We start from the raw sequence: 51689 nt of genomic DNA, 5'->3' as shown, positions 1-51689 counted from the left end.
GATAGTGGGTAAATCAATCTCAACAATAAAGAGGGCCACGAGAGAGCTGTGTAAATACGGAGCAGTTGAAAGGACTCCACGATTCAGGAAGGACGGAGGGCAAACCTCAAATTTATATAAAATAGTTCCTTGTAATTTTGAAGAAATATCAATAAGTGAAGCTGAAAACAAAGTGGAACAAGACCAGCTTGAAATGTGTGAGATACTCCAGGAGGATATTTCTTTTTCAGTACTTGAAGCTAATGAACCGGCTCGTGCATGCAAGACTCTATAGATAAAAATGAGCAGGATAACAGAGAGCCAAAAGACGATGAAAACAATTCCTTTGAAGAACCAGAGGTAAATACTATTTGTAACTTGGAAAATGTACATATTTTCAATGAAACTACAGAAAACACAGCCAACCGCTTTAAACTAAGTAAATACATGATTAGTACAAAAAACAGAGTGTCATATTGGTTTGAGTCTCGCATTTTTAAGAAAAATGAACCGGGGGGAGGTCATGGGCGACCCCCCAGGAACTTATCCATTTAACTAGGGTTACTGAAAAAGAAAGTATGTATATTTATGCAGTAATGGTTTGGTGGCTGTGTGTGTTAGGGATTCTGTTTCAAGGTTAAAAATATGGGTAAGTCCGTGACAGCATATAATAGGATGAAGTGTGGGTGTAATTGACAAATAATTTAATTGTGCTTGGGAAGAATTTTAAATTTTCATAAAAATATTTGGAGGATTTGTATAATTTTAGTAGAATATAAATAATAGTGATTATGGCTATACCACGTAACCCTCCAAAAGGATATTCGAACATGTATAGATGAAGTCTCATTATAACATGCGTACATATTTAACGAGCGTTCTACTCCTATGAAAAAATTCAAACGCCTTATGGCCTTGGTAATTTTGACAGTGGTGCTTATCTCACCATTTCCGTCATCTGTTCAAAATGACAATCAAGTGCTGGCACTGAACAACAATCTGGGTTTGACCCCACCCATGGGTTGGAACAGTTGGAACATCTTTGGCGGTGACATCAATGAAGATAAAATCAAACAAATTGCAGATGCAATGGTTACAACAGGAATGAAGGATGCAGGCTATGAGTATGTCAATCTTGATGACAATTGGATGGCAAACCCAGCCCGTGACGCCAATGGAAAACTTATTCCTGATCCTAAACGTTTTCCTAGCGGAATGAAAGCTTTAGGGGATTATATTCATTCAAAAGGGTTAAAATTCGGAATTTATGGTGACAGGGGAGTGACCACTTGTTGCAATATTCCTCAGAGTGGAAGTCAGGGGTATGAGGAACAAGATGCAGCAACTTTTGCTTCCTGGGGTGTAGATTATTTGAAATATGATAACTGCGCTTCAGACAGTAATTTGAAGGCAGGCTACGAAAAAATGCAAAATGCTCTTTTGAAAACAGGACGACCTATTTTTTACAGTATATGCTGCTGGTATTTTGTAGGTCCATGGATGGTAGATTGCGGTAATTCTTGGAGAACAACAGGAGATATTAGTGACGACTGGGGAAGCATTACAAAGAATATAGATGTAAACTCAAAGTCAGCCGCTTACGCAGGTCCGGGCCATTGGAATGATCCGGATATGTTAGAAGTTGGTAATGGTAAAATGACAGATACGGAATACAAAGCGCATTTCAGTATGTGGTGTATGATGGCAGCTCCTCTTATTGCCGGAAATGATCTTAGGAATATGACTACTGCTACCAAAGACATTCTTACCAACAAAGAAGTCATTGCTATTGACCAAGACGCTGCAGGAGTGCAGGGAACTAAGGTAAGTACTTCGGGAGAACTTGAAGTGTGGTGTAAACCTCTAGGGACGGATGTAACTACCAAGGCAGTTACACTCTTGAATCGAGGAGTTACTTCGGCAGATATTACAGTCAATTGGAGTGATATAAAGCTTGCCGATGGTTCTGCCACTGTTCGTGATCTATGGGAGCATAAGGATTGCGGCACGTTCGATACGGGGTATACAGCCAATGTTCCTTCCCATGGAGTGGTGGTACTAAAAGTTCAAGCAGGCTCCACCGAAACTCCCATAATGTATGGTGATGTTGATGGAAGTGGCGTGATCGATGCACTGGATTATTCATTAGTTAAACGGTATTTGTTGGGCCAGATTTCCGAATTTCCTGCTTCAAATAGCAAACAGGCTGCCGATGTTGATGTGACGGTCAAATAACAGCACTGGATTTCTCATTAATCAAGCAATATTTGCTAAGGGCTATTAATAAATTTCAGCTACCTTTAAATAAATAAAGTAATGGAAGAAATTGAAAATATCTTAAAAATAAACAAAGCCTGTTACGAAGAAGAGTGGAGAAGTTTGATGAAATTAGATATTATTCACATAATACCTCAACGGACATGATATGTCTGGATATGGATAGCAATAAAGATGTACAATAACGCTTTACAACCGAAAAAACTCACGATCTATATGCAACCGTATCCGGTCTAATGAAAAGGTCTTGAGGAACAGAATAAAAGCTTATAAGGGGCTATGCATTAATTAATGCGATAGCCCCTTTCTGCTGAATATATTGGTGTTGTGATCAGGGGCGAGCTGATTTCTTACATCTTAGTTAACGCCAACTGCATTAAATGCAGCATTTACAGTTTGTACCTCAGTGCTTGATGTACCGTATAAATCAGCAGCGGCTTGTGCTGCATGAGCTTTAAGGTTACTGAAAGTTTCATTAGAAGTTATGTAATAGACAATTGCACGATAGAAAATATTACCTAGTTTTTCGTTTCCTATTCCGTTTACAGTGACTCCATAATGTGTTCCACCGTTTGCGATCAAATAAGCAGCTTTATTAATTATACCACTGTTAGTATGTACTCCTCCGTAATCAGAAGTTCCTGTGTATCGGTTGCTGTAATGATCAGGATCTCCATATAATGTAGGGTTGGCCAATGAGCGCAGTGCATCGCCTTGTGTAGAAGGAGTGTATATATCTTCACCCATTAGCCAGTCAGGATTATTGTTGTCATAGTATTCAACAAGTGTTCCAAAGATATCTGAAAGAGCCTCACTGATAGCGCCTGATTGGTTTTGATAAACCAAATCATCTTCGCTATCGGTAACTGCATGTGTTAGCTCATGTGCTACAACATCCAGACCACCGCTTAGCGGAATAAATGTTGAACCGTCACCATCGCCGTAAACCATTTGAGATCCATTCCAGAAAGCATTATTGTAATTGCTATCATAGTGCGCTGTAGACTTGATGACAGCTCCTGAGTTATCATAGCTGTTCCTTTCATACTTATTTAAATAATAGTCGTAGGTTTTTGCCGCATTATAATGTGCATCAACCATTGCTCTATCTGTGGAATCGTTGAAGATGTTATCGGTGCTATACCATAAAGTGCCCGGTAACGATTTGCTATTTTTCGTATTATAGGTAAATATTCCCTTACCTCGAGTATTGTCCTGTAGATAATAACGGGATGAGGAATAAGTTGCATTGATGGTCCTTGTATTCCCTAAAACTCCAATTCCTGTAGCTGTTGTGTTTGTGCCTGTAACGGTTTCGATTTTATTGTATTTATTCACTACACTGCCTGTAACTGCATCTACAAAATAATACCAGTTGCCAGGTTCAGGCGAAAGAAAATTGAGTTTAACCAGATATGTATAAGAATCATTATAAATTACCAGTTCAGAGGTTGGTTGAACATCTTCGTATTTCGGCACAAAACCAAGGTCAGCCTCTGCTGTTTTTATTGCATAATCACTTTTCACTACTATACTTTTTTTAAGATTTACAGCATTATCAAGATTTGATACAGACGCACCTGACAAGCTTTTAAGTATACCATTTTTGTCAATTATAGCTTTTTGAGTGTATCCGAAAACTGGTATGCCATTATACACCTGTTGTAGTCTAATAAGTCTTGTACCATGGCTGTCACTGAATTTTGAGTTGATTTTAAATGCTTTTTCGGCATTCGAATTGAGTTTGAATTTATTGATATTTTTATTGAGATACCCGTAAATAATTTGTTCATCACTCTTGTCTGAAACAGAAGTGAGATCGCCAGTTATAAAATCAGGTGTTCCTAATTTTTCATTTATTATGTTAAATTGATCGTTTATAGTGCCAAAGTCCTGATCATTTGCTGCAAAGGCACTTATAGTGTTAAGTAACAATATTGCTGTTATTAAAATATACGCCGAAATATTTTTTTTCATTTTGTATTTCCCCTCTCATAAGAAATTTGTTTTTTAAGTTTTTGTATTTTTGTTTATTAATTAAATATGAAGGCTTCAAATATCCTCAATTATCAGACATGCATAGTCACAAATGAGGTTATGGGGCCTTGCTAAGTTGTTTGGTGATCTGATGCTATTCACGTTATCCCTCCTCTCAAATTTCTTTTTATCTAAAAACACAATGGTGTTTTGATGCGGAAGTGCGGTTACCGTAATAATTTAAAATACTGCTGAAATAAAGATAATGCTTTGTCAATTCATTTATATAATCAAGACCAACATCATTGTTGGTTTCGAGAACAATACAGTTCTAAACAAGTACGATATACAACACAACTATGGGCTTGCTTTCCGATAAATTTTGTGAAACAAAAAGGCCAAGATTCCTTCTACTGTAGTAGAAAGAAAGCTCAGCCTCGAGTTCTTCTCGTTAACTTTTTATGTAAGGTATTCGGTCTATATATATTATTATACATATTTGTTAAATATTTGCAATAGTTTTTCTTAAAAAAGTAATCAATCGTTTACTGCAATTATTATAATAAATGTTTATATATTGTAAAAAGTTGACCGAATTATTTGCAAAATAAACTACATAAGGAGAAGTTATGTCTAAAACTATAAAAAAAATAATATCAGTTATTACTTTATCAACTTTTATAGTCTCCCTGAGTATTATTAGTAATATTAATATTTCTAATAATGCAAACTTGGTATCAGACCTCTTAAAATCTCGGGCCTAAAATTTGCACCACATTAAGTACACGAAAAGCTACGGAAATTCTCGGTAGCGAATTGGTACATATATCCACCGCAATAAGGACACGATTCAATTTTTCCGTTTTCATCATAACCAAGTTCTTTTAATCATTTTTCATTACTTTGTAAAATAAATAGAGAAAACTTTTGAAGATTTAATTGAGAATAGATGAAGGTTTTGTTAAGAGAAAATGAAGAATGAAATATATGAGGTTAATAAAAAATATTGACAAAAGCACTCCTGTGAAATAACATAGTAAACAGATAGGAATAGTGTAAATTACGATGAAAGGAAGAGTAAGTTAAAGTAGATCTACAGAGAGAAATCCTCATAGGCTGGAAGGGATTTAAGGTTAATATTAACTGAAATGTATCCTTGAGTACTGGATTGAAGTATAGTAGACTCCAGCGGCTACACCCGTTATAGTGTTGAGGTATTTTAGTACCGAAAGTGGTGAGAAGCCGGATTTTGCGTCCGGTAAACAGAGTGGAACCGCGGAATTAACTTCTGCCTCTGAATCGGGGGAGGGTTTTTTATGCGAAAATAAACAACAATCTTATATTTTTAAGGGTGTTAAGCATGATTGAGGTGACAAATAAATGAATCTTAACTGGCAATTTATAATGGATAGCTTGCCACTTTACCGGGAAGCAGGATGGACAACACTAAAACTCGGATTTTTGGGTATATTGATTTCTTTAATAATTGGTTTTGTATGCAGCATTGTTCTGTACTTCAAGGTTAAAGTGTTAAAATCAATTGTTCAAGTTTATATCGAGTTATCACGCAATACTCCGTTGCTTATACAGTTGTTCTTCTTATACTTCGGGCTTACAAAACTGGGGATCGCCCTAAGTGAGAATGCATGTGCCATTATTGGTTTGTCTTTCTTAGGAGGAAGCTATATGGCGGAGGCCTACAGAAGCGGTTTGGAAGCTATAAGTAAGACACAGATTGAATCTGGCCTTAGCATAGGGCTTAACAAAGCTCAGCTTGTGAGATATGTGATTTTTCCCCAGGCATTTTCAGTTAGTATGCCTTCGTTAGGTGCAAATTGTATTTTTTTGCTGAAAGAAACCTCTATAGTAGGAGCCATTTCAGTGGTTGACCTTATGAATATAACAAAGGACCTAATAGGTATGTATTATCAAACCTTTGAAGCCCTGTTCATGTTGGTGGCTGTATATGTAGTCATAATTTTGCCTTTATCATTACTACTAACATGGTTGGAAAGGAAGGTGCGGTATGCAGAGTTTGGGAATTAGTGTGCTTTTTAAGGGAATGAATATGCAGCGCCTTTTTGACGGCTTGCTAGTAACAGCAAAGATAGCTTTTATTTCAATTGTTATAGGATCGTTTCTAGGAATAGTTTTAGGAGTTATCTGGACATCAAAGTCAAAATGGATACGTTCGGTTTGTCGAATATATTTAGAAGTGTTTAGAATAATACCGATTCTTGTTTGGTTGTTTATTATGTATTTTGGAGTTACTACCGCGTTAAATCTACATGTAAGTGGAGAGATCACTTCTATTATTGTATTTACTCTTTGGGGTGCTGCCGAAATGGGGGATATCGTAAGAGGTGCATTGGAATCGCTGCCAAAACATCAGATTGAGTCTGGAAAGGCAATAGGGCTTAGTTTCTGGGGACTTTACAGGTACATTCTAATACCACAGGCAATAAGGAGAATGTTACCGGGTGCCATAAATTTGGCTACAAGGATGGTTAAGACTACCTCTCTGGTAGTTTTGATAGGAGTTATAGATGTTATAAAGGTAGGCCAGCAGATCATAGAGTTTTCACGTTTAGAGGTGCCTACAGCATCCTTTTGGGTTTATGGTTTCGTATTTATACTTTATTTTATAATTTGTTATCCACTTTCAATGTTAGCTAAGAGGTTAGAAAATAAGTGGAATGGATAGGGAGGTTATCATGGATAAGGGGAGCAACGAAGTATTGCTTGAAATAATGGGTTTACACAAAGAATATGACGGGATAACGGCACTAGAGAATATAAATCTCAGTATAAAAAAAGGAGAAGTTGTTGTTGCTTTAGGACCGTCAGGGTGTGGAAAGAGTACTCTCTTACGATGTCTCAATGGCCTCGAAAGTATTCAAGGGGGAGATATAAAATTCAGGAATAAAAGTCTTATCAATAAAGATGTGAACTGGCAGGAAATCCGCCAGCATATAGGGATGGTATTCCAGAGCTATGATTTATTTCCGCATATGACAGTCATGGAAAATATCCTTTTAGGCCCTATTAAAGTACAAAAGAGAAATAAATTTGAGGTGATGGAGCAGGCAAAGCAGCTATTAGACAGGGTAGGATTACTCGAGCGACTGAACTCATATCCTCGTCAGCTTTCAGGTGGTCAGAAGCAGAGAATAGCTATTGTAAGGGCTTTGTGTATGAATCCTGACATTATGTTATTTGATGAGGTTACCGCATCACTTGATCCTGAAATGGTAAGAGAGGTTTTAGAAGTCATATTGGGACTGGCGAAGCAGGGGATGACAATGGTTATTGTAACTCATGAAATGTCATTTGCCCAGGCTGTTGCCGATAAGATAGTGTTTATTGATAAAGGCAGTATATGTGAAATATCAGAGCCAGATGTATTTTTTACAAACCCAGAGACAGAACGTGCTAAGCACTTCTTAAATATATTTCAATATTAAATAAAAATGAGAGGAATGATTGCATGATTAAGATTAAAAGAATTATCCCATTAGCAGTAAGTGTAGTATTAGCATTGGGGGTACTGGCAGGCTGCAGTGCAAGTACAAATACTTCAAATGCGAAGAGTTCAATTGATGAAATAAAAGAGCGAGGTACAATTAAGATTGGTGTATTCAGCGATAAGAACCCATTTGGTTACGTGGATGCAAATGGCAAGAATCAAGGTTTTGATGTATATATTGCCAAAAGATTTGCAAAAGATTTACTAGGAGATGAATCAAAGGTTGAATTTGTATTGGTAGATGCAGCAAGCAGAGTTGCATACTTGGAATCAAACAAGGTTGATATAATAATGGCGAACTTTACGGTTACAGACGAAAGAAAACAAAAGGTAGATTTTGCAAATCCATATATGAAAGTTTCCCTTGGAATAGTGTCTCCAGACAGTGCTCTTATTAACTCAATTGATCAACTAAAGGGTAAGAAAGCTATTGTCGCTAAAGGAACAACCGCTGAGACATATTTAACAAAGAATTATCCTGACATAGAACAACTAAAGTTTGAACAATATACAGAAATATTTGAAGCATTAAAAGACGGGCGTGGTACTGCTATAGTTAACGACAACACTGAAGTAATAGCATGGGCAAAACAGAATCCTGGGTTCACTGTTGGTGTACCATCATTGGGAGGTCAGGATACAATAGCGCCTGCTGTAAAGAAAGGAAATAAAGAGCTCCTCGATTGGATTAATAATGAACTCACTGCCCTCGGAAAAGAGAATTTTATACATAAAGCTTATGATGTTACATTAGCAGATGTATACGGGGAAGATTACAAAGAGAGTCTTGTTATAGAGGGTGGAAAATAAGAATAACTAGATGAAATAAGAATATAGCCCAATGATTTGCTGGATATACTCCCCAATGGTATATAAGTTCTGTTTTAAAATAACTTATACCGGAAGGGGAGCATTTTCATGATCAAATAAAACTTCATAATGCAGTAGTAAACGTACGTTTTATAATTATAAGTACTTTAAAATAAAGGATACACTTGATAAAATAATTTGCACTAAGATATTTAAATTCTCTTCATAAAGAAAATGTCAACTCTTAATAATCATAGATAACACTCGGATTGCAGTTTTACTAAATTTGTTATAGAAGTTTTGAACCCAGAACACCCACTATGTAAACATGACCTTTTCGAAGCATGTAAGTGTTTTGGGAAAATATCGTTAAGAATGATAAAATACATTACAATCAAAATAAATATTAATACACCTAAAGGAGGGGTTCAGTATGAATTGTCGGATATGCTTATTACTATGGCAAACCAGAGCGCAAAGTTATGCTGGGGGTTGATGGTGACTGTATCGGGCAGAATTTTATTGAGGCCTTTGCTTGCTGCGAAAGTGTTGCTAATAAAATTAAAATGTAGTTCAAAAACGGTAAACTAGTTGACAGCACTGAATTAACTGTCAAAATTAAGAATACGGAAAAAGATATTAGTATTAACACATTTCCGTTAAATTGGGGCAGTATAAAAAAGGGTTTGTCATAATAATTGACGACATAACTGAGGTCAAAAAACTACAAAAGGAACTAATTCGAAGTGAAAAGTTGGCTTCATTGGGAGAATTGTCATCTGGTGTTGCTCATGAAATACGAAATCCTCTCGGTATAATTAAAGCCATAGAACAAACAATGAGCAATCATGAAGCCGTTAAAGAGCTTGACTTTGGAATACCATAAATATTATAGCATATCAAATCTTGCATGCGACTTTAACAAATAAAATATTATCGACAAAGAGAGAAAAAAGGGATATAATGTGTAAAATGTAAACGGTGGTGATTAGATGCTAGAGAATTTTACAAAGAAAATCACTAATGAGATCATTTTAAATGTTTCGGGAATTTCAGAAGAAAAAGCAGAACAAATTGATTACGGACAGTATATGGCTTTTGCAGATGGTTTGAAATTACTTGCAGTATTAGTTGCTGCTTTAATTCTGGGACAATTAAAGTATGCAATAGTTGCTGTTATTGTGTTTTCAATAAATAAATCTTACTTGGGCGGTGTACATGCTAAAATCCAAATCGGATGTGTGATTACCCACTTTACATTCATATTTGGTACCGTATACCTGGCACAGATTATTAATATAAAATTTCTAAATATAGTTTTATTCGCTTTATCAGGAATTTTGACATTTATATATGCACCTGCAGATCTGGAGTCAAAACCTATTGTTACTGAAAGAAGAAAACGGGAGTTAAGGATAAAGAGTAGTATTTTATTGGTGACATGCTTTGTAATTACACTGATAGTTCCCAATATTTACTCAAATATTATTTCGGTGATAACAATAATATTAACTGTTAACATTACACCAATAGTGTATAAAATAACAAATAATAAGAGGGGTGGGATAATTACATGAAGGGAAAAATCAAATTATTGGTATTGACTGTTCTATCTCTAGTTGGAGTATTTGCAGCTACTGCATCTGCAGGTGCCTGTTGGCTCTGGTCCTATTATCAAAAAGAATGCCCTAAATCATTACTCAAATAAGCAAAAAAGGCTGTTAAGCCTCTTTTGTTATTGTTAGTACTTGAGAGAATATCATATTACTTTCATCAAAAAAAGTTGAACTTAGAATGTTTTAACCCGTCTCCTCGATCTTTACCTTTAGATGATTTTTTTACATTAGGAATTTTATCGCATTCATTATCTATTCTAATTGTAAGGTTATTGTCCGTACTTATTATTTGCATATCAAATTTTAGTTTTCCGTTAGTTAAAACTTCTTCTAGTGCATTGTCAAGATAAATGCCTATTACCTCGCACAAATCTGAAATTTTTATATATGGAATAGAATCAACAATACCAATAATTTTTAAATTGATTTTTACTCCATTGCTTTTGGCAAAGTCATTTTAGATGATATTAGTCCAAATACCCTGAAAGAAATGGGCAAAATTGAAAAGACAATATTCATCCTCGATTACATATCCAATGAAGCCTTACGCCGTAGGATTCAGAAAGGACTTAACAAGGGTGAAGCTACAAATGCACTGGCAAGAGCTATATTTTTTGGGAAACGTGGGGAACTGCATGAAAAAGCATTGAAAGATCAACTGCAAAGAGCAAGTGCCCTGAATATAATCATCAATGCTATAACCGTATGGAACACTGTGTATCTTGAAAAAGCTATAGGATATCTGAAGGAGAAAAATACCCTGACAGAAGAGCTGCTTAATTATATCTCTCCTTTGGATTGAAAGCATATTAATTTCTTAGGCGAATACACTTTTAACATGAAAACATTAAACCACTGACTAATCTACGATCACTGAATGAACCTAGCAATTTGAATATTCCTTAGCGTACAAATTTAAGCAAAATTTAATGGGTATGAAGCTTAGCGTACGATTTTTACAAAAATCTGCCCATACCCCTAATTGTCACACATGTATTGTAATGCTACAATATCACAGAGTAAACAAATGATAATATGGTTAAACTTTTTTAATTTTATCAAGGCTCCATGACTATAAAAGTCATGGGGCCTTAACAATTACTACTGAAAAAATGGAGGCTTATATAAATATGTACATGAATGAGGCTTTTGACAGTATTTGTTTTACAGGAAGTATCGTATCCCAAAGTGCAAGGTTCGTATATCTTTGTCTGTGCAAACATGCCGATAATACTAATCAAACCTGTTTTCCATCCCTGAACAGAATCGCTCAGATAGTGGGGAAATCAATCTCAACAATAATGAGGGCCATGAGAGAGCTATGTAAATACGGAGCAGTTGAAAGGACTCCACGATTCAAGAAGGATGGAGGGCAAACCTCAAATTTATATAAAGCGCAACATATTCAATTAGTATTCCGAAATGAAAAAATCGATTTAAGCTAACAATTAATTTACATGGTTTTAATAACAAACCAATACTGATTAGTTATAGTTAAGTTGGTAATTACCTATAAATAAAATTTATACCAAATTATTCAACTTAAACATAGGAGGGTTATTTATGAAAAAAAAATCAAATTTATTTCGTCTTACCCCAATTTTATCGGTAGTTTTGGTTATATTTCTTACATTTATATCTGCTCATGCAGCAGTTTTTAATGCCTTAGATATCGCTTTAACCCCTGGCAAAAGCATATCAGAACTTAATATTTCCTGGTATTCCACATCCAGAACTGAGAGTCTCGTTCAGATTGCTTTGAAATCTTCCATGACAGGTTCAGAATTTCCCGCTGATACTGCTAATTCCTTTTACTGTACATCCAACTCTGCTGCTTCCGGTTATTACAGCAATAAATCAACTGTAACTGCTCTTTCTCCGGCAACTTCGTATGTTTACCGTATTGGTGATGGCCTAGGCAACTGGAGTTCCAATTATTTCTATACAACCGGTTCTGGAACACAGTTTAGCTTCTTTGCAGTCGGAGATCCTCAGATTGGAGCTGGTAGCATTGCTTCAGACACAACTGGATGGAATGAAACAATAACAAAAGCAATAAACCAATTTCCTAATGCTTCCTTTATTATGTCAGCCGGAGATCAGGTTAATACCAATAACAGCGAATCTAATTTTACCGGTTTCTTTTCGCCGGCAAATTTTACAAGTATCCCTCTTGCACCAGCTCTGGGTAATCATGATAACGGAGCTTTAAACTACGGATACCACTTTAATCTTCCAAACATCTCCAATGTTTATGGAATTACCTCTCCCGGTTCTGGTGATTATTATTATACTTACGGTAACACACTCTTTATGGTACTTAATACAAATAACACCAGTGGAACTACGCATCAAACATTTATAAAAAATGCTGTTGCTGCTAACCCAAATAAGACATGGAAAATAGTAACATTTCATCATGACATTTATGGTTCAGGAAGTCATGCATTAGAATCTTCTATTATAAAACTCAGAAATGCACTCTACCCCATATTTGACAGTTATGGAATTGATATCGTAATAACAGGGCATGACCATTCATATACGAGAACTTATGTTATGAAAGGCAATGTGCCCCAATTGACTCAGACATACGACACAAACGGAGCTGTAGTAAATCCTTCGGGTACAGTTTATTTTACACTGAACTCTTCATCAGGAAGCAAGTATTACGACCTTAACGGAACTCAGGCAAACTATGTTGCAGTCAGATCCCAGGTCAATGCCCCCACATTCTCATATGTAAGTATAAATGGCAGCAGCCTTTCATTTGATACATACAGAACAGATTCTATGACAAAAACAGATAGTTTTTCAATAGTTAAAAAATAGCGCTATTTATATTATTAATACTCCTAAATACTATAACAAAGTCCATGGATCAGATATTTCAAATCTCCATGGGCTTTGTTACTGCCTTGCTTATCTTTCCTGTAATTTGATTAATTATTTTATATATTACCGTAGCCAGACAGGAAACCAAAAGAAACCGCAGCAGGAGCGCAATAAAGCAATATATTCGGTATATCTCCTAATTTGTACCATTCAAACATTAATAAAACCAGTGCCATGTGAATAATATAAATAAACAAATGACCTCGCACTAGTCTGAAATTTTTATATATGGAATAGGGGTTTGAAGTATGTATGAAATATGGCTTGTGGGGAGAAGAAAAAATCAGCCATCAAGAAGTGGAAAGTTGGGGATATTCTTCTATTTATTCTTGTTCAAGTTGAAACTCAAGTTATAATATCTGAAATACCACTATCTACAGCAGTATTTAATAATTTTGAACTTCCAACGTCTTAATTTTAATTTCATTTTTTGACTTAGCAAACGTTTTTTCTGTTTTCTGCATTGCTTTTGCGTGCAAGTATATCGGTTCTTGGAAATAGTTCGGCCAATTAAAAAATACCATTCAAAAAGCTATTTCATACTTTATACTAAAAGTTTCAAAATACAATAGCAAAAATATGAGATTTATTATAAAATATTGGTGATAGAGTGAATTTTGTTAAAATTTATCGAATTTTACTAATAATTAATATATAAAATATAGTTAAATATTGGAGGTGATTTTATGATTAAACGCCTTAAATTTGTGGTACTGTTACTTTTGTCAGTACTAGGTGTTTTTGCAGCAACGACATCAGCAGGAGCTTGTTGGATTTGGGCCTTTTATCAAAAGGAATGCCCAAAATCTTTGTTGAAGTAACATAAAAATAGAAAGACATGATTAAATATGTCTTTCTATTTTTATGGCCTGAATAAATTTATTTTCAATGTCATCATACATTGTTGAGTTTAAGACGGTTTTATATTTGCTTAGTATTTTCTCTGCTATAGCCAATCCGTGTCCACGATCTTCGCCTTTTATTGAAAATCCATCTTCTTTTATCCTCCCCATCGGAGGCATATTGTCGCAGCTGTTGCTAATTTTAATATCAATGCATGTATCAAAACTAAAGATATTCACACCTACAGTTTTTTTATCGCTGAGTTGTGCGGCCTCAATAGCATTATCTAAGAAAATACCAATTATTTCACATAAATCAGATACCTTTATATTTGGTATAGAGTCTATTACACCTAAGGTTTTTAAATCGATTTCTATACCTGAAGATTCAGCCATATCCATTTTTGAGGAGATTATTGCAAATAACGCAACGTTTTTTATATTATAAATCGTTGTATTTATAGTGTTAATGGTAGCGGAAATTTCAGATATGTATTTAATCGCTTCATCACATTTCTTATTTTGTATCATATAATTTAAGACAGACAAATGGTTATTTTGGTCATGTTTAACTCTTCTTAACTCCTGCAAAGTATTACTAAGAGATTCATTGTAAAATATTTGTTGTCTCTGTTCCTCTTTTAGTTCTTCGCTTTTTTGGTACTTATTAATAAGGATTATTACCGTAATAAAAAATAGCAAAGAAGATAATAGTGCCATTATCGATGAAAAAACTGATATGTTCCGAGAAAAATATATGCTGTTGTTAAAAACCATAACAAGGATTGTTATACCAAGTAAAACAGAAATTGACTTAAAATTTTTCACTTTTTTTAATCGTGAGAATACAGGGTATATAAATATTATAATAGCAGCTATAGTGTGAATAACTATATTAACTAAAAAATATAATGTTACATTTTCACTTACAGATTTTGTTGTAATACCTAAACCGAGGGAATTAAATAGTACGGGGGCTACAAAATTGCCGACACCTGTGGCAATCATAATTATAAATAATGATAAAACTGTTTTACTCCAGTCTACTTTCAACACGAACCGAATTGATTCAATACTTAACAACATTATAATAATTGGCTTTATAAATTGTAATTCGTTAGGCATTTCAATGAGTTGTGTCCATGCAGTTGACATAGCACCATTAATAAAGCCAAACAAAGCTAAAAAAACTAACAAGCGATTTCTGGAACAGTTAAAACCAAAATTAACTTTTAAAAATACATACACAAGGATTGCTGACAAGGTTGAAAAGAGTGTATTTACCAATAAGTACCATATACTCATATAGATTTAATCCTTTCAGTGGAATGAAAATCACTAAAAAATTTAGGTCCGATATCACAGGTCGTACTGTCTTGTAAAGTAATTATTTTGCGTTTAAGGTCTATACAATAGATTTTGTCAGAATTAACAAAAACAGATCTATGACAACGTTTAATCTTCTTGCTTCCAATCCTACTGGCAAGATCTTCGAGTCCTTCATAAGTAACAAAATCACCTGTTCTTGCATGTAATATAGTTCTTCTTTTTAAGCGTTCTATAAAATTTATATCATTAATAGGAATGAAATAGATTTCTGAGTTACATTTAATTTCTACATGATCTTGATTAAGAGATTCCTTTTCATTAGCGAGTTTGACTATTGTCTCTTCTAATAATTTCATATCAGGTTTCTGAATGAATTGATAAGCTCGCACTTCAAAGGCTCGTTGAATAAAATCCAAACAACCAGTTACAAAAATAATTTCTATTGTAGAGTGGCTTTTCCTAATTTGTTCCGCTATGTACATACCATTGACGTTATCCTTTAGGTTTATATCAATAATGCATACATTGGATGTATTACTTTTAATTTCTTCTAAAAACTTGGTATGGCTTGTTGTTGCAATAACTAATTCACCATTTAGATTATTTTTTTTAAACCATTCGGGAATTATGTTTTCATACTGTTCAATCATTTGGGGATCGTCATCAAGGACTGACAATTTTAACACTAATACTACCTCCTTAATAGGGTGATAGTACAATAATATATGTTAAATTATGTGAACTCAAACATAGACTACCATATTTATAGTAGCCCTAATAAAAATAAGTTCATATTTTATCAAATATCGTCAAAAATCAGAATATTTTCAAATTTTAGACATAAAATCAAGCTATTTGGTAAATAAATGTAGACATAGTAATAAACATCAATATATACTCTAGGTGAATAAAAGTAAATAACCCCTGAAAGGAGGTAAAATATTATTACTAAGTTATTTATTCCTTACAATTTTGAGCTTTGGAAGAAGCTTAAAGTTGCATAGCCCGTATCGCTTTTATATTATACCACCTTAACAATTATTCATGTAATATCTTGTTATAAATGCAGTTAATTATTACCAAGTAATGATTTTTTTCAATCTTGGACAATAAATAGTTAGTTTTGAACAATGAGTAACTCAAATATAAATGCCGGACTGATAAATAAGCTTTTAGAATAAATAACCGCAATTCCGAATCATATACTTAACATTTTAAAGAAGGGAGAATTTTATAGATTATATTATAAAAGCTATTTAGGAGATAGGATACATGATTACGAAACAAATTACAGAATCGCATGATATAAAAAGTATCCAATATAAAAAATTAATTATTGAAATGCTTACTAACATAGATAATGTTAGTATCTTAAAAAGAATATATTTATTTATTAGTATGATAAAAGGCTAGTTATGTGCTTATTAACTAGCCTTTATCTTTATCCTCTGCCATTAAAGTAACAATTTTTTCAAGAACTTTCCAATCATCTACATCCAATTTACTTAATACATAAACAAACTTCTTCATGAATTCATTATCGTTATTAGGGCTAACCAAAGAGCCGGCCCATTTAGATAATTCTTCTTCTCTATCTAATTGGATGAACATTTTGTCTTTACCAGTTCTAAGCCAATTTTCGTTGACGTTATATATACGGCAAATATCAGATATAGTTCTATCGGTCAATTCTCTTAATCCATTTTCCAAAGAAGCGATATGCGATCTTGATAAATTTATACTGTTACCGAAACTTTCTTGGCTTAGACCTAATTCTTGCCTAATTATTTTCAATCGTTCATTCACAAAAACACCTCCCTTATTTTAGCATAATATATAATTTGTTTCTTTGCAACATTTTAGGTAACAAAACTATTGACTTACGTCCCTTTGAATCATATAATTGTCTCATAGAGACATAAAGGTAATAATAGCCATTACTTAAATTAAGGGGAGTGGTATACATATTGTCAAATTTGTCAGCAGAGGAAAAGAAGATCATTGAAACCTTTGTAAAGGTGCTACCGTTATTAGAAGAAATAGAACTGCATTCGGCGGTTCACATGGATAATGGCAATATGCCAGTCACAAATAGCTGCTGATAATACCGGAGCGGAGCCAAGAGGTTAAACCCTGCGAGGAAATTATAATTAAAATTTGAATTGGCGGAAAGATAAAAAATTCATAATAGACTATGTACTGGAGTTCCTTCAAATTGAAGTAAATCCAGTATGTAGATGTGTTATGAGAAAGAACTTAAATAGAGAACCGGATTCTTTCTTTTGAATATCATGTAGGTATAGGGGGGCGAATTAAGTGAGGACTGGGAGACAGCTATATTTATTGAGAATCAGGGATACGAAAATATCAGATAAGCAATTATCAGAATTACTGGACGTGAGTGTAAATGACATACTTATTTACGAATATGGCTTAAAACCAATTCCTAAAGATATATATAATAAATGGGAAAGAATTGTCTGTAACCATTGAATCTTGAATTATCTGTTCATGTATAATATTATTAAACCAATATAAGGTATATTTAGCGATATTGGAGAAGATTATATATGAGATGTGTTGCATATTGCAGAGTAAGTTCTGACAGTACAGAGCAGATGAATAGTTTGGAAAATCAGATAAAGCATTATACGGAATTGTTTAATAAGAATGGTTTTACCAGAGCAGAATGTGGAATGTATTATTCAAAAGATAAGAAAAATGAGGTTGTTAAATATATACCATCCATTTTTGCGGACGAAGGAATTTCCGGAACAAAGCTCAAAAATAGGGGAGCTTTTAACTATATGCTCGAATGTGCATATAGAAAAGAGTTTGATGCTATTCTTGTAAAAAATGTACAGCGTTGGGCCAGAAACGTGGAGGACGGTGCAGGAATTCTAAAAAAGCTCAAAGTAATGGGAATTAAAGTTATTTTTGAAGACGGATGGCTTGACAGCTTGAATCCGGCAAATGAAGCTACCATTAATATATTATTTGTTATGGCGCAAGAAGAAAGCAGGGCCAAAAGTACTGCGGTTCAATTCGGAATAAGAAAAGCTCAGGAAGCAGGTAAATTTACAAGTGCCTTGCCCTATGGATATAAAAATAATAAAGGTTACCTGGAACCTGTAAAAGAGCAGTTGGATGTTGTAAAAAAGATATTCGATTTGTATTTGGAAGGTTGGGGAAGCACCAAAATAGTAAAATATCTGAATAGTGAAAAGATACTTACACAAAAGGGGAGAAGATGGTCTACATCACAGATTTTTGGTATCATATCAAATGAAATATATACAGGAAAACAAATAACACATAGACAAATTAATACAGATATTAATTTAGACAGATTTGTCCATGATGGGCAAGTTTACAAAAGCAGAAAACCGGTACCAGAAGACGAATGGATAATAAACCAAAGAGAAGAGCTGAGAATTATATCTGATGAAACCTTTCAGGAAGTACAAAGAGAGTACTCTAAAAGAAAAGAGATGTATAGTACGGCATCAAGACCTAGTAATGCGCATATTTTCAGCAATCTCCTTTACTGTAGAAATTGCGGAATAGCAATGCGAAGGAAAAAATTGTGGGGCTGGAAACGTAAGGATGGAACAAGAAAATTCGGAGTTGAATGGGTCTGTATCCAACATGATCAATATCACAATGATATATGCCAGTACAGAAATTCATGGCATGAAGATGTGTTGATAGAAAGAGTAAAAAATGAAATAGAAAAACTGAGAACAAACAAGGATTCACTTGATAAAATGTTTAGTGAATATATGCAGTCATTTTATAGCAGTGAAGAAGTAGAAGAAAAAATTACTGAGCTTCAGGCGCGGCTGGATGAGATTAAAGCAGAAGTATCAGCAAATTTAAAGTTATTTTCAAAAAATATTATTGACGAAGAACAGTACAAGCAGCAAAACGATGAGCTACAAAACAATAAAAAAATGATAGACACCGAGCTTGCTAAAATTAAAAGAATTGATCACGCAAGAAATGAAGTAAAAAGAAAATATAATAACTATGTTGAATTTATTAATAAAGTTGACGTTAATAATTTAAATAATGCATTGCTTAAAAGAGTTATCAATAAAATCGAGGCATATACCATAAAAGATGAAAAAGGAAACGAAGTAAAAGATATATATATTGATTGGAATATGCTAGATAAGTCCTTTGATGATGTTTTCTATTTAAGAGCTAAAGATTAATTTCCTATATACATTTATACAATATCTCTTTTGCTTGCTCGTATGGCATTGTATATCTCTGATTAAGATAACGTAGGGATGCAGCAAGTTCTCCATCAGGCCCGCCGGATTTCAAGTTTTTATGAATAACCCATTTATCACAGTACTTCAAATAAGCAGAAATTTTAACAATATATTACTTTAATTTATGGTATAATTTAAGTTACAACATATTAAAAATATGTTAAAAACAAGAATTAAATTATCATTTGCAACATTTGGGTGAAAATTCAGAAAAGAAAGGGGGGATAAGAATAATAACCATCTACCAGAATGTCAGCGAATGAGTAAAAAACATAAAAGGAGACTTGAATTAAATGGCGAAAGTAACAAAAATGAGAAAGGTTGGAGCTTTAGTTGTTGGATCCGCATTGCTTCTTACAACTATGATTCCTGCAAGCATCTCTTCCGTAGCTGCCAGTGAAGCAATCAATGTAAGTATAGACACAACTGCTGAGAGAGCTGCAATTAGCCCGTATATTTATGGAGGAAACTGGGAGTTCAATAATGCAAAATTAACTGCAAAGAGATTCGGCGGTAACAGAATAACCGGTTACAACTGGGAAAACAATTTCTCAAATGCAGGTAGTGACTGGCAGCAGTCCAGTGACGCGTATATGTTGACAAGCAACAAAATCCCCGAAGAAAAATGGAGTGAACCGGGCGTAGTAATAACTGATTTCCAGGACAAAAACCTTGCAGCCGGCGAACCGTATTCATTGGTAACCTTGCAGGCAGCAGGATATGTTGCTGCGGATGCAAATGGAACTGTAACGGAAGATGAAGTAGCACCGTCGAACAGATGGAAAGAGGTAAAATTCAAAAAGGATGCACCTTTATCACTTACTCCGGATACAACTGACAACTATGTATATATGGATGAGTTGGTAAACTTCCTTGTAAATAAATATGGAAGTGCCTCTACAGCAACAGGAATAAAAGGCTACGCATTAGACAATGAGCCAGCTCTGTGGCCAAGCACACATCCAAGAATTCATCCTGAAAAGCCAACCTGTGTAGAGTTGGTTGACAAGAATATCAACCTTGCAAAAGCGGTAAAAGGCGTGGATCCTAGTGCAGAAACCTTTGGTCTCGTAGCATATGGATTTGCTGAATACAATGATTTTCAGTCAGCTACCGATTGGGCAGATTTAAAGGGAGACTACACATGGTTCCTTGATTATTATCTGGACAGCATGAAAAAGGCTTCTACTGAAGCAGGAACCCGTTTGGTAGATGCTCTCGACCTGCACTGGTATCCTGAGGCAAAGGGTGGAGGACAAAGAATATGTTTTGGAGAAGACCCAACAAATATTCTATGTAACAAAGCACGTCTACAGGCAGCCAGAACATTATGGGATCCTACATATAAAGAAGACAGCTGGATAGCACAGTACTGCAGCTTCGGACTTCCTTTAATACCAAAAGTACAAGAGTCCATAGCTAAGTATAATCCGGGAACAAAGCTTGCCTTCACAGAATATTCATATGGTGCAGACAACCATATAACCGGTGGTATAGCCGAAGCTGATGTATTGGGTGTATTCGGTAAATACGGTGTTTACCTTGCAACTGTTTGGGGTGGCGGAAGTTACACAGCAGCAGGTGTAAACATGTATACAAACTATGACGGTAACGGTTCAAAATATGGAGATACAAAGGTAAAAGCAGAAACCTCTGACGTAGAAAACACTTCTGTATATGCTTCAGTTGATTCAAAAGACGATTCAAAATTACATGTTATCCTGATAAACAAAAATTATGATAGTCCTATGACAGTTAACTTTGGTATAAGCGGTGACAAGCAGTATACATCAGGAAGAGTATGGTCATTTGATAGAAGCAGTGCAAACATAACAGAAAAAGATACTATAGATGCTATAAGCGGTAACAAATTAACTTACACAATACCTGCATTAACCGTATGCCACATAGTTCTTGACTCAAGTAATCCTGCAATACTTTACGGTGATGCAAATAAAGATGGAACTGTAGATGCTATAGATTATGCATTTTTTAAGAAAATTTTATTAAATCCTGATTCTAATTATGACAAAGCATGTGATTTAAACCTTGATAACGCTGTTGATGCAGTAGATTTTGGAATACTAAAACAATACCTCCTTGCAAAAATACAAAGTTTACCTTACAAAACAATAACAGAAAACAAACCGCCGGTAGCTGCCTTTACAGTATCACCAAAAGAAGCATTTACCGGAGATAATATAAATTTCGATGCAACAGCTTCAACTGACCCTGACGGAAATGTTCATATTTATTCATGGGATTTCGGTGACGGTACAGAAGGTTCCGGCGCAAATATTATTCATAAGTACAAAGCTCCCGGAACATATACAATAAAATTAACAGCTATTGATGAAAAAGGTCTGTCAAATTCAGTAACAGACACAGTTACAATAACATCAGCTACAGGTGATAATGCAGACGTCAACTTTGAAGACGGAGAATTAAACGGCTTTACAACGAATGACAGTACAACAACAAAATTATCAGTTACCTCTGATAAGGCTTTCCAAGGAAACAAGTCACTTAAATGGGAGGCTGTAGGTTCAAAAGACGGTAAGGTAGATGCTGAAATAAACAGCAGCGTACCTGTTTTAAAACCGGGACAATCAATGACATTCAGAATTTGGATTCCTGAAGGAGCTCCAATAAAATCCATTCAGCCATATGTTATGCCACATAACCCTGATTGGACAGCATCAGAATGGAATTCTTCATGGAAGAGCTACGACATGATAAAGAAAGGTGACTGGAACGAATTTACAGTGACGCTTCCTCTCACTTCCGATGTTAACTTAACCCAGTGCCAGTTTGGTATACAGGTTGAAACATCTGCAGAAGGTAACTTTACAATGTATGTAGATTCAATAGACTGGTAATATAGGTATAGTCAAAAGCTCTGAAGCGGCTAAAATCGCTTCAGAGTTTTTTTGTCTGAATAACCTTATTCACAAAAACGGTTTACCACCCATATTATAAACATGGGGTGAGTTTATGACCAAAAAGGAAATACTTGATGAAGTTATTGAAATTCTTATTAAAAGAGCCTTAGAAGAAAAAACAATAAATTCAAGGGGTGAAAAAGAAAATGGAGTATATTCCTCCTCTGGTTATTGCAAATAAATTTGAACAGTACAATGATATCAGGAATTCCATAGGAGAAGTCGGTTTGGAAGTAGGAGGATACATACGAATATCTACTAAAAAGGATAGTCAAATAACTTCAATTGAAAATCAAAAAAAATATATAGCGGAATGGGCAAGTGTTAATGGTTATAAAATAGTTGATTTTTACATAGACATGAAAACCGGTGCGTACAGTTACTTAAGGCAGGAAATGGTAAGGATGAAAAACGATATTTCATCAGGAAAAATAAAAGGAATTGTGTCAAAAGAAATATCCAGAACCTCACGTGACATACTTGACATAATTGAACTTAAAAGGAGCCTTGCAAATCAAGGTGCTTTTTTTATTTCAATAAAAGAAGGTTATGACAGCAGGACTGACGATGATGAGTTTCTTTTAATAATACATGCGGGACTTGCGCAGAAGGAGAGAAAAGTAACCGGGTCAAGAGTTAAAATAACACAGATGATAAAGGCACGTGAAGGAAAAACAAATGTACCAACACCCGCCTTCGGGTACATGCTGTCTCCTGACGGACAGCATCTTGTTATAAATCCTTTAACTGCAGAGATATATAGATTGATAGTCGATAAATTTCTTGAAGGTTGGGGGAGGCTTAAAATATGCAAATATCTCAACTCACAAGGAATAAGGACAAACAGGGGAAACGCCAATTGGAGTACCAATTCCATATATGCGATTCTGACAAACCCTGTATACCTTGGTATAACCATGTACAACATAACTTTGACAGTACGTGATGATACGGGTAAGGCAAAAAGAATGGTAAGACCCCGTGAACAATGGATAGTGAGGGAAAATACTCATCAACCGCTAATTACCAAAGAAAAATTTGATAGAATTCTGCAGTTTATTCAAGATAAAAAACAAAAAGAACTAAAAGAATGGAGTTGCACGAAGAAGTACCTTTTATCAGGGCTGGTTTACTGCGGATCCTGCGGCAGTAAATTATACGGTGGAAGGTTTCCTAAAAAGGAGACAAAGTTAAAAAACAAGTCAGAAAGAACTCAGGAGGATTACTATTACTATTACTTTGACAGAAAGACATCCGGGGTCTGCGGGAACAGTAAGGCTAATTACCATATGGATATTATTGAAAAAAAGGTAATTGAAACGGTAAAGGATATTCTTTTGTCCTACGACAAATTGGATGAAAAAATTAATAAGAAACAGTTCCTTTACGACACAGGATTTACAAGAGAAAAAATGGAACATCAGCGGCTTCAAGACAAGCTTCAAGTAGTTGCAAATGCAATGAGAAGAGAACAGACAGCATACGAAGAAGAAGTAATAACCATAGAGGAATACAAAACACGGTTGGATGAGCTTCGCCGTCAAAAGCTCTCACTGGAAAGTAAACTTGAAAGAATAAATTTAACACCTGTTGAATCAAGTTCTTTAGAGTTAATAAACAAGGTGAAAGAAATAATAGTCAATTTACATAATACGGAACCGGAATTTCAGTATGAAATAATTAGAAAGTTAATAAACAAGATATATATATATGACAATTATTCTCTCGAATTTGAATATACTTTTAATTTATAAAAACTTGAAATCCGGCCCGCCAAGCTGAGTTATTATAACTTTAGCAAGAGCTGCATTTGGTCTGGTTATTTTTACCGGGTACTCCAATTTCTTTTCATAAATCCACATAGATTATTACACCTCCCGTCCGATTTCCCACGGCCATGGATTCTCAATCCATTTCCATGTAGATAAATCATTATCCATGTGAGTAGCGGTAAGTGGGCCAAACCTTTTTGTAAATTCAGATTCTAACTGGTTTTTCATGTCACGGTACTGTTTAAAATATGCCAGCGCTGTCTTATCGTTGGGATTTGTATTGAGAAACAAGCCTACTTCTATACAGGCAAATTCATACGCCTGAACCTTCCAAAGCAATGCTTCCCTCTCATTCATAGGCTTCATACCGCTTGTCATACCCATATTGCCCATATTGCCGCAATCATCCATACTTCCCATTTGGCCCATGTCACCCATTTGGCCCATGCCACCCATTTGGCCCATGCCACCCATTTGGCCCATGCCACCCATGTGGTCCATACCACCCATATGGTCCATACCGTCCATACCCATGTTAGTATTCATACCTGTTTCCCCCTCCCAAGAAAGGCTTGTCAAGTGACGGGAAAAGAGTACCTCTGTCTAGTCCTTCATTTACATCATAAGGTGTTTCCCAAAGCTGTGCAGGAACAAATGCCATAGCAAGAGCTATTTTAGAAGGATTAAAGGGTTTTATAGCACTTTTGTCTCTTTCCTGATAATTGTATTCATTTACTAAGTCATCCATTATTCTTCTCCTTTCAAATAAAACGAATAACTTCCTCTATCTTAGGATATGAATAAACAAATATTTAAGTTACATAAAATTTAATAATTTACATTATGCGTTAGGGGTAAAGTATTTCTTGACAGGAAATATCTTACAAGTGTAATATTTAATATAAAATACATCAGTTTTTTATGAGGGGGAAGCTGCTTTGAAAAAGTCTGCAAAAAAAGTTGTGACAGTTCTTGTTTCTATTACATGTGTTTTTGCTTTAGTAATTGTTTTAGTATTTGCTACAAAAGGGAATACTCCCGGCACTATTGATTCTAACAATAGTACAAAGATAAATGTAAGCGGACAAGTTTACAATGCAGATTACTTATTTGAAAACAAAACTCCCTACGTAGGAAACAACAGTAAGGTTTTACATATTATAGACAACCTACAATTTGGGAACTATAGAGGAGAGGTATCACTTCAAACTGAAAAAATCCCTTATGGGGCAACAGTTAACTATGATTTTCAGAATTTAGTCGAAGGGGATTACCAAAAGGCAAAAATAGAAAATGAAGAGCGATTGAAGCTTGCTCTTAAAAGAAATGCTGCAATGATGTTTTGTCTCATAGAAAATCTGGACAACCTTACCTATATATGTCATACCAATAACGGACCGGCTGAATACAAATTAACCAGAGCAGAAGTACAAAAAGACTATAATGAAGATTTGAAAGAATATTCAAAGGATAAAAACAAGTTTGGCGACTTTGCGATTAAATTAAATAATGACAATCTTATTATACATTCAATGAAAAAATATTCTCCTACCATGTCCAGTGTAATTGGCTTGAAAATTATGTCTACCTATGAGGGGAAAGCAGATAATATAAGATATACAGCTACAGATGGCAAACTAATCAGCGACAGTAGTTCCGAAAATAAGGGTAAGACCCTGACAGTTGAAGAGAATACACCTATTTATTGGAGCCCTCTGGCAGGCGATGACACAAGTTTAAAAGCCGATAAAATTATTGTTAAAATTGAAGCGCTAAACCAAGGGATTAAGATTGCGGAACAAACACTTCGTATTAACAAGGACGGATTAATATATACTATAGAAGAAAATGCCAATGCCGTGGCAGATGTAAAATAAAAATAAATATATAATTGGACACGCATTATTTGTTATATTTAATCATAGAATGGAAAGGTACACTATTTTTGAGGTATTAATTACTTCATTATCATAGGGGGTGCCTTGCTTGATAGATATACTATTTTCTACAATCTTTGATGTATTAAGCAATTTTTTCGTAATGATTGGCTACGTATCAAATGTGAATTCCTTCCCCCAGCCTTTAAAGCCGGAGGAGGAACAATACTATGTTGAGGCATACAAAAATGGTAGTGAGGAAGCAAGAAATATTCTTATCGAAAGAAACTTGAGGCTTGTTGCACACATAGTAAAAAAATACGGTTCGTGCGGCAGCGACAGTGATGACCTTATCTCAATAGGTACAATAGGTTTGATTAAGGCAATATCTACATTCAACATGGATAAGGGAACCCGTCTTGCAACCTATGCTGCCAGATGCATAGAAAATGCAATTCTAACACTGCGGAAACATTCTATATATGTTAAATATAATATTCTGTCTTATCAGGGTTTTTCATATTAAATTCAGAGAATACCCTGTCACGGATTTTTAAAAAATCATGACTTGTTCGGTCACGTTTTCTTGCCAATGGAACACTGATTATTGATTTTATTCTTCCGGGATTAGGCGTCATAATAACAATCCTGTCTGCGAGGAAAACAGCTTCTTCAATATCGTGAGTTACAAAAATAATAGTCTTTTTCTGCTGTTCCCATATATTTGAGATTTCATCCTGCATTTTTAGCCTTGTTAATGCATCCAAGGCACCGAAAGGCTCATCCATAAAAATTATTTCAGGATCAACAGCCAGAGCACGGGCTATTGCAACACGCTGCTGCATACCGCCAGATAACTGAGATGGATGACTTTTGCTGAAGTTTGAAAGTCCCACTAAATCAATGTATTTACTGGCGATATCGTGTCTTTCCTTTTTGGAGAGTTTTTTACTTTCCAAACCCAACTCAACATTTTTTTGTACCGTCCTCCAAGGCAGAAGACCATAATTCTGAAAAATGGTTACATTGCTGATGGAAGGTTCCAAGACCTGTTTACCGTCTATTTGTATACTTCCACTATTAACCTTTTCAAAGCCTGCGACGGAATTTAAAAGTGTAGTCTTACCACAGCCGCTTGGGCCTAGCAGGCACAAAAACTCTCCCTTTTCAATTTGCAAAGATACGTGGTCCAAGGCTTTGAAAGTTGAATTTTTTTGCAAATATTCCTTTGAAACATCCTTAATATCAATGAACATTGTTACCTCCCAATAACTCCCCATCTTTTCAAGAGCTGTTTCTCCGCTAGGCCAATCAAACTATCTAAAATAAGTCCTATAAGCCCGATGGATAATATTCCTGCCAGTAATAAATCTGCTCTTAGATTGTTTCTTGCATCAATAATCATAAAGCCTAATCCTGTCTGAGCTCCAACCATTTCGCCTGCCACCAGAAACACCCACGCTGTTCCCAAAGCTATATGTAGACCTGAAGCAATGACAGGAAAAGCGGAAGGCAGAATTATTTTTGTCAATAGATGAGGTTGCTTTATTCCAAAGTTCTTTGCGACCTTAATATATATCTGGTCAACCTTTTCTACAGCGTTTACAGTAGTTAAAAGTATAGGAAAGAATGCTGCAATGAAAATTATGATAATGGCAGGAAGATCGCCAATTCCAAATAGAAGTACAATAAAAGGAAACCATGCTATCGGTGAAATAGGTCTTATCAGTTGTGCAACAGGATTAACAAAGCTCCATGCATTTCTGAACCAACCCAGAATTAGCCCCAGAGTAACCCCCGTAAGGGCAGCCAGAAGATATCCTACAAAAAATCTGTACATACTGGCCTTTACACCCGTAAAAAGAGTTCCTTTTGAAATAAGCTCTCCAAATCCCTTTGCAACATCAAGGGGAGAGGGAAGTAGAGCTTGATTCCAGTGTCCAAACCACACGGCTACCTGCCATAAAATCAATAATAATGCGAATGATACTAGAATATGAATCAGTTTCTTCATGAATTATTCTCCATTCTATTTGCCGGAAAGGCTCGAATCTACAAAATCATCATAAGCCGGAGGATTTGAAGATATCCCGAATTCCTTGATTTTAGAAGTAAGACTGTCATATGCTTCTCTTGTAATCTCCAGATCATTGTATGAAATCCATTTCATGGATAGATCCAGAACCTTGTCGTCAAGATTAAGATATTTCTTTGCAATAGTATTTGCCTCATCCTTGTGAGAACCGATGTATTCGCCTGCTTCTCTATAATTGGATACAACCTCTTTTGTCGCATCCTTGTTACTGCTGATAAATTTGTCGGACAATACAAGAGAGCAGCAAATGGAATCCTTCCATAGTTCATTTGATTCAAATAGTACTTTTCCTGTGCTTAAAGCCACAGACTTTGCACCAAATGGCTCGGCAACACTATATCCGGCTATTTGACCTTGAGCAAGAGCTGCTGGCATTTCAGGAGGGGGAAGCTCAACTATATTTACATCCTTGTAGGAAAGTCCCGCATTTTTGAGCATTTGTCCCAAAAGGATGTTATGTGAGGATTGTCTGTGTGGAATTGCAAATTTCTTTCCTTTTAAATCCGAAACACTTTTAATGTTTTTGGAAGCAACAATTACGTTTCCATCTTTATGTCCAAGTGCTACCGCCTTAACTCCAACACCCTGTTCCTTTGCTTTCATGGCAAGCTCTATAAGTACTGAAGCACCGTCAACATGACCCGTGTTCAAGGCATCCATCAATTCAGGCCAGGATCCATACTTGATAAGTTCAATTTTATATTTTTGCCCTGCCTTATCCTGTAATTCATTTTCTACAAACACAGGAAGGGCATGTGTTAAAGGCAGGTAGGCTATTTTTACGGTTTTTACATCTTCTGCAGATTTTCCACAGGCCGCAGTACCTGTAATTAGTCCCAACACCAAAGCTGCTGCAATAAACTTTTTAAAATTCATAGTTATCCCTCCATAAAATCATTTTAATCCCATCCCAGGGCTTTTCTCTGCTCCTTGAGGTTATTGACAATCTCATTTGCCAATTCAGTGTGATTAACATTAACAATCATTCTTGAACCCAGAATATCCTTGGTTCCATTACTCATAAATTCTGTAACATTATCTGAGCCTTGGGTCGGTGTATATACACAGTGATAAGAATCAATCCCCAGCAATCTGAAACTAAGAGCCGCACAGATACCTTTTTCGTTAGACCATTCCGGACTGGCAAAAGCATAAGGCATATCCTTGATGTAAATATCCGAAGCCTCAGCCACAGCCTTGAAAAGTGCGGATGCTCTTGCATTATCCAAACATTCGCCCATGTGCCATACAGGGGGAAGCTCCTTCAAAAATCCTTTCAAATTATCACCTGTACGCTCCAAAGCAGCAGTAGAGCAATATCCAAGCTTCATTAGCGGGAAGGAGGCACACCCGTTAGTCAGAACCAGAACATTATTCTCTAAAAGAATGTCTGTAAGCTCAACAATGGCTTTTTCATAAACAATACGTGGGTTGTTGCAGCCAACCAGGTTAACAATACCAAGAATTTTTCCGCTTTTCAGTGCTTCTGAAATAGGCTTTACGCTTCCGTAATGTTTGTTAATATATTCAACGGAAAAACCTACTTCCGCTTCAATCTCATAAGGCGGAATATAAACAGGAACCTCTCGTCGCTGGGTAAAACTCTCAATTGCCCTGTTTAGTATCTTCGTTGCAAGCTCGGCAGTCTGATTCATATTAGAGTGGTGGTGGTCAAAACCGTAATGTTCGGCACCGGGAAGTCTTGCAGAATCATTTGTGGTAACCACAGTTGTTTTAAAACAGCTTGCAACCTCCATAATAGAAGGAAAAACATCCTGGACATCAGCTATCCATAAATCCAAGGCCCCTGTTCCCAGAACAAGTTCAGCTCCTATAGCATTTGAAAGAGGAATAACTCCGCCATATCTGTACATTGCGGAAAGTCCGGAACAGCAAATACCGTAGAACTTGATTCCCAAGGCACCGTTTTGCCTTGCAAGCTCTTGGAATTCATCTGAGTTACCAAGCTTCACGATTTCACTTACCAAAACCGGAGAGTGACCATGAATTCCTATGTTAACATAACCTTTTTCCAAAGCACCTATATTAACTTTTGAAGTACTTCTGACAGGAAGTCCGAACAGACTGTCCATAGCAATAGATGACCCAAGAACACAGGACCATGCAAAGGCTACACCTGTACGCAGCATTTGCTTCATAATATTATTCCAATCACTGTCGTTTCCCGTACCTGTTCTGTTAAGACTCTCAAAAACTTCGTGGTAAGGACTGATAGGAAGAATATCAAGATCACTCCATACTTTAATACGTTCATTTGAAGCAAATGCGTTAAGGGTACGGTGAGGGCCGGGAACAGTTCTGGACAAATCCTCCAGAAGAATATCAGCAATTAACCCTGCCAGTTCCTTAGTGCTTTTATTTTCAGTTTCAAGTCCGAATGTCTTGGCTGTGGCTAATATTTTGCTTTCTCCCTCGATAGGAATATTGATTCTATCTTCAGAGGCGTACTTCAAAGCCAGCATGCTTTCACGTCCTCTTGCACCGTGCTCTGCGGCGCCGGCAGCTACGCTTCTTAGAATATTCCTTGCAACAATTACGTCAGCATCAGCCCCACAAACCCCTTTTGGACTCTTTTTAGTAATTTTACACGGCCCCATGTTGCATATTCTGCAGCAAACTCCTGCAAGACCAAAGCTGCACTGGGGCTTCTGAGCATCAAATCTGTCAAAAACAGTTTCACACCCTTTTTCTTCCATATGTAAAAGCATAGCTTTAACGGCAGGGTCGGGTGTTTGTTCAAGAACATCCTTTTTAGAAGCAAAACTTTTTCTGTATTCAGCTACGGCAGTTGCATAATCATTGCAGCCGGAATCATTATGGTGATGATTTTCTGAATGATCAAATTTAGCGTGATGATATCTAAAATCCATTATTATCGCTCTCCCCTTAAATAATTCATAGAATTCAGGTAAAAATAGTATGAAATTGATTATAATAAGCAAATAATAAAAAGTCAATGATAATTTTATATAATTCATATATAAATACTATGTAATTAGAAAGAATTTTGTGAAACACATTTGTACGAGTAGTACTGTCATATAGTTAAACAGCGAGTAAATCAGGGAGTTCAAAGATGGGGAAGCGAAAAAAGGAATATGAAATTGTTATTTTTACTCCTGAGACTAATGAACAAAAGATGTGTTTTAAAAATGAAATAGGAAGAGCATATGGTGAATTTATAATACAACATCTGATTAATTTAGATATTCCTAATAAACAAATGTCTTGTATATTTAGAAAAATAATAAAAGAAATCAGGTGATGTTATTTATGCGGGTTGCTATCTATTCAAGAAAAAGCAGGTTTACCGGGAGAGGAGAGAGTATAGAAAATCAGATTCAAATGTGCAAGGAATATGCCATAAACAATATTGGACTATCGGAAAACGAATTTGTAATTTTTGAAGATGAGGGGTTTTCAGGAGGGAATACAAACAGACCGGAGTTCAAGCAAATGATGCGGGAAGCACGGAGCAGAAAAATAGATATAGTAATTTGCTACAGGCTGGATCGTATAAGCAGAAACGTATCTGATTTTTCACAGTTGATAAATGAACTTGAAAAATATAACGTAAGCTTTATTTCTGTTAAGGAACAGTTTGATACAACAAAGCCAATGGGGAGGGCCATGATGTATATAGCATCGGTATTTTCCCAGCTGGAAAGAGAGACCATTGCAGAAAGAATCAGAGATAACATGCTGCAACTTGCAAAAACAGGAAGATGGCTTGGAGGTGTTACTCCCACAGGCTATAAATCCGAAATGTTGAATAAAAAGGACTTGTCTTTGAAGCAAACCAGAATTTTCAGGCTTAAAATTATACCTGAGGAAGCAGAGCTTGTAAAAGATATTTACGATAAATATATTATTTCCAAATCAATAACAAAGGTAGAAAAAAGCCTTCTTGAAAACAGGCTAACAACAAAAAACGGGGTGGATTTTTCTAGGTTCTCCCTGCGATTTTTACTTACAAATCCCGTTTATGCAATTGCTGATGAGACTTTATACCACTATTTATCCTCGCAAGGGTATGAGATATACTCAGATATAAAGGAATTCAACGGTGTTAACGGTCTTATGGCCTACAACAAAACAAGGCAGGGGAAGAACACACTAGGAGAAAAGTACAGAGATCCAAAGGATTGGGTAATAGCTGTAGGAATGCATCCGGGGATAATACCGTCAGGTAAATGGATAGAAGTTCAGAAATTGTTGCAAAGAAATAAAACAAAAGCCTATAGGAATGTTAAGAATACCAGTGCTCTGCTGTCGGGGATACTAAAATGTGAAAACTGCGGAAGCTATATGAGACCTAAAATAATGTCAAGGCTGGATTCTGAAGGGAAGAGGGTTTATTACTATATTTGTGAATTAAAGGAGAAAAGTAACAAAACACGCTGTGATACTCCAAATATTAATGGTAATCTATTGGACTCCTTAGTACTTGAAAGGCTAGTCAGCATCGTAAAAGACTATTATCCGGCAGTTGACCCCAGCTTATTGTTGACCCTGAATGATAACACACAGACTGCTCGAAATCCTGAAATCAAGCTGATAAAAGGCAAACTCACTGTAGCAGAAACAGAAATGGAGAACCTTATAAGACTTGCATCCAAACAAGCAGACGAAAAGGTACAATTATTGATATTAAAGCGTATGGAGAATATATCAAAAGACATTAATATATATGCAAACAGAATCAAACAGTTGGATGGTGTTCCTGAAAAGAAGGACATTGAAGAAGCCAACGAAGAAAAAATCATACAAATGCTGTCAAACCCTGGTTACTGCATTATGAATCTAATGGATATAAAGGAAAAGAGAGAGCTTTTAAAAAGTGCAATCGAACTTATTGCATGGGATGGCAGACAGGTAAAAGTTAGGCTTAAACGCAGTAAAATGTTACCGGAGTGTAAGGATTGCAAATGAGATTCTAATGCAAATCAGAGCATCCAAGAAAATTCAGAATGAGGTTTCTTTGCAAGACCCAATAGGTGTCGATAAAGAGGGAAATGAAATAACATTAATTGACCTAATCAGTAATGACTCCGAGTCCGTAGTTGATGAAGTTGAATTAAAAATGCAGGTTAAGAAGCTGTACAGTAAAATGAAAGGCACTTTGAAAAACAGAGAAAAGGTAGTCTTGGAATTAAGATATGGACTCCTTAACGGTTCAAGTAAAACCCAGAGAGAGATAGCTAAAATGTTGGGAATCTCCAGATCGTACGTATCAAGAATTGAAAAGAAAGCAATAAAGAAATTAAGTAAAGAGCTAAAACCGGAGGGCTGCCATTAATGGCAGCCTTTTGGATGTAACGACAGCAATAACCAAATATCATGGCTCAAATTGAAAATATAAGTTTGTATACTGGTTTTCAAAAGTTGCACATAATGGTTTTCAGAGTTAGAATATATGTGAAAAATGTCGAAAATTGATTACATTACAAAAGGCCGTGATAATACTTTGTATACCAAAAAGGATTTATTACGCCTCTTTTTTCCTGCTCTGACCGAACAGTTTCTTTCTACGGCAATAGGTGTAGTAAACACTATGATGGTTAGCGGATTAGGGGCATTTGCAGTATCAGCAGTAGGGATAGTAGATTCTATCAATTTTGTAGTTATGAATCTGTTTGTGGCTGTATCCACAGGTGCAACAGTTACTATAGCACAGCATTTGGGAGCATCAAACAGGAAAGACGCTTCAAAGACTGCGGCTCAGGCAATTACCGCTGTCCTTTTAATGTCTACAATAGCTGGACTTGGTCTCTACATATTTGGAAACCAAATAATAAATTTCCTTTTTGGAGATGCTGAAAACTCCGTTAAATTGGCTGCCAGAACATACATGATTTGTTCAGCTATATCGTATCCAATACTTGGATTCTTTGACGTATGTACGGGTATATTAAGGGCAAGTAATAATTTCAGGGCATCAATGTTTGCGGTTGTTGCATCAAATTTGGTTAATTTTTTTGGTGGGAGCCCTGTTGATTTTTGTATTTCATTTCGGAGTACTTGGAGCCGGAATTGGCTTGATTTGTGCCCGACTAACTGGAGCAATCATTGTGGGATATTCGTTATTTAAGTCACATCATTTGGATATTTTTCACGGCTCATTCAAAATAACTTCAAAAATATTAAAGCCTGTTTTATATATAGGACTTCCGGCAGGGATAGACAGTCTTGTCTTTAACGGAGGAAAGCTTCTGGTGCAAACAATAGTGGCATCCTTGGGAACCTCCGCACTTGCTGCGAATAGTATTGCAAGCTCTACAAACTCACTGCTGAACATACCAGGGAATGCAATAACAATAGTAGCCGTAACAGTTGTAGGCCACTATGCCGGAGCAGGATTAAAAGAAGATTTAAACAAGATTATAAAAAAGCTAATGGTTTATACAATGGTGCTACTGGGTGCTGTTTCTCTGGTATTCTTCCCGTTTGTACACCATTTTCTGAAACTTTATTCACCTGCACCTGATGTGGCAAGCCTTGCATTGCATATAACATATCTTACACTTATATGTATACCGGTTTTCTGGCCGGCGGCTTTTCTCCTGCCGGCATGTCTGAGAAGTACAAGGGATGTTGTATTTGTAACGGTCATTTCCATAATGAGCATGTGGGTTATAAGGGTTTTTGGGGGCTATATGTTAGTAAGGTTTACAGGCCTTGGACTTATGGGAATATGGATAGCATGGTGCTTTGACTGGTTAACAAGGGGAATTCCGTTTCTGGGACGAGTAGCTGCAAGGCGGTATGAAAAATATTTACCAAAAACAAATAGTGAGGTATCTTCTTAAAAAATCATTAAAAAGATTGATAAATACTTTTCAATGTGTTATACTAGCAAACGGCAAAATACACACGCATTTTTAAGTTAAGGTGTCGGACAGGTCCGATCAAACACGAATGCGGAGGTATTAACTTTAACGGAGGTGTTTATATTATGGCAGTTATTTCAATGAAACAACTATTGGAGGCAGGTGTTCACTTTGGTCATCAGACTAGAAGATGGAACCCTAAGATGGCAGAATATATCTTTACAGAGCGTAACGGTATATACATCATAGACCTTCAGAAAACAGTAAAAAAGGTTGACGATGCATACTTCTTCATCAGAGAAGTAGCTATGAACGGACAGGATGTATTGTTCGTTGGAACTAAGAAACAAGCACAGGATTCAATCAAGGAAGAAGCTGAAAGAAGCGGACAGTTCTTTGTAAACAACAGATGGTTGGGCGGAATGCTTACAAACTTCAAGACTATTACAAAGAGAATTAACAGATTGAACCAGCTGACTGCTATGGAAGCAGACGGAACTTTTGAAGTTCTTCCTAAGAAGGAAGTTAGCAAGCTGAAGAAGGAAATGGCTGATCTTGAAAAGAACCTTGGCGGAATCAAGAACATGAAGAAGCTTCCTGGTGCAATGTTTGTTGTTGACCCAAGGAAGGAAAGAAATGCTATTCTTGAAGCAAAGAGACTTGGTATCCCGGTTGTAGCTATTGTTGATACAAACTGTGATCCTGATGAAGTTGATTTTGTAATTCCTGGTAATGACGATGCAATCAGAGCTGTTAAGCTTATTGCTGCTAAAATGGCTGATGCTGTTATAGAAGGACGTCAGGGAGAACAACTTTCAGAAACTCCTGCTGAAACTGCTGAAGTTGCTGAAGAAGCACAAGAAGCTGTAGCAGCAGAATAATTTGATTAAAAAAGGGTATATTATCAGGCATAGCCTGATAATATCCTTATGTTTACAATAAAACGATAATTAAATATTAGTCTTATTTTAATATAGGATAATACGGTTTGGAGGATTCAAAGATGATTACTGCTGAAATGGTAAAGCAGCTCCGCGAAAGAACCGGAGCAGGAATGATGGACTGCAAAAGAGCACTCAATGATGCAAACGGAGATACTGAAAAAGCTATTGAATTGTTGAGAGAAAAGGGCCTATCTGCCGCAGCTAAGAAAGCTGGAAGAATTGCTGCTGAAGGTTTGGTTGAGGCATATATACATGGCGATGGAAGAATTGGTGTTCTTGTTGAAGTAAATATTGAAACAGATTTTGCTGCAAGAGGAGACGAATTCAAACAGTTCGTTAAGGATGTTGCAATGCAGATAGCTGCAAGCAAGCCTGAATATGTTAAGAAAGAAGATGTTCCTGCTTCAGTAATTGAAAGCGAAAAGGAAATATTAAGAGCTCAGGCAAGAAACGAAGGAAAACCTGAAAAGATTATAGATAAAATGGTTGAAGGCAGAATTGAAAAGTTCTACGCTGAAAACTGTTTGTTGGAACAATCATTTATAAAAGATCCAGATATGACAGTTGGACAGTTATTGACTGAAAAGATAGCTCATATCGGAGAAAATATTTCAATCAGAAGGTTTGCAAGATTTGAAAGAGGCGAAGGTATCGAAAAGAAAGATGAAAACTTTGCTGATGAAGTAATGAAACAAATAAATGGTTAATATAAAAGGGAACATATTTATTGTATGTTCCCTTTATTCGGGCCATTTTTGAAAAATTAACTCAAAATATGTAACAATTTTACTACAGATATGTATTCACCCAATGATTACATATATTACGAATTGAACGGGGGAAATATCCATGAGTGAACTAAAATATAAGAGAATAATGTTAAAAATAAGTGGAGAAGCACTTGCCGGTGATAAGGGACACGGTATCGATACCGATACAGTAAACGAGATATGTGACAGAATATCAGTAGTGCATAAAATGGGTGCTGAAATAGCTATTGTAGTAGGTGGAGGTAATTTCTGGAGAGGCAGAAGCGGAATAGGTATGGACAGAACAACTGCCGACCATATGGGAATGCTTGCAACAGTAATTAATTCTCTTGGATTGCAGGATGCACTTGAATCTAGAGATATTCCCGTCAGAGTTCAGACTGCAATTGAGATGAGGCAAATTGCTGAACCGTATGTAAGAAGAAAATCTGTAAGGCATCTTGAAAAGAAAAGAATAGTTATATTTGCTTGCGGAATGGGGAATCCTTATTTCTCAACCGACACAGCGGCAGCATTAAGAGCAGCCGAGATAGATGCGGAAGTAATATTAATGGCAAAGAATGTAGACGGAATTTATGATTCTGACCCGTCAAAGAATGCGAATGCTATAAAATACAACAAGCTTAGTTATCAGGAATATCTGAACAAAGGACTTTGTGCAATTGATCTGACAGCCGCTTCATTTTGTAAAGATAATGCAATTCCGACACTGGTTTTCGGCCTAAATGACCCGGATAACATAATAAGAGCTGTAAAAGGTGAAGAGATTGGTACTACAATATATTGAAATCCTTCATAAATAAATGTATTATATAATTATTAATTTAAGGAGGAGATTTATGGATAAGGAACTTTACAAGCCAATCGAAGAAAAAATGAAAAAAACCATAAATGTATTAAAGGACAATCTTGCTGGAATCAGAGCAGGAAGAGCGAATCCTGCAATATTGGATAAACTCACAATTGATTATTATGGTGCACCGACTCCTATTCAGCAGATTGCAACAGTGTCTGTACCTGAAGCCAGGGTTATTTTAATTCAGCCATGGGAAGCAAAACTGCTAAAAGACATTGAAAAGGAAATTCAAAAGTCTGATATAGGAATCAATCCTAACAATGACGGTAAGGTTATAAGGCTTGTTTTTCCTGCATTAACAGAAGAAAGACGTAAAGAACTTACAAAGCAGGCAAAAAAAGAAGGCGAAGAATCAAAAGTTGCCATAAGATCAATCAGAAGAGATTCTATTGAAAACATGAAGGCAAAGAAAAAGAGCGCCGAAATTACAGAAGATGATTTAAAGGATGCAGAAAAGGATATACAGAATCTTACTGACCGATATATTGCCGACATTGACAAGATTATTGAAGCTAAAGATAAGGAAATAATGGAGGTATAACTTAATTGGGTTATACGGAAATACATGAAAGCTATGGTTGTACAGGTGATGAAGAGGTTCAGATGACCTTTTTCTGTAACAGCCTGATTGGATATACAGTGGGAGATGCACTGAAAGCGGCCGGTGACAGAGGATATCCCATAGACGGTATTTTTATTTCATCGCCGCCTAAAATGAGTATTACTGAATATGATGATTCATTCAGAGTAATAAGAGTTAAGACTCTTAACAATAAAAGTTTAAATATACTTGTTTGCAAACCCCTCTAAATTGAGGGGTTATTTGCAATAATCATTACGTTTTTTATGCAAATACATATAAAAATAGGAGTTGGAAAATATATGGGGTTTTTTAACAAGATATTCCCCCACAAGAAATTAGACAATGATTTTCAATGTATTCCGCAGCATATAGCTATAATTCCTGACGGAAACGGAAGATGGGCAAAAAAGAGAGGCTTACCCAGAAACGTAGGACATCGAGAAGGCTCAATGACTCTTAAAAAGGTTGTCATTTATTGCTCGAAGGTCGGAGTTAAGCATTTAACCGTTTATGCTTTTTCCACAGAGAATTGGAAAAGGCCCCAAAGTGAAGTTGATGCACTTATGAACCTGCTTTTGGAATTTCTTCGCAATGCAGAAAGAGAACTGGACGGAAGTAATGTAGGAATAAAGGTTATCGGAGATATTAACGGACTTCCTGAGGAACTGCAAAATGAAATTGCCAGAGTTGAAAAGATGACCAGTGTAAATAATGGATTGAATTTAAATATTGCCCTTAACTATGGTTCAAGGTTTGAGATATTATACGCAGTTAAAAATATAGCTAGGAAAATTAAAGACGGAAAACTAACAATAAATGATATAGATGAAAATCAAATGGAGCAGCATTTGTATACAAAAGGTATACCTGAGCCGGATTTACTCATTAGAACCAGCGGTGAGCAGAGAATCAGTAATTATCTGCTATGGCAATGTGCGTATACAGAGTTCTGGTTTACCGATACACTATGGCCTGATGTGAACGAGAGTCATATTGCCGAGGCAATAAAAGCTTTTGAGAAAAGAAATCGTCGGTATGGTGGAATAGAAAATTAATCACACGGAACATGAATATAATTATTCATGTAGTGTTTTATAACATGGAGGGTTCTTATGGCAAGAACAAGAATAATAAGCGGACTGGTTGGATTGGTTTTATTAATTGGTGTACTGTATATGGGGTCTATCGTACTGGGAATCGCAGTAAGTATAATAGCTGCAATCGGTTTATATGAATTTTATAATTCCATATCCAAAACAAAAGGAATACATCCTATAAAAATAGTTGGATACCTGTCGATAATACCTTTAATTATTTTGGGACTTGAAAAGACAGGATGGTATAATATAGATATTGGCATTATGTTAGGGATATCCGTTTGCCTTATTATTTTTTTAAGTATGGCAGTTATTGTGTTTGGGCATAAGAAATACAATATAGTAGATGTCTGCGTAACTGCTTTTGGTATAGCATACATACCATTTCTCATGGGCTTTTTGATTATGCTTAGAAACCTGGAATACGGAAACATACTGATATGGCTGATTTTCATTGGTGCATGGGGTACAGACACACTTGCTTATACCTTCGGAAGATTATTTGGAAAAAGAAAAATCATACCTGAAATTAGTCCTAAAAAAACATTGGCAGGTGCAATAGGCGGAATACTAGGATGTATTTTACTTATGATAGCTTTTGTTATCATTGTTTATAACTTCTTTGGACTGAGTGTAAGTTATGTTGCATTGATTTTACTGGGACTATTCTGCGGAATTATATCACAGATAGGTGATTGGGCTGCATCCGCTATAAAAAGGTATGTAAATGTAAAAGATTTTGGAAATATAATGCCGGGACACGGTGGAGTACTTGACAGGTTTGACAGTATATTATTTGTTGCTCCTGTAATATATTACGTATTAGTTCTATTCATAAAATAATTAAGAGCTTTTCTTAGGTTACGGTGGTGTGACAATGGCGAAAATTATATCCATAATCGGTTCAACTGGTTCCATAGGCAGGCAAACTCTAGAGGCGGCAAAGAACCTTGGGGTTAAAGTTGCCGCATTATCAGCCAATTCAAATATAGAGCTTTTGGAGAAACAGGTGCGTGAATTCAAGCCTGATATTGTTTCGGTAGGGAATAATGAGTTGGCAAAAGAAATGTCATATAGATTGCAGGATACCGGAGTAGAAGTGCTATGGGGGCAGGACGGTATGAAAAGAGTTGTGGAGCACTCTGAAACTGATACTGTTGTTACTTCTGTAGTGGGGACAGCCGGTTTAATACCCACAATGCATGCTATCAGGCATAAAAAAAATATAGCACTTGCAAACAAGGAGACACTTGTTACTGCTGGACAGCTGGTGATGGAAGAGGCAAAAAGGAATAATGTAAAAATATTCCCGGTTGACAGTGAACACTCGGCTATATACCAGTGTCTTTTAGGAAATAAAGACAAGCAGGTAGAAAAAATAATAATAACTGCTTCGGGTGGCCCTTTTAGGGGTAAGAAAATAGAAGAGCTTAAAAATATAACACCTGCACAGGCATTAAAACATCCCAATTGGAGTATGGGAAACAAGATAACGATTGATTCCGCAACTCTTATGAACAAAGGACTTGAGGTAATCGAGGCAAAATGGCTGTTTCAGAGGGATTTGGACAGTATTCAGGTTTTGGTGCATCCTCAGAGCATAATACATTCAATGGTGCAATATGTGGATGGTTCGGTTATGGCACAACTTGGTTCGCCTGACATGAGGATACCGATACAGTTGGCATTAACCTACCCGGACAGATGCCAAAATGATTTTAAAAAGCTTGATTTTCTTAAATGTCCTCCTTTGACTTTTGAGGAACCAGACATAGATACCTTTAAATGTCTTCGTCTTGCATATATGTCATTGGAGATAGGTGGGACAATGCCTGCGGCTATGAATGCTGCCAATGAGATTGCAGTTGCAGCATTTCTGGATAATCGTATAGGCTTTACTGAAATTGCGGAAACAATAGAAAAAGTAATGCAAAGACATAATGTGAATATTTGTCCTTGCATGGATGATATAATAGAAGTAGACTGCTGGGCGAGGGAAACAGCAAAACAACTTATAATTTAAATTAATCTGCCGGTTTCGGCTTATGGAGGATTGTATGGGAATTTTACTGGCTATATTGGCCTTGAGCTTTTTAATAATAATTCATGAATTGGGTCACTTTTTAGTTGCAAAGGCATTCAATGTAAAAGTTAATGAATTTTCACTCTTTATGGGGCCTAAAATCTTCAGCTTTGTCAGAGGTGAAACAACTTACTCTTTAAGGCTGATTCCATTAGGCGGATATGTAAAAATGGAAGGAGAAGAAGAAGCTTCTGATGACGATAGGGCGTTTAACAGAAAACCGATTGGCGTAAGAGCTGCAATTATAGCAGCCGGGCCAATAATGAACATAATTATAGCAGTGGTATTTGCATTTATAATTATGGCTCACTCAGGTTTTTATACAAACCAGGTTAAGACAGTATTACCGGGTTCTGCTGGTGAGAAGGCCGGAATACAGGTCGGTGACGTTCTTGAAAAATATAATGGAAAAAATATATATCAGGTAAATGACCTTGAGATATTTGCTTACCCTCTTACCAACGAGAGCATAGACCTTCAGGTAAAAAGAAACGGTGAAAGTAAGACTGTTAGTTTTAAACCTGACAGAATGTCCGGGTATAAGCTTGGTTTTTCTCCTAAGGCTGAAAATGGCAGTGAATCCAATGTAGTTGCAAACGTAAGTAGCAAATCTCCAGCCTTTAAGGCCGGAGTTAAAGACGGAGACAGGATTGTAAAGCTTAACGGAACACCTGTTAATTCCCGTCAGGATATAGCAAATGCACTGGACAAGATAAAGTTGAATAACGTTACTATAACAGTCAACAGAAATGGTAAGGATATTGAATTGACTCCGGTAGTGCCTATGCAGGGTAAAAACCCTGAGTACTATGCAATAGGGGTTGACTTTAATCATACAAAAAGCGGAGTATTCGCAACTTTGGGTCAATCAGTGAAATATAATATATCAATTGCAAGATCAATATATTACTCAATCGGATGGTTATTTACAGGAACAGTTCCGGCAAGTGACCTTATGGGGCCTGTAGGAATAACTACTACCATAAAAGATGTAGTGCAACAGGGGCCGTCGGTAATGGATAAATTATTAAACCTCCTATCATTTACGGCTATGATCAGTCTGAACCTTGGGTTGGTAAACCTTATACCATTCCCGGCACTGGACGGAAGTAAGCTGGTACTTCTCCTTGTTGAGGGTATCCGTAAAAAACCTCTGAGTCCTGAGAGAGAAGCACTAATATCCATGATAGGCTTTGTATTCCTTATTATGCTAATGATATATGCAACGTTTAATGATATATTAAGAATAGGAAGAGGATAGGGTTTTAAATTGGAAGATTATATACAAAGAAAACAAACCAAAAAAATAAGAGTTGGAGATATCTTCATTGGAGGAGATTCTCCAATCTCCGTTCAATCCATGACCAATACTGATACAAGGGATGTTAAGGCCACTGTTGATCAGATTAAAAGGCTTGAAGAGGCCGGGTGTGATATAGTCCGATTGGCAATTCTTGACAATGAAGCTGCAACTGCCATAGGCGAGATAAAAAAGCTTGTAAAAATTCCTCTTGTTGCTGATATTCATTATGATTACAGACTTGCAGTAGAATGTATGAAAAACGGTGTTGACAAAATACGGCTCAATCCCGGCAATATCGGCGGTAATGACAGGGTCAGGATAGTAGCCGGCATGGCAAAGGAGAGAGGAATTCCTATCAGGATCGGTGTTAATTCCGGTTCGGTTGAGAAAGGAATTCTGGAAAAATTTGGAGGTGTAACAGCAGAAGGTATGGTGGAAAGTGCTTTGGCACATGTAGCTATGCTGGAAGATGTTGATTTTAATGACATAGCGATTTCCATTAAGGCCTCTAGTGTACCAATGACAATAGCTGCTTACAGGCTACTCTCAGAGAAATGTTCATATCCCTTACATGTTGGAGTTACAGAAGCAGGTACAGTATATAAAGGGACTATAAAATCCGCAGTTGGGATAGGTTGTCTTCTTGCGGAGGGTATAGGTGATACTATCAGGGTTTCATTAACAGGAGACCCGGTTGAAGAGATAAAAGCAGGAAAACAGATACTGAAGTCTCTGGGATTGTTAAAAGAAGGCGTAGAGGTTGTTTCATGTCCCACCTGCGGGAGGACTCAGGTTAATCTTATAGATATAGCAAACAGCATAGAACCTTTGCTGGAAAAATTAAATAAAAACATCAAGGTAGCAATTATGGGATGTGCCGTAAACGGACCCGGAGAAGCTAAAGATGCCGATATAGGTATTGCAGGCGGTGTAAATGAGGTTTTGCTATTTAAAAAGGGTCGTATAATCAGAAAAATTCCTCAGGAAAACGTTGTTGAGGAATTAATAAAAGAGATAAGTCAGATGTAGTTTGGTGCCAATAAAAAACAGATATATAAAATATAAGGCACAAATGATTTAGATAAAATGGGGTCAAGCTATGGACAGTACGAATAATACAAATAGATTTTTATGTGATTTATTCCCCGGTGAAATGGATTTTGACGGGGAATTTTCTACTCTAAAGCAATTAAAAGTAGAAAGAATGAGTGTTTTTATAAAGGCAAGCAAGATTGAAATACATACTATAAGTCCGGATATTGTAAGCATCGCTCTTATTATGAAAGCAGAAGAATGTCTCAAGCAAAAGCTTGGAGCACCAAATCTCACTATAAAAGTAAGGTGCAGCAGGAATTTCAGCATTGAGGAGTACTTTTGTACTATGTGGAATGAGCTTATCCAGATGCTTACATCAAAGGTAGCGTTGTGCAGAGGTATACTCCCCGGCTCTAAATATGAGATTTCAGGTAACAAAATAATAATAAACCTGCTTACAACAGGGTCTGATATCTTAAAAGCACAAAACTGCCATTCAATGTTAGAACAGCATATCAAGGATACAATAGGCCAAAATGTAAAGGTTGAATTTTGTGATATCCATGTTGACCATGCCAAAATTGAGGAGTATGTTGCAGAAAAAGTTAAGAACGAGGCAAGAGTAGTGAGTTCCGCCATAACTGCTCCGCCTGCAGATCAGAAACAGAAAAAACAAGATTTCAGATCTTCCGGGTCGGGAGAAATGCCTGTAAGGGGAGTTATAGCAGGAAAGCCTTTTACTGACAGTATTATGAAGATATCCGAAGTAACGCCCGATTCAGGTAAGGTCGCCATAGCAGGTGAAGTTTTTAAAACAGAATCCCGGGAAATCAGAGGCGGAAAATTCATTTACATATTTGATGTTACAGATTACACCAGTTCTGTTACTGTAAAAATGTTTGTTGAAAAGAAGGATTTCGCTAATATATCAGAGCGAATAACGGAAGGGGTTTGTTTACGTATACGTGGAGATGCCCAGTATGATAAATTCTCTAAAGAACTTGCTATAATGGCATTTGACATAACTGAAACGGAAAAAGAGATAAGGCACGACGATGCTGAAGAAAAGCGGGTTGAACTTCACCTGCATACTCAAATGAGTTCAATGGACGGAGTAACCGCAGTAAAAGATCTGGTAAAACGTGCTGCCCAATGGGGACATAAGGCAATAGCCATTACTGACCACGGTATAGTTCAGGCATATCCTGATGCGTACGCTGCATCAAAGAAAAACAATATTAAGGTTATTTACGGACTTGAGTGTTACCTTCTGGATGATAGTGTACCTATAGTATATGATATGAAAGAACATTCTCTGGAAGATGATTTTGTAGTATTTGACATAGAAACAACAGGCTTAAATCCTCATCAGGACAGAATTACCGAAATTGGGGCAGTCAAGGTTAGAAACGGTCAGATTGTTGACAGGTTCAGCGCCTTTGTTAATCCTGAGGTTTCAATTCCAAGCTTTATAGTTAAACTGACAGGTATCACAGATGATATGGTAAAGGACGCACCTCCTATTGAACAAGTTTTGAATGAATTCATGGAATTTATCCAAGGGAGTGTTCTCGTTGCCCACAATGCAAACTTTGATGTGGGATTTATAAAGCAAAATGCAAAATTAATGGGTGAAAAGGTTAAAAACCCATATATAGATACATTAGAGCTTTGCAGAAAAATGTTTCCTGAGCTTGGCAGGTACAAGCTCAACATAGTTGCAAAGCATTTGAAAATTGAATTGGAAAATCATCACAGAGCAGTTGATGATTCAATGGCTACGGCTAAAATATTTATGCATTGTATAAACATACTTAAAGAAAAAGGCTGCCAAAGCATAAAGGATATACAGAATGCATTTGACGGGGAGGTAAACCTTAAAGCCAGTTCCTATCATGCCATTATTTTGGTAAAGAACAAGGTGGGCCTTAAAAATCTGTATAAAATAGTTTCTCAATCCCACTTAAAGTACTTCTACAAAAAGCCCAGAGTACCTAAAAAACTTCTGATGGAATACAGAGAGGGACTTATTCTGGGAAGTGCATGTGAAGCAGGGGAGCTATACAGAGCTATACTAAACAACAAAAGTGAAGATGAGATATCTAAAATAGTCCGTTTTTACGATTATCTTGAAATACAGCCCTTGGGAAATAACCAATTTTTGATAAATAATGGAAAAGTTTCATCCCAAGAAGAATTAAAGAAAATAAATAAAAAAATCATCAGACTTGGAGAACGGCATAGAAAGCCGGTGGTTGCCACCTGTGACGTTCACTTTATGGATCCAAGGGATGAGGTGTTCCGAAGAATACTAATGGCAGGACAAGGGTACACCGACGCAGACAATCAAGCACCGCTTTATTTAAGAACAACCGACGAAATGCTTGAGGAGTTCAGCTACCTTGGTGAGGAAAAAGCCCGGGAAGTGGTTATAGAAAACACAAATCTTATAGCCGATATGATTGAGAGTATCGCCCCGGTGCTTGAGGGGACTTATCCCCCAAATATAGAGGGTGCGGAGCAGGATATAGAAAATATGGCTATGACCCGTGCAAAAGAAATTTATGGGGAAGAATTGCCGGAGGTTGTGGCACAGAGACTTGAAAAAGAATTGAATTCCATCATAAAAAATGGGTTTGCTGTTATGTACCTCATAGCACAAAAGCTGGTTTCCAAGTCCCTGGGTGACGGATATCTGGTTGGTTCAAGAGGATCTGTCGGATCGTCTTTTGTAGCAAATATGTCGGGTATAACTGAAGTTAATTCTTTGCAGCCTCACTATGTATGTGAGAAGTGCAAATATTCGGAATTCGTTCTTGACGGTACCTATGACTGCGGATTTGATATGCCTGAAAAGGACTGTCCCAATTGCGGCAACAAGCTTAAAAAAGACGGCTATGATATTCCGTTTGAAACATTCCTTGGCTTTGACGGTGACAAGGAGCCTGATATTGACTTGAACTTCTCAGGGGATTATCAGCCTGTGGCGCACAAATATACAGAGGAACTATTTGGAGAGGGTTATGTATTCAGAGCCGGTACTATAGCGTCAGTTGCCGAAAAAACCGCATACGGATATGTTAAGAATTATCTGGATGAAAGAGGAATAGTGGTAACAAATTCTGAAATAAACAGATTGGTAAAAGGCTGTACAGGTATAAAGAGAACTACGGGACAGCATCCCGGCGGAATAATGATAGTACCTAAGGATAAGGAGATATTTGATTTTTCGCCAATACAGCGGCCTGCGGACGATACGCAGTCTAATATAGTAACCACACACTTTGACTACCACTTTCTTCATGGTAGTATACTAAAGCTCGATATTCTGGGCCATGATGATCCTACGGTAATCAGAATGCTTGAGGATTTAACAGGAGTGGATGCCACAACAATCCCCATAGGCGAAGAAAAAACCATGAGTTTGTTCAGCTCCACTGAAGCGCTTGGCGTGAAGCCCGAAGATATAGGAAGTGAAACAGGAACATTTGCTATTCCTGAGTTTGGAACAAAGTTTGTAAGACAAATGCTTCTTGACACCAAACCCCAATCCTTTTCAGAATTGATTAGGATATCAGGTCTTTCACACGGTACCGACGTTTGGCTTAATAACGCTCAGGACTTAATCAGGGACGGAATTACTACTCTATCCCAGAGTATATGCTGCCGTGACGATATCATGATTTACCTGATGCATGCAGGACTCCCGCCAAAGACTGCCTTCAAGATAATGGAGGATGTACGTAAGGGCAAAGGTGTCAAGGACGAGTATGAAGCCATAATGAAAGAAAATAACGTTCCAGATTGGTATATTCAATCATGTAAAAAAATAAAGTACATGTTCCCCAAGGCCCATGCCGCTGCGTACGTTATGATGGCATTCAGAATAGCCTGGTTCAAGGTATATTATCCTGAAGCCTTCTATGCAACGTACTTTACGGTAAGAGCCGATGATTTTGATGCTGAAATGATGGCTCACGGTCAGGACAAGGTGAGGAATAAAATAAAGGAATTTGAAATGAAAGGTAATAATATTACCACGAAAGAGAAAAATGTCCTTACAATACTCGAAGTTGTAAATGAGATGTACGCAAGAGGAATAAACTTCCTCCCGATAGATTTGTACCTTTCAGAGGCAAGTAAATTCAAAATTGAAGATAAAGGAATAAGGCCGCCTTTGAATGCGCTTCAGGGACTGGGAGGAGCCGCGGCGCAGAACATTGTTGAAGCCCGCAAAAATGGTGAATTTCTGTCAATTGACGAGCTTAGGACCAAGGCGAAAATCAGTAAATCGGTTATTGAAATACTGGAAAGAAATAACGTACTTGAAGGAATGCCGGAGAGTAACCAGCTTTGTTTATTTTAATAAAACAATTACGAAAAAGTACCTTAAATAGTAGCAATTTTTTATAAAACAGCAATAAATTGTTGATAATTAGAAATAATAGTGATATAATACACTAGGATAGAGGTTTAATAGACTTGACTACCGAGAGTGGGAAATCCCACTCTTTATTGTTTATCCGAACTCTATTGGGTCTTAAAAAGAGTATAACTGGGTAAACTTATAATAAGGGCAGTAAGCTGTCTGGTTCATGTTAAAATTATTACAAGGGCACTTATAGTGCCTACGTTTTTGTGTTTCGAAAATTTGTGCCATAAAAAGAGTAAAAGGCAAAACTGAACCGGTCTTTAAACCCTAACTACGGAGGCAGAAAAAAACATGAAGAAAAATATTCAGCAAACTGTAACAGAGCTTGTATCACCGGTAGTAGAAAATTTAAACTATGAGTTGGTGGATGTTGAGTATGTTAAAGAAGGTGCCAACTGGTACCTGAGAGTTTATATCGACAAGCCCGGCGGCATCAGTATTGATGATTGTCAGGCAGTAAGCGAACAGATAAGTGATTTACTTGACAAAAACGATCCTATTGATCAGAGCTATTATTTAGAGGTATCTTCACCAGGCCTTGACAGACCATTGAAAACAGAGAAAGACTTTACTAAATATAAGGGCGAACTTGTTGAAGTAAAGGTTTTTCAACCTATAGACGGCAAAAAAATATTTGAAGGCGAATTGGTTGGCTTAAAGGATAATTTTATTGTAATTAACCAGGATGGTCACGATATCCAGTTTGAAAGAGATAAGGTTGCTATAGTAAAAAGGGTCATTAAATTTTAAATATTTGATTAGTAAACGGAGGTTGACAAGAAGATGAGCGCTGAGTTGATATTAGCTCTTGAACAGCTGGAAAAAGAAAAGGGAATTAAGAAGGAAATAATTATTGAGGCTATTGAAGCTGCACTTATTTCTGCATATAAGAAAAACTTTGGTTCAGCAATGAATGTTAAAGTAAATATAGATAGAGTAACAGGTGATGTAAAAGTGTTTGCACTCAGGAAAATTGCTGAAGACCCTGATGTCGAGGCAATGGACATATCTGTTGGGGAGGCTGCAATACTTAATCCTACACTAGAAATAGGGGATTACGTTGAATCGGAAGTAACTCCAAGATCCTTTGGCAGAATAGCTGCCCAGACTGCTAAACAGGTAGTTGTTCAAAAACTGAGAGAAGCGGAAAGAGGAATAATATACGATGAGTTCTACAATAAGGAAAGCGACATTGTAACGGGAATAATTCAAAGAATAGAAAAGAGAAATGTAATAGTAGACCTTGGCAAAACCGAAGCCGTTCTTGGACCTACTGAGCAGACTCCCGGTGAGGAATACAGGTTTAATGAACGTTTGAAGTCGTATATTGTAGAAGTTAAAAAGACTACAAAAGGTCCTCAGATTATGATTTCGAGAACACATCCGGGCCTTGTAAAAAGGCTTTTTGAATTAGAAGTTCCTGAAATACATGATGGTACTGTTGAGATAAAGAGTATTTCAAGAGAGCCGGGTTCAAGGACTAAGATAGCCGTGTACTCAAAGGATGAAAATGTAGACCCTGTTGGAGCTTGTGTAGGACAAAAGGGTACCAGAGTTCAGGCTATAGTTGATGAGCTCAGAGGCGAAAAAATTGATATCATTAAATGGAGTAACGATCCAAGAGATTATATATCCAGCAGTTTAAGTCCCGCTAAGGTTGTAAGGGTAGACGTGGACGAAAATGAGAAATCTGCAAAAGTTGTGGTTCCTGACTATCAGCTTTCATTAGCAATAGGAAAGGAAGGCCAGAATGCAAGACTTGCCGCAAAGCTTACCGGCTGGAAGATTGATATAAAGAGCGAATCCCAGCTGAGACAGTCAATTGAGAAACAACTGTTTGATGACAGCATAAACAGCGGGTTTTTGGATGAAACAGATGCAGACAGTATAAATTACGATAATGATGGCCATGAAGATAATATAATTGAATGACCCTTTACCACCTTTGGGAAGAATTGAGATATTAAATTAAAATATGGAAGGTGTGGATGGATGAAGCAAAAAAAGATTCCATTGCGTATGTGCCTTGGCTGTAAGGAAATGAAGTCAAAGAGGGAACTAATACGCGTGGTAAAAAATAATGAGGGAGAAATCAGTATTGATCTCGTTGGTAAAAAGCCTGGCAGGGGTGCATACATATGCAGAAGTGCCGATTGTCTTGAACAGGCAATTAAGGCTAAAAGACTGGAAAAGGCTTTTGAGACTACAATTGACATGGACATTTATCATATTCTGAAAAACCAATTGGAGGAAAACGATGGATAAGGTTTATTCCTTATTAGGGCTTGCAAAGAAAGCAGGTCAGCTGTTATCGGGTGATGAAACCTGTGAAAGGACAATAAAGTCCGGAAAGGCTGAACTTGTTGTTGTTGCAAATGATGCTTCTGAAAACACGAAGGACAAATTTAAAAGTATGTGTAATTACCGCTCTGTTCCGTACAGGGAGTACGGACTAAAACTTGAACTTGGCAAGTATACTGGTAAAGAAATAAGAGCGGTAGTTTCAATTATATCAAAAGATTTTAAAAATGGCCTTCTTAAATTAATAGATAATTCAACAAACGAAACAGGGGGTGAAGGTTTTGGAAAAAGCTAGAATATACGAGCTTGCCAAAGAACTTAATACTACAAGTAAAAGGTTAATGGAAAAGCTTGCTGAGATAAATGTAAACGTCAAAAATCATATGAGCCTTCTTGAACCTCATGAATTAGATGCACTATATAAGCATATAGGTGTTATAAGACATGATGATAAAAAAAATGAGGTTGGAGAAAAGAAAACTGTAGCAGAAAGTACTAATACAGTTGCAGAAAAGAAGAAAGAAGTAAAAAAAGAAGTAAAGAAAGATAATAAGAGTGCACCAAGAATTATCAGAACGACTGAAATAATTCTTGATAGTAAAACAGATGATTCGTCGCAGTCTAACAATTTTTCAAAGAATGAAACAAAAAATGTCCAAAAGAAAAATTACAGAAATGATTATGTCAAAGTGGAATCAAGTACATCAGGTTTAAGACCCGGATTTGTAAGGGATGTTAAACAGGATTTTAAAAATAAACAGAATTCGGCAGGCAATAGGAATGAAGCCCAAAAGATAGTGCCAAAGGAAGCGCCGGCACCAAAAGAAGAAATTTTAAATAATTCAAAAATAAATCAGGACATTCATAAAGAGGAAAAAATTGTGGCGGATAACAAGGGAAATGAATCTAAAGTATTAAATGATAGCTCAAATAAGGAATCAGCACAGTTAAACAATAAGGTTGCTGCCGCTGAAAAAGAAGGGCAAAAAAGCATTAGTAAGCCTGAGAGTGCTCAACCATCTGCACAGCCAGAGATTAAGCCACAGCAGAGCGTTGGTACCAAGAAGCCGGAAGAGACGGGATCATCCGGTAACGAAGAATCTCATGGTAAAACTGAAAAACAGGTGACTGCTCAAAATGGCAATTCATCTGTAAACAACGTTCCGGTAACGGAGAGACCTGTTCAAAGGACAGACAGACCGCAGGGACATTACAAC

At 36.5% G+C, this 51689-nt stretch carries 52 protein-coding genes, 5 pseudogenes and 1 other annotated feature; of the genes and pseudogenes, 44 read left to right on the top strand and 13 right to left on the bottom strand.

The features are described from left to right. The 4 genes and pseudogenes from L323_RS41770 to L323_RS42020 all read left to right on the top strand — a co-directional run. Positions 1-274, top strand: a pseudogene (locus tag L323_RS41770) (helix-turn-helix domain-containing protein); the annotation flags it as partial. Then, on the top strand, positions 259-534 hold the full coding sequence (locus tag L323_RS41765; protein ID WP_242835310.1) for a hypothetical protein: 276 nt from the start codon (positions 259-261) through the stop codon (positions 532-534). The pseudogene L323_RS41770 and the gene L323_RS41765, both read left to right, overlap by 16 nt. Positions 535-867: 333 nt before the next feature. Further along, positions 868-2214, top strand: coding sequence for a dockerin type I domain-containing protein (locus L323_RS0120960; protein WP_242835309.1), 1347 nt, complete (start codon positions 868-870; stop codon positions 2212-2214). Next, positions 2211-2291, top strand: coding sequence for a hypothetical protein (locus L323_RS42020; protein WP_347498880.1), 81 nt, complete (start codon positions 2211-2213; stop codon positions 2289-2291). The genes L323_RS0120960 and L323_RS42020 overlap by 4 nt, the downstream gene beginning before the upstream one ends. 322 nt (positions 2292-2613) lie before the next feature. Here the strand turns inward: L323_RS42020 and L323_RS34850 are convergent, their stop codons facing one another. Continuing rightward, the gene (locus tag L323_RS34850) at positions 2614-4233 is read right to left on the bottom strand and encodes a M4 family metallopeptidase (RefSeq protein WP_020816310.1); all 1620 of its coding nucleotides are present in this window, start codon (positions 4231-4233) and stop codon (positions 2614-2616) included. A gap of 1056 nt (positions 4234-5289) precedes the next feature. Further along, positions 5290-5532, top strand: a binding site (T-box leader). An 81-nt stretch (positions 5533-5613) separates the two neighbouring features. On the opposite strand from L323_RS34850, the gene L323_RS34845 reads away from it, so the two are divergent. The 7 genes from L323_RS34845 to L323_RS41955 all read left to right on the top strand — a co-directional run bounded on the left by L323_RS34845 (position 5614) and on the right by L323_RS41955 (position 10277). Further along, positions 5614-6279, top strand: a complete 666-nt coding sequence (locus L323_RS34845; protein ID WP_020816309.1) for an amino acid ABC transporter permease — start codon at positions 5614-5616, stop codon at positions 6277-6279. Next, positions 6260-6937 (top strand): amino acid ABC transporter permease, encoded by a 678-nt coding sequence (locus L323_RS34840; protein ID WP_020816308.1) that lies wholly within the window; start codon positions 6260-6262, stop codon positions 6935-6937. Before L323_RS34845 ends, L323_RS34840 begins: the two co-directional genes overlap by 20 nt. 10 nt (positions 6938-6947) lie before the next feature. Next, entirely contained in the window at positions 6948-7697 is a 750-nt protein-coding gene (locus L323_RS34835; protein ID WP_020816307.1) for an amino acid ABC transporter ATP-binding protein, read from the top strand. Between the two features lie 23 nt (positions 7698-7720). After that, a complete protein-coding gene (locus L323_RS34830) occupies positions 7721-8569 on the top strand; it encodes a cysteine ABC transporter substrate-binding protein (RefSeq protein ID WP_020816306.1) in 849 nt (282 codons plus the stop codon). Between the two features lie 754 nt (positions 8570-9323). Next, positions 9324-9455, top strand: coding sequence for a hypothetical protein (locus L323_RS41960; RefSeq protein WP_278244987.1), 132 nt, complete (start codon positions 9324-9326; stop codon positions 9453-9455). A gap of 106 nt (positions 9456-9561) precedes the next feature. Then, complete coding sequence (locus L323_RS34815; protein WP_020816303.1) at positions 9562-10146, top strand: accessory gene regulator ArgB-like protein; 585 nt, start codon at positions 9562-9564, stop codon at positions 10144-10146. Next, positions 10143-10277: an AgrD family cyclic lactone autoinducer peptide gene (locus L323_RS41955; RefSeq protein WP_020816302.1), complete on the top strand. Its 135-nt coding sequence runs from the start codon at positions 10143-10145 to the stop codon at positions 10275-10277. Before L323_RS34815 ends, L323_RS41955 begins: the two co-directional genes overlap by 4 nt. Before the next feature lie 65 nt (positions 10278-10342). Here L323_RS41955 and L323_RS41760 read toward each other — a convergent pair whose 3' ends face one another. Then, entirely contained in the window at positions 10343-10555 is a 213-nt protein-coding gene (locus L323_RS41760; protein ID WP_242835308.1) for a GHKL domain-containing protein, read from the bottom strand. 111 nt (positions 10556-10666) lie between these two features. Here L323_RS41760 and L323_RS34810 point away from each other — a divergent pair. The 4 genes and pseudogenes from L323_RS34810 to L323_RS40870 form a co-directional block, all read left to right on the top strand. Then, positions 10667-11091: pseudogene (locus L323_RS34810) on the top strand (Tn3 family transposase); the annotation flags it as partial. Positions 11092-11315: 224 nt separating this feature from the next. Beyond that, positions 11316-11630 carry a helix-turn-helix domain-containing protein gene (locus tag L323_RS34805; RefSeq protein ID WP_020816300.1) on the top strand — a complete coding sequence of 105 codons (315 nt, stop codon included), beginning with the start codon at positions 11316-11318 and terminating at the stop codon, positions 11628-11630. Between the two features lie 118 nt (positions 11631-11748). Then, complete coding sequence (locus L323_RS34800; RefSeq protein WP_020816299.1) at positions 11749-13017, top strand: purple acid phosphatase family protein; 1269 nt, start codon at positions 11749-11751, stop codon at positions 13015-13017. Between the two features lie 749 nt (positions 13018-13766). After that, on the top strand, positions 13767-13901 hold the full coding sequence (locus tag L323_RS40870; RefSeq protein WP_014313025.1) for an AgrD family cyclic lactone autoinducer peptide: 135 nt from the start codon (positions 13767-13769) through the stop codon (positions 13899-13901). Positions 13902-13922: 21 nt separating this feature from the next. Here L323_RS40870 and L323_RS34795 read toward each other — a convergent pair whose 3' ends face one another. The 3 genes from L323_RS34795 to L323_RS34785 form a co-directional block, all read right to left on the bottom strand. Beyond that, positions 13923-15227 (bottom strand): sensor histidine kinase, encoded by a 1305-nt coding sequence (locus L323_RS34795; RefSeq protein ID WP_020816297.1) that lies wholly within the window; start codon positions 15225-15227, stop codon positions 13923-13925. Further along, positions 15224-15937: a LytR/AlgR family response regulator transcription factor gene (locus L323_RS34790; RefSeq protein ID WP_020816296.1), complete on the bottom strand. Its 714-nt coding sequence runs from the start codon at positions 15935-15937 to the stop codon at positions 15224-15226. Before L323_RS34790 ends, L323_RS34795 begins: the two co-directional genes overlap by 4 nt. A gap of 742 nt (positions 15938-16679) precedes the next feature. Further along, the gene (locus tag L323_RS34785) at positions 16680-17057 is read right to left on the bottom strand and encodes a helix-turn-helix domain-containing protein (protein WP_020816294.1); all 378 of its coding nucleotides are present in this window, start codon (positions 17055-17057) and stop codon (positions 16680-16682) included. Between the two features lie 161 nt (positions 17058-17218). Between L323_RS34785 and L323_RS41950 the strand changes: the two genes are divergently transcribed. From L323_RS41950 to L323_RS34780, 3 genes are all read left to right on the top strand, one after another. Further along, entirely contained in the window at positions 17219-17353 is a 135-nt protein-coding gene (locus L323_RS41950) for a hypothetical protein (protein ID WP_020816293.1), read from the top strand. Between the two features lie 214 nt (positions 17354-17567). Beyond that, positions 17568-17744 carry a hypothetical protein gene (locus tag L323_RS41420; protein ID WP_014313031.1) on the top strand — a complete coding sequence of 59 codons (177 nt, stop codon included), beginning with the start codon at positions 17568-17570 and terminating at the stop codon, positions 17742-17744. A gap of 77 nt (positions 17745-17821) precedes the next feature. Further along, positions 17822-19468 (top strand): recombinase family protein, encoded by a 1647-nt coding sequence (locus L323_RS34780; RefSeq protein ID WP_020816292.1) that lies wholly within the window; start codon positions 17822-17824, stop codon positions 19466-19468. 19 nt (positions 19469-19487) lie between these two features. Here the strand turns inward: L323_RS34780 and L323_RS42135 are convergent. Continuing rightward, positions 19488-19583, bottom strand: a pseudogene (locus tag L323_RS42135) (manganese catalase family protein); the annotation flags it as partial. A 241-nt stretch (positions 19584-19824) separates the two neighbouring features. Between L323_RS42135 and L323_RS34775 the strand changes: the two are divergent. The 3 genes from L323_RS34775 to L323_RS34770 all read left to right on the top strand — a co-directional run bounded on the left by L323_RS34775 (position 19825) and on the right by L323_RS34770 (position 24227). Continuing rightward, on the top strand, positions 19825-22410 hold the full coding sequence (locus L323_RS34775; protein WP_020816291.1) for a glycoside hydrolase family 44 protein: 2586 nt from the start codon (positions 19825-19827) through the stop codon (positions 22408-22410). A 115-nt stretch (positions 22411-22525) separates the two neighbouring features. Next, complete coding sequence (locus L323_RS41940; RefSeq protein ID WP_020816290.1) at positions 22526-22654, top strand: hypothetical protein; 129 nt, start codon at positions 22526-22528, stop codon at positions 22652-22654. Beyond that, positions 22620-24227 carry a recombinase family protein gene (locus L323_RS34770; protein ID WP_020816289.1) on the top strand — a complete coding sequence of 536 codons (1608 nt, stop codon included), beginning with the start codon at positions 22620-22622 and terminating at the stop codon, positions 24225-24227. The genes L323_RS41940 and L323_RS34770 overlap by 35 nt, the downstream gene beginning before the upstream one ends. A 9-nt stretch (positions 24228-24236) precedes the next feature. Here the strand turns inward: L323_RS34770 and L323_RS34765 are convergent. The 3 genes and pseudogenes from L323_RS34765 to L323_RS34760 form a co-directional block, all read right to left on the bottom strand. Continuing rightward, positions 24237-24335, bottom strand: a pseudogene (locus L323_RS34765) (manganese catalase family protein); the annotation flags it as partial. A gap of 6 nt (positions 24336-24341) precedes the next feature. After that, entirely contained in the window at positions 24342-24791 is a 450-nt protein-coding gene (locus L323_RS40865) for a spore coat protein CotJB (protein ID WP_020816287.1), read from the bottom strand. After that, positions 24781-24993: a spore coat associated protein CotJA gene (locus L323_RS34760; RefSeq protein WP_020816286.1), complete on the bottom strand. Its 213-nt coding sequence runs from the start codon at positions 24991-24993 to the stop codon at positions 24781-24783. Before L323_RS34760 ends, L323_RS40865 begins: the two co-directional genes overlap by 11 nt. Positions 24994-25183: 190 nt before the next feature. Here L323_RS34760 and L323_RS34755 point away from each other — a divergent pair, with 190 nt between their 5' ends. Both L323_RS34755 and L323_RS34750 read left to right on the top strand, forming a co-directional pair. Further along, positions 25184-26122: a DUF4825 domain-containing protein gene (locus tag L323_RS34755; RefSeq protein ID WP_020816285.1), complete on the top strand. Its 939-nt coding sequence runs from the start codon at positions 25184-25186 to the stop codon at positions 26120-26122. 109 nt (positions 26123-26231) lie between these two features. Further along, on the top strand, positions 26232-26648 hold the full coding sequence (locus L323_RS34750) for a sigma-70 family RNA polymerase sigma factor (protein WP_020816284.1): 417 nt from the start codon (positions 26232-26234) through the stop codon (positions 26646-26648). Here L323_RS34750 and L323_RS34745 read toward each other — a convergent pair. From L323_RS34745 to cooS, 4 genes are read right to left on the bottom strand one after another with little or no spacing between them, the layout of a single operon-like run. Continuing rightward, positions 26608-27378: an ABC transporter ATP-binding protein gene (locus tag L323_RS34745; RefSeq protein WP_020816283.1), complete on the bottom strand. Its 771-nt coding sequence runs from the start codon at positions 27376-27378 to the stop codon at positions 26608-26610. The genes L323_RS34750 and L323_RS34745 overlap by 41 nt on opposite strands. Before the next feature lie 2 nt (positions 27379-27380). Beyond that, positions 27381-28136 (bottom strand): ABC transporter permease, encoded by a 756-nt coding sequence (locus tag L323_RS0120950; protein ID WP_031342260.1) that lies wholly within the window; start codon positions 28134-28136, stop codon positions 27381-27383. A 15-nt stretch (positions 28137-28151) separates the two neighbouring features. Then, complete coding sequence (locus L323_RS34740) at positions 28152-29093, bottom strand: ABC transporter substrate-binding protein (RefSeq protein WP_020816282.1); 942 nt, start codon at positions 29091-29093, stop codon at positions 28152-28154. Positions 29094-29116: 23 nt separating this feature from the next. Beyond that, positions 29117-31108, bottom strand: coding sequence for an anaerobic carbon-monoxide dehydrogenase catalytic subunit (gene cooS, locus L323_RS34735; protein WP_020816281.1), 1992 nt, complete (start codon positions 31106-31108; stop codon positions 29117-29119). A gap of 206 nt (positions 31109-31314) precedes the next feature. On the opposite strand from cooS, the gene L323_RS34730 reads away from it, so the two are divergent. The 21 genes and pseudogenes from L323_RS34730 to L323_RS0120940 all read left to right on the top strand — a co-directional run. After that, positions 31315-31503 carry a hypothetical protein gene (locus tag L323_RS34730; protein ID WP_020816280.1) on the top strand — a complete coding sequence of 63 codons (189 nt, stop codon included), beginning with the start codon at positions 31315-31317 and terminating at the stop codon, positions 31501-31503. Between the two features lie 8 nt (positions 31504-31511). Next, complete coding sequence (locus L323_RS34725; RefSeq protein ID WP_020816279.1) at positions 31512-33170, top strand: recombinase family protein; 1659 nt, start codon at positions 31512-31514, stop codon at positions 33168-33170. Continuing rightward, a pseudogene (locus tag L323_RS34720) lies at positions 33160-33537 on the top strand (sigma-70 family RNA polymerase sigma factor); the annotation flags it as partial. The gene L323_RS34725 and the pseudogene L323_RS34720, both read left to right, overlap by 11 nt. Positions 33538-33663: 126 nt before the next feature. Continuing rightward, positions 33664-34329: an MATE family efflux transporter gene (locus L323_RS41755; protein ID WP_242835307.1), complete on the top strand. Its 666-nt coding sequence runs from the start codon at positions 33664-33666 to the stop codon at positions 34327-34329. After that, positions 34310-35047, top strand: coding sequence for an MATE family efflux transporter (locus L323_RS41750; protein WP_242835306.1), 738 nt, complete (start codon positions 34310-34312; stop codon positions 35045-35047). The genes L323_RS41755 and L323_RS41750 overlap by 20 nt, the downstream gene beginning before the upstream one ends. Positions 35048-35193: 146 nt before the next feature. Continuing rightward, the gene (rpsB, locus tag L323_RS34710) at positions 35194-35949 is read left to right on the top strand and encodes a 30S ribosomal protein S2 (protein WP_020816277.1); all 756 of its coding nucleotides are present in this window, start codon (positions 35194-35196) and stop codon (positions 35947-35949) included. 122 nt (positions 35950-36071) lie between these two features. Next, positions 36072-36719, top strand: coding sequence for a translation elongation factor Ts (tsf, locus tag L323_RS34705; RefSeq protein WP_020816276.1), 648 nt, complete (start codon positions 36072-36074; stop codon positions 36717-36719). A gap of 142 nt (positions 36720-36861) precedes the next feature. Continuing rightward, positions 36862-37569, top strand: a complete 708-nt coding sequence (pyrH, locus tag L323_RS34700; RefSeq protein WP_020816275.1) for a UMP kinase — start codon at positions 36862-36864, stop codon at positions 37567-37569. Positions 37570-37621: 52 nt separating this feature from the next. Further along, positions 37622-38179 carry a ribosome recycling factor gene (gene frr, locus L323_RS34695; protein WP_020816274.1) on the top strand — a complete coding sequence of 186 codons (558 nt, stop codon included), beginning with the start codon at positions 37622-37624 and terminating at the stop codon, positions 38177-38179. Between the two features lie 5 nt (positions 38180-38184). After that, on the top strand, positions 38185-38448 hold the full coding sequence (locus L323_RS34690) for a hypothetical protein (RefSeq protein ID WP_020816273.1): 264 nt from the start codon (positions 38185-38187) through the stop codon (positions 38446-38448). A gap of 72 nt (positions 38449-38520) precedes the next feature. Next, positions 38521-39276: an isoprenyl transferase gene (locus L323_RS34685; protein WP_020816272.1), complete on the top strand. Its 756-nt coding sequence runs from the start codon at positions 38521-38523 to the stop codon at positions 39274-39276. A gap of 57 nt (positions 39277-39333) precedes the next feature. Next, positions 39334-40161, top strand: a complete 828-nt coding sequence (locus L323_RS34680; RefSeq protein WP_020816271.1) for a phosphatidate cytidylyltransferase — start codon at positions 39334-39336, stop codon at positions 40159-40161. 34 nt (positions 40162-40195) lie between these two features. Next, a complete protein-coding gene (locus L323_RS34675) occupies positions 40196-41341 on the top strand; it encodes a 1-deoxy-D-xylulose-5-phosphate reductoisomerase (RefSeq protein ID WP_020816270.1) in 1146 nt (381 codons plus the stop codon). Between the two features lie 34 nt (positions 41342-41375). Continuing rightward, a complete protein-coding gene (gene rseP, locus L323_RS34670) occupies positions 41376-42662 on the top strand; it encodes an RIP metalloprotease RseP (RefSeq protein ID WP_020816269.1) in 1287 nt (428 codons plus the stop codon). A gap of 9 nt (positions 42663-42671) precedes the next feature. Further along, positions 42672-43733, top strand: a complete 1062-nt coding sequence (gene ispG / locus L323_RS34665; RefSeq protein ID WP_020816268.1) for a flavodoxin-dependent (E)-4-hydroxy-3-methylbut-2-enyl-diphosphate synthase — start codon at positions 42672-42674, stop codon at positions 43731-43733. 70 nt (positions 43734-43803) lie between these two features. Then, complete coding sequence (locus tag L323_RS34660) at positions 43804-48105, top strand: PolC-type DNA polymerase III (RefSeq protein ID WP_020816267.1); 4302 nt, start codon at positions 43804-43806, stop codon at positions 48103-48105. Between the two features lie 357 nt (positions 48106-48462). Continuing rightward, entirely contained in the window at positions 48463-48921 is a 459-nt protein-coding gene (gene rimP / locus L323_RS34655) for a ribosome maturation factor RimP (protein WP_020816266.1), read from the top strand. Positions 48922-48954: 33 nt separating this feature from the next. Next, positions 48955-50103, top strand: a complete 1149-nt coding sequence (gene nusA, locus L323_RS34650) for a transcription termination factor NusA (RefSeq protein WP_020816265.1) — start codon at positions 48955-48957, stop codon at positions 50101-50103. A 60-nt stretch (positions 50104-50163) separates the two neighbouring features. Next, positions 50164-50436 carry an RNase P modulator RnpM gene (gene rnpM / locus L323_RS34645; protein WP_020816264.1) on the top strand — a complete coding sequence of 91 codons (273 nt, stop codon included), beginning with the start codon at positions 50164-50166 and terminating at the stop codon, positions 50434-50436. Continuing rightward, a complete protein-coding gene (locus L323_RS34640) occupies positions 50429-50767 on the top strand; it encodes a L7Ae/L30e/S12e/Gadd45 family ribosomal protein (protein ID WP_020816263.1) in 339 nt (112 codons plus the stop codon). The genes rnpM and L323_RS34640 overlap by 8 nt, the downstream gene beginning before the upstream one ends. Next, the coding region (locus L323_RS0120940) for a translation initiation factor IF-2 N-terminal domain-containing protein (RefSeq protein WP_031342256.1) at positions 50754-51689 on the top strand (936 nt) is incomplete at its 3' end. The genes L323_RS34640 and L323_RS0120940, both read left to right, overlap by 14 nt.

Source organism: Ruminiclostridium papyrosolvens C7 (genome assembly GCF_000421965.1).
Classification (GTDB): domain Bacteria; phylum Bacillota; class Clostridia; order Acetivibrionales; family DSM-1351; genus Ruminiclostridium; species Ruminiclostridium papyrosolvens_A.
This window is presented reverse-complemented; position numbering and strand designations above follow the sequence as displayed.

Bases quoted from the DNA above. Each gene is read 5' to 3' on its own strand.
- L323_RS34845 (WP_020816309.1), top strand. From the start codon at position 5,614: ATGAATCTTAACTGGCAATTTATAATGGATAGCTTGCCACTTTACCGG.
- frr (WP_020816274.1), top strand. From the start codon at position 37,622: ATGGATAAGGAACTTTACAAGCCAATCGAAGAAAAAATGAAAAAAACC.
- L323_RS34850 (WP_020816310.1), bottom strand. From the start codon at position 4,233: ATGAAAAAAAATATTTCGGCGTATATTTTAATAACAGCAATATTGTTA.
- L323_RS34780 (WP_020816292.1), top strand. From the start codon at position 17,822: ATGAGATGTGTTGCATATTGCAGAGTAAGTTCTGACAGTACAGAGCAG.
- L323_RS34835 (WP_020816307.1), top strand. From the start codon at position 6,948: ATGGATAAGGGGAGCAACGAAGTATTGCTTGAAATAATGGGTTTACAC.
- rnpM (WP_020816264.1), top strand. From the start codon at position 50,164: ATGAAGCAAAAAAAGATTCCATTGCGTATGTGCCTTGGCTGTAAGGAA.
- L323_RS41955 (WP_020816302.1), top strand. From the start codon at position 10,143: ATGAAGGGAAAAATCAAATTATTGGTATTGACTGTTCTATCTCTAGTT.
- nusA (WP_020816265.1), top strand. From the start codon at position 48,955: ATGAGCGCTGAGTTGATATTAGCTCTTGAACAGCTGGAAAAAGAAAAG.
- L323_RS34775 (WP_020816291.1), top strand. From the start codon at position 19,825: ATGGCGAAAGTAACAAAAATGAGAAAGGTTGGAGCTTTAGTTGTTGGA.
- L323_RS34805 (WP_020816300.1), top strand. From the start codon at position 11,316: ATGTACATGAATGAGGCTTTTGACAGTATTTGTTTTACAGGAAGTATC.
- L323_RS41765 (WP_242835310.1), top strand. From the start codon at position 259: ATGCAAGACTCTATAGATAAAAATGAGCAGGATAACAGAGAGCCAAAA.
- L323_RS34770 (WP_020816289.1), top strand. From the start codon at position 22,620: ATGGAGTATATTCCTCCTCTGGTTATTGCAAATAAATTTGAACAGTAC.
- L323_RS40865 (WP_020816287.1), bottom strand. From the start codon at position 24,791: ATGAATACTAACATGGGTATGGACGGTATGGACCATATGGGTGGTATG.
- L323_RS34760 (WP_020816286.1), bottom strand. From the start codon at position 24,993: ATGGATGACTTAGTAAATGAATACAATTATCAGGAAAGAGACAAAAGT.
- cooS (WP_020816281.1), bottom strand. From the start codon at position 31,108: ATGGATTTTAGATATCATCACGCTAAATTTGATCATTCAGAAAATCAT.
- rseP (WP_020816269.1), top strand. From the start codon at position 41,376: ATGGGAATTTTACTGGCTATATTGGCCTTGAGCTTTTTAATAATAATT.
- L323_RS34685 (WP_020816272.1), top strand. From the start codon at position 38,521: ATGGGGTTTTTTAACAAGATATTCCCCCACAAGAAATTAGACAATGAT.
- rpsB (WP_020816277.1), top strand. From the start codon at position 35,194: ATGGCAGTTATTTCAATGAAACAACTATTGGAGGCAGGTGTTCACTTT.
- L323_RS34740 (WP_020816282.1), bottom strand. From the start codon at position 29,093: ATGAATTTTAAAAAGTTTATTGCAGCAGCTTTGGTGTTGGGACTAATT.
- L323_RS34730 (WP_020816280.1), top strand. From the start codon at position 31,315: ATGGGGAAGCGAAAAAAGGAATATGAAATTGTTATTTTTACTCCTGAG.
- tsf (WP_020816276.1), top strand. From the start codon at position 36,072: ATGATTACTGCTGAAATGGTAAAGCAGCTCCGCGAAAGAACCGGAGCA.
- L323_RS41755 (WP_242835307.1), top strand. From the start codon at position 33,664: ATGTCGAAAATTGATTACATTACAAAAGGCCGTGATAATACTTTGTAT.
- L323_RS0120960 (WP_242835309.1), top strand. From the start codon at position 868: ATGAAAAAATTCAAACGCCTTATGGCCTTGGTAATTTTGACAGTGGTG.
- L323_RS34745 (WP_020816283.1), bottom strand. From the start codon at position 27,378: ATGTTCATTGATATTAAGGATGTTTCAAAGGAATATTTGCAAAAAAAT.
- L323_RS34640 (WP_020816263.1), top strand. From the start codon at position 50,429: ATGGATAAGGTTTATTCCTTATTAGGGCTTGCAAAGAAAGCAGGTCAG.
- L323_RS40870 (WP_014313025.1), top strand. From the start codon at position 13,767: ATGATTAAACGCCTTAAATTTGTGGTACTGTTACTTTTGTCAGTACTA.
- L323_RS34815 (WP_020816303.1), top strand. From the start codon at position 9,562: ATGCTAGAGAATTTTACAAAGAAAATCACTAATGAGATCATTTTAAAT.
- L323_RS34830 (WP_020816306.1), top strand. From the start codon at position 7,721: ATGATTAAGATTAAAAGAATTATCCCATTAGCAGTAAGTGTAGTATTA.
- L323_RS0120950 (WP_031342260.1), bottom strand. From the start codon at position 28,136: ATGAAGAAACTGATTCATATTCTAGTATCATTCGCATTATTATTGATT.
- L323_RS34660 (WP_020816267.1), top strand. From the start codon at position 43,804: ATGGACAGTACGAATAATACAAATAGATTTTTATGTGATTTATTCCCC.
- L323_RS34680 (WP_020816271.1), top strand. From the start codon at position 39,334: ATGGCAAGAACAAGAATAATAAGCGGACTGGTTGGATTGGTTTTATTA.
- rimP (WP_020816266.1), top strand. From the start codon at position 48,463: ATGAAGAAAAATATTCAGCAAACTGTAACAGAGCTTGTATCACCGGTA.
- L323_RS41940 (WP_020816290.1), top strand. From the start codon at position 22,526: ATGACCAAAAAGGAAATACTTGATGAAGTTATTGAAATTCTTATTAAA.
- pyrH (WP_020816275.1), top strand. From the start codon at position 36,862: ATGAGTGAACTAAAATATAAGAGAATAATGTTAAAAATAAGTGGAGAA.
- L323_RS34840 (WP_020816308.1), top strand. From the start codon at position 6,260: ATGCAGAGTTTGGGAATTAGTGTGCTTTTTAAGGGAATGAATATGCAG.
- L323_RS34800 (WP_020816299.1), top strand. From the start codon at position 11,749: ATGAAAAAAAAATCAAATTTATTTCGTCTTACCCCAATTTTATCGGTA.
- L323_RS34675 (WP_020816270.1), top strand. From the start codon at position 40,196: ATGGCGAAAATTATATCCATAATCGGTTCAACTGGTTCCATAGGCAGG.
- L323_RS34725 (WP_020816279.1), top strand. From the start codon at position 31,512: ATGCGGGTTGCTATCTATTCAAGAAAAAGCAGGTTTACCGGGAGAGGA.
- L323_RS34795 (WP_020816297.1), bottom strand. From the start codon at position 15,227: ATGAGTATATGGTACTTATTGGTAAATACACTCTTTTCAACCTTGTCA.